The following is a 46,835-nucleotide window of genomic DNA, read 5'->3' as shown; positions in this document are numbered from 1 at the left end:
GGGCCTCGGGGACGGTGACGCTGACGGTGCGGGCCTTGCGGTCGCGCAGGACGTCCACCTTCACCTGCTCGCCGGCATCCTGCTCGCGCAGGGCGCGCATGGCGTCGCGCGGGGTGGCGACGGCGTCGCCGTCGATGCGTTGGATCACGTCGCCGGGCTCGAGCGATTCGAGGCCGTCGCCGCCGCTGAGCACCAGCACGCCGCGGTCGGTGCCGAAGTAGCGGCCCAGCCTGGCGTCCACCGAAGCGAGGTTGAGCCCGCTCCAGCGGAAGGCCTGGCTGAGCACCGGCAGGCTGCAGTCCTCGCTGTCGGGTGCGCACGGGGCCGTGCGCAGCCGTTCGACTTCGATCGCCACGTCGGGATCGATCAGCGGCCGGCCCTTCGCGCGCTCGAAGGCGATCGCGCGCGCGGCGTCCGCGTCGCCGCGCTGGAACACCATCAGGCGGCCGATGTCGGCCACGGTCACCTTGGCGGTCGCGGGCTTGCCGTCGCGGGTGTAGCCCAGCGCCAGCACCTGGCCGGCCTTGAGTTCACCCAGTCGCTCGCGGGCCTGGCCGATCGCGGTTTCGCCGCGCTGGTCGATGGCCTTGCCGTCGACGCTGACCAGCACGTCGCCGGTGCGCAGGCCGGCGCGCGCGGCCGGGCCGTCGGGGGTGACGGCGGCGATGCGCACGCCGGCGCCGCCCTCGTTGGCGCTCATCACGATGCCGACGCCGGCGCGCCGCTCGCCGTCGAACGCCCCGGAGAGATCGATCTTCAGGTCGTCGACGTCGATCGCCCGGCCCGAGGGCCCCATCACGATGGCGTGGCGATAGGTGCGCACGGCGTCGGACTCGCCGAGCTCGCGGCTCAGCTCGGCGACGCGCTCGGCGCTGCGCTGCAGCTCGGCGCGGGCGCGCTCGAGCTCGGCGCGCTTGGCGGCGTCGGACGACGGCGCGTCGGCGGCCAGCGCCACCGCCGGCAGCAGCGCGGCGGCGATCATCAGTGAAACCAGTCGAAGCTTCATGCGTGCGGTCCTCATGGGAAGGGCGGTGTCAGAACGTGGCGACCAGGGCGCCATCCACGGTGGAGCCGTCGGCGGCCAGGTATTGGCGGGTGCCCTGGAAGCCGGCGTATTCGCGCAGCAGCGACACGCGCAGCTGCCAGAGGGCGGCTCGACCGTCGGCGCCCAGCGCCGGGTCGGACAGCGCGATGTCGATCCGCTGCAGGCGATCCTCGAACTCCAGGTCCAGCAGCGTGCCGCTAGCGGTGGCCATGGCGCGCGGCGAGACGGCGCTGACCAGGTGCTCGAGCCGGGCGGACTCGGCCATCAGGACCTCCAGCTCGGGCGACGGCGCCGCCGCGACCTCGGCCGGGGCGACCGGTGGTGGAGACAGCCGGCCCGGCAGCAGCGCGGCCAGTGCGAGCACGGCCGCGGCGGCCAGCGCGAACGGCCAGCGGCGGCGCCGCGGCGCGTGCGCGGCGGCGATCCTTCGCTGCAGTGCCGGCCAGGCGCTGCGATCGGGCGCTTCGAGCGGCAGCCGCTGCAGGGCGTCAGCGATCGGCAGGCGGCGGTCGTGGGCGGGGGCGTCAGGCATGGGACAACTCCTGTTCGATCCTGAGCAGCTCGCGCAGCTTGCGGGTGCCGCGGGCGAGCTGTGACTTGGAAAAGCTGGGGGTGCGGCCCATCAGGCCGGCGATCTCTTCATGCGTGTAGCCCTCGGCGTGGTAGAGCCACAGCACGCTGCGGGTGGCTTCGGCCATGCGGCCCAGGGCGCGGGCCAGCAGGGCGGCGTCGGCGGCGGCGGGCGGCAGCATCGCGTCATGGCTTTCGAGTTCGGCCTCGACGACGTCTTCGGTCAGCGGCAGGCGGCCGCGGCGGCGCAGGTACATCAGTGCTTCGTTCACCGCGATCTGGCGCAGCCAGCCCCAGAACGGCGCTTCGCCGCGGAACTCGCCGAGGCGGTCGAAGAGCTTGAACATGGTGTCCTGCAGCACGTCCTGCGCCGCCTCGCGTTCAGCGGTCAGGCGCAGCGCCAGGGTGAAAACCGGGCGCTCGAACAGGCGGTAGATCTGCTCGAAGGCCGCCGCTTCGCCGCGCCGGGCGCGCTCGAGCACGGCTTGGGGCAAGGCGATGGCGAAGGACGAGGTCGGGCTCACATCGGACAAGGATGCGGCCGGAGGGGAAAGCGTCGCAGGCGTCGTCGCATGGCGGCAGCGTGTGCCTGCGGGGTGGGGGTGTAAAGCCTGCCGGAAGGCCTGGGGGAGTGTCGGAGGGCCGTCAGGGCCGAAGCTTTTTGGCGAAAAGATTCGGGCCTGAAGGCCCTCCTACAGGGGGGGCGGGCGTCAGAAGGTGGCGCGCAGGCCGATGAAGGCGCTGCGGGGGAGGCCGGGGCGGGCGCCGGCGGGGCGACGGGCGACGATGTAGGTCTCGTCCGACAGGTTCTCGACGCGGCCGTAGAGTTCGAGGCGGTCGTTGAGCCGGTAGGCGCCGGTCAGGTCCCAGACCAGGGCCGAGTCGGTGCGCTCGCCGGCGCCGGTGCCGGCCGACGTGCGCATGTCGTCGAGGTAGTTGGCCGCCACGCCCACGCGCCAGCGCTCGCCGGCCAGGCCGAGCTCGGCGTGCACCAGGTGCTCGGGCAGGTAGGGCAGGCGGTCGCCGTCGGTGACGTCGCCCCATTCCTCGAAGTCCGATTCAAAGGTGTTGCGGAACTCGGCGCGGGTGAAGGTATAGGCCAGCGAGAACGGCACCGCGACCGCGCCGCCCGCGTTGAAGTCGTACGACAGGCTGGCCTCGAGGCCGCTCACGCGCGCTTCGCCGCCGTCGAACTGGTCGCCCAGGTTGCAGCTGCCGCCGCTGGACGCGGTGCAGGTGCCGACCAGGTTGGAATAATCGTTGACGAAGCCCACCAGTTCCGTCGACAGCACGCCCGAATTCCAGCGCAGGCCGAACTCGCCGTTGACGCTCTTCTCCGACAGCGAGCCCGAGGCCGGGCCCGGCGGATTGAAGCCGCGATGCACGCTGCCGAACAGGGTCAGCGCATCGCTGAACAGGTAGGTGGCGCCGAAGCCGGGGATCACTTCGTCCACGTCGGTCTCGACCTTCGACAGCACCCCATCGCGCAGGCCGGTGGCGGTGGAGTAGCGGGTGCTGGCCAGGTCGACGCGCTCGTAGCGCACGCCGGGGGTCAGGATCCACTTGCCGAAGCTGATCGTGTCGTGCACGAACAGCGACAGCGCCTCGGCGTCGCCGACGCGGTTGTCCTGGGTGCCGGGCGCGCCGTCGCGGGTCAGCACCAGCTGGCCACCCTGCATGCGGAAGCGGTCGTCGTCCTGGTAGCGGTCTTCCTGGTCGCGGTGGACGCGCACGCCGACTTCCAGTTCATGGCTGGCGCCGCCGGCCGAGAAGCGGGTGCCGAGCACGGTCTGCAGGCCCTGGGCGTAGTAGTTGCGGTTGTTGTTGCGCAGGCGCAGCGCGTCATCCGGGCTGTCCTCGCCGGTCAGCCAGGCGTACTGGTCGGCCCAGGTGGTCGGATCGGCCAGGACGGCGCCGATGCCGATGTAGCCGCCGGTGCCGGGGTTGAGCACGTCGTTGAGCTTGAACCAGTTGCGCGAGAATTCGGTGCGGTAGGCGACCGTGCTCAGCGTGGTGTCCTCGCCGAGCTCGATGAGGTGGCGCAGTTCGAACAGGTTCTGTTCGGTCCGGATGTTGTCCAGGCGCGAGGCCGCGTAGCGGCGGGTCGGGTCGGCGCGGAAATCGGCCTCGGCCAGGCCCAGGTAGGTCTCGTTGCTGTCCTGGGTGTTGCGGCCCAGCTTGAGGTCGAGCTGCTGGTAGACGCCGGCGTCGGGCGCGCTGACCCAGCGCAGCTTGGCGACCACGTCCTCGAGTTCGAAGCCGGCGTCGCCGCCGCCGTCGATGCGCTTGAAGCCGTCGCTGGACTGGCGCACGGCCTCGACCAGGCCACCGAAGCGCTCACCCATGGCGCCGGCCCAGGCGTGGCCCAGCGCGGTGGCGTCGGAACCGTAGGACAGGTCGAGCTCGCCGCCGGCTTCGGTCGGGATCGGGGTCGAGATCAGGTTGATCGCGCCGCCGGTGGTGCGCGGGCCGGCCTGGATCGCCGACGAGCCCTTGCGGATCTCGACCGCGTCGATGCGCGACATGGTCGGGAAGTAGTAGGCGGCCGGGGCGGCGTAGGGCGCCGGCGCGATCAGCACGCCGTCTTCCATCACCGTGATGCGGCTGTTGCGGTCGGTGCCCGAGCCGCGGATGCCGATGTTCGGGCGCAGGCCGTAGCCCTCTTCCTCGACGAGGTAGACGCCCGGGACCTGGCGCAGCACGCGGTGGATGTCGCGGTAGTTGAAGCGCTCCAGGGTCTCCTGGTCCACGTAGTGGGCGGAACCGGCGGCCTTGCGGGTGTCCTCGGCATTGCCAAACACGTTGACGCTGTCCAGCCGCGCCAGCTCGGGGGCGGGGGCGCCGGAGGCGAGCGCGGCGGTGGGCAGCAGGGCCAGGGAAATGGCGAGGCGCAGGGCGTGGGACATGGCGGGCAGGGCTCGGTTCGGGGGCCGGGACGGCGGATTTCGACTGCCCGGGATGGTACTGCAAGCGAGAATGATTCGCAATAAGAATAAGCGGGTCCGCCTCGGCCTAGACTGCGGTCCTGACCCTGGGGAGCAGCGCACCGTGGAAATCCTGACCATCATCATCCTGATCGCCGGCGTCATCGTCCTGGTAAAGACGGTGCGCATGGTCCCGCAGGGCTTCGAGTGGACCGTCGAGCGCTTCGGCAAGTACACCCACACCATGGAGCCGGGCCTGCACTTCCTGATCCCGGTCATCCAGGCCGTCGGGCGCAAGGTCAACATGATGGAGCAGGTGCTGGACGTGCCTTCGCAGGACGTGATCACCCGCGACAACGCGGTGGTGAAGGTCGACGGCGTGATCTTCTACCAGGTGCTGGATGCGGCGAAGGCCGCCTACGAGGTCTCCAACCTCGAGCAGGCCACCATCGCCCTGGTGATGACCAACATCCGCACCTCGATCGGCTCGCTGGACCTGGACGAGTCGCTGTCCAAGCGCGACGAGATCAACGCCAAGCTGTTGAGCGTGGTCGACGTGGCGACCCATCCCTGGGGCATCAAGGTCAACCGGATCGAGCTCAAGGACATCCAGCCGCCGCGCGACCTGGTCGACGCCATGGCCCGGCAAATGAAGGCCGAGCGCGAGAAGCGCGCCAACATCCTGGAGGCCGAGGGCCATCGCGCGTCCGAGATCCTGCGCGCCGAGGGCGAGAAGCAGGGCGCGATCCTCGAGGCCGAGGGCAAGCGCGAGGCCGCGTTCCGCGACGCCGAGGCGCGCGAGCGCCTGGCCGAGGCCGAGGCCAAGGCGACCCAGATGGTGTCGGACGCGATCGCGAACGGCAACGTGCAGGCGATCAACTACTTCGTCGCGCAGAAGTACATCGAGGCGTTCAAGGCGCTGGCCGAGGCGCCGAACCAGAAGTTCGTGATGATGCCGATGGAATCGACCGGCATCATCAGCTCGCTCGGCGGCATCGCCGAGCTGGCCAAGGAAAGCCTGGGCCTGGGCCACGGCGGCGGCCAGCCCGCCAAGCCGGCGCCCAAGCCGGCGCCGCCGCAGCCGCCGCGGATCGGGGGCTGAGATGCGCACGGCACTGATCGTCTGGGCCAGCCTGGCGCTGGTGCTGATGGCGGCGGAGACGCTGGCGCCGGGCGTGTTCCTGCTCTGGCTGGGCTTCGCCGCGGCGGTGATGTTCCTGGTGATGCTGGGCGTGCCGGACCTGGCGCCGGTGTGGCAGGCGACCGCGTTCATCCTGCTGTCGTTCGCGTCGATCGGCCTCTACGTCAAGTTCGTGCGCGGCCGCGAAAAGCCAAGCCAGCAGCCGCTTCTCAACCGGCGCGGGGCGCAGCTGGTGGGGCAGGTGTTCGTGCTCGAGCAGGCGATCGTCGACGGCCGCGGCCGGCTGAAGATCGGCGACGCCTTCTGGACCGCCGAGGGCCCGGACCTGGCGCAGGGCACCCGCGTGCGGGTGGTGGGCGCCGACAACATGTCGCTGCAGGTGGTGGCCGCGGACTGAACGATGGCCGCGGCTCGCCCGCGGTGCCGCTTGCGGGTAGGATGAGAATCATTATCATTTCCTGATCTTCCTGCCCGGAGTCCGCCATGTCGCGCCTCACGCTTTCCCTCCTGCTGGCCAGCCTGCTGGCCCCCGCCGTGCAGGCGGCCGAACTGGTCGTCTACACCGAGCGCAAGGAGCCGCTGGTCCAGCCGCTGTTCGAACGCTACGAGCGCGAGACCGGCACCCGCATCGCACTGCTGTCCGACGGCGCGCCGGTGCTGATCGAGCGGCTGGCGGCCGAAGGCGCCAACACCCGGGCCGACCTGTTCATGGCGGTCGACGCCGGCAGCCTGTGGCAGGCCGCCGAGCGCGGCCTGCTGGCGCCGGTGGCGTCGCCGGCGCTCGAGGCCGCCATCCCGGCCCACCTGCGCGATCCGCAGGGTCGCTGGTTCGCGCTGTCGCAGCGCGCGCGCACCATCGTCTATTCGACCGAGCGGGTCGATCCGTCCGAACTGTCCGGCATCGGCGACCTGGCCCGTCCCAAGTGGAAGGGTCGCCTGTGCCTGCGTTCGTCCAAGAAGGTCTACAACCAGTCGCTGGTCGCGACCCTGATCGAGCGCATCGGCGTCGACTACACCGAGACCGTGGTGCGCGGCTGGGTGGCCAACCTCGCCACCGCGCCCTTCGCCGACGACACCCTGCTGGCCAAGGCCATTGCCGCCGGCCAGTGCGACGTCGGCCTGATCAACACGTACTACCTCGGCCGCCTGAAGCACGACGATCCGGCGTTCCCGGTGCAGGTGTTCTGGGCGAACCAGGACGGCGTGGGCGCACACGTGAACGTTTCCGGTGCCGGCATCGTCGCGGCCTCGAAGCAGAAGGCGGAGGCGCGCAAGTTCCTCGAGTGGCTGGCGTCCGAGTCGGTGCAGGCCGACTTCGCCAGCATCAACTTCGAGATCCCGGCGCGCCCCGGCGTGGCGCTCGATCCGGTGGTCGCCGCCTGGGGTCCGTTCAAGGCCGATCCGGTGAACGTGTCCGTCGCGGGCAAGCGCCAGGCCGAGGCCGTGATGCTGATGGATCGCGCCGGCTGGCGCTGACCGGATGAGCGCCGCCCTGCGCACCGCCTGGCCGCGGCTGCTGGCCTGGGCGTTGGCGCTGCCGCTGCTGCTGCCGGCGTTCTGGCTGGCCAGCGCGTTCGCGGTGCCCGCGCCCGAGGTCTGGTCGCACCTGCTCGCGCAGGTGCTGCCGGCGGCGGTGCGCAACACGCTGGTGCTGCTGGCGCTGGTCGCGGTGTTCGCGCTGCTGCCGGGCGTCGGCTTCGCCTGGGCCAGCGCGCGCTACGACTACCCGGGGCGGCGGCTGTTCGACTGGGCGCTGGTGCTGCCGATGGCGCTGCCCGGCTACGTCGTCGCCTTCGTCTACGTCGGCCTCGCCGACTATGCCGGGCCGCTGCAGACGACGTGGCGCGGCCTGGGCCTGCCGGCGGCGGGCTTCCCGGAGCTGCGCAGCGTGCCGGGCGCGGCCGCGGTGCTGGCGCTGGTCCTGTATCCCTACGTCTTCCTGATCGTCCGCGCCGCCTTCCTGCGCCAGGGCAGTGCGGCGATGGACGCCGCGCGCTCGCTCGGCCACGGGCCGCTGTCGGCGTTCTTCCGCGCCGCGCTGCCGATGGCGCGGCCGGCCTGGGTGGCGGGCCTGAGCCTGGTGCTGCTGGAAGCGCTGGCGGACTTCGGTGCGGTCAGCGTCCTCGGCGTCGATACCCTCACTACCGCGATCTACAAGACCTGGTTCGGGCTGTACTCGCTGGCGGCGGGCGCGCAGCTCGCCTGCGCGATGGTGGCCCTGGTCGCCCTGGTGCTGGTGCTGGAGCGGCTGGGCCGCGGCCGCGGGCGGCACGCCGGGCGCGCGCTGGTGCCGCCGCCGCGGCGGCCCCTGCGCGGCTGGCGCGGCCTCGCGGTGTCGGCGCTGGCGCTGGGCGTGGTGGCCCTGGGTTTCCTGGTGCCGGTGGCGCAGCTGCTGGCCTGGTCCTGGCAGTCGCGCGCGGCCCTGCCGGACGTCGCCGCGCCGGCGCTCAACACCGGGCTGCTGGCCGCGATGGCCGCAGGCCTGGTGCTGGCGATCTCGCTGGCGTTCGCGCTGCTGGGGCGGCGCGGCGCCGGCGACCGCGTGGTGCGGGCGGCGGGCTTCACCGCCGGCCTGGGCTATGCGGTGCCGGGCACGGTGCTGGCGGTCGGCGCGATGTGGCTGCTGGTCGCCGCCGAGCGCGCCTGGCCGTGGCTGTCGGGCCTGGCCTTGAGCTCGAGCCTGGTGGCGGTGCTGCTGGCGCTGTCGGTGCGCTTCCTTCGCGTCGGCCATGAAGCGACCGAGTCGGCGTTCCAGGCCCTGCGTCCCTCACTGGTCGAGTCGGCCCGCGTGCTGGGCGTGCCGGCCGTCGAGCGCCTGCGCCGGATCATGCTGCCGCTGCTGCGCCCGGGGCTGGTGGCGGCGCTGCTGCTGGTGCTGGTGGAAACCGTGAAGGAGCTGCCGGCCACCCTGATGCTGCGCCCCTTCGGCTGGGACACGCTGGCGGTACGCATCCATGGCTACACCACCGAAGGCCTGTGGGCACAGGCCGCGTGGCCGGCGCTCTGGCTGTGCGCGGTCGGGCTGGTCCCGGTGTGGTGGCTGGTCCGCCAGCAGCGCTAGGCGCTCCGGCCGGCGCCCGGCGGGCGCGTGGATGTCCGGGGTCGGCGGCGGTGCGATAATGCCCGCCTTTCCCCACCACCCCGGCAGGCCATGAGCAAGAAGACCGTCCTCAACGACACCCATCGCGCGCTCGGCGCCAAGATGGTCGATTTCGGCGGCTGGGACATGCCGATCAACTACGGCTCGCAGATCGAGGAGCACCACCACGTGCGCCGCGACGCCGGCATGTTCGACGTCTCGCACATGACCATCCTGGACCTGCGCGGCGACCAGGTGCGGCCCTTCCTGCGCCAGCTGGTGGCCAACTCGGTCGACAAGCTCGCCAAGCCGGGCAAGGCGCTCTACGCCTGCATGCTCGACGAGCAGGGCGGCGTGATCGACGACCTGATCATCTACTTCCTGGCCGAGGACTTCTTCCGGCTGGTGGTCAACGCGGCGACGCGCGACAAGGACCTGGCCTGGATCAGCGCCCGCGCGGTGCCGTTCGGCGTCGCCATCCAGGAGCGCCGCGACCTGGCCATCGTCGCCGTGCAGGGCCCGAACGCCCGCGACAAGGTCCTGGGCCTGCTGTCGCCCGAGGCCGCGCAGCGCGCCGGCAAGCTGGGCAAGTTCGTCGCCTGCGAGGCCGACGGCCTGTTCGTGGCCCGCACCGGCTACACCGGCGAGGATGGCTTCGAGGTGATGGTGCCCGAGGCGCAGGCCGCCGACTTCTGGAACCGGCTGCTCGCCGCCGGCGTCAAGCCGGCCGGCCTGGGCGCGCGCGACACGCTCCGCCTGGAAGCGGGCATGGCGCTGTACGGCCAGGACATGGACGAATCGGCGACGCCGTACGAGGCCGGCCTGGCCTGGACGGTGGCGCTGGACGAAGGTCGCGCGTTCACCGGCCGCCCGGCGCTGGAGGCGCAGAAGGCCACCGGCGCGGCGCGCCAGATGATCGGGCTGGTGCTGGACGACAAGGGCGTGCTGCGCCACGGCCAGCAGGTGTTCACCGCCGCCGGCGCTGGCGAGATCCTGTCCGGCACCTTCTCGCCGACCCTGGGCAAGGCGATCGCGCTGGCGCGGGTGCCGGCCGGCGAGGTCGGTGCGGTCGAGGTCGACATCCGCGGCAAGCGCCTGCCGGTGCGCGTCGTCAGGTATCCGTTCGTCCGCGACGGCGTCGCCCAGCCGGGCGTGCTGGCCTGACCCGCGCGCGCCGGATGCCTTCGACCGCGCTCCCCGCTAGACTACCCACACCCCCTGCCGCACACCGACCATCGAGGCCCTGTCATGAGTGAGATCCCCGGCGACCTGAAGTTCCTCAAGTCCCATGAATGGGCCCGCGTCGAAGACAGCGGCCGCATCACCGTCGGCATCTCCGACCACGCCCAGGGCCTGCTCGGCGACCTGGTCTACGTCGAACTGCCCAACGTCGGCGACACCCTCGAGCAGGGCGCCGCGGCCGCGGTGGTCGAATCGGTCAAGGCCGCCAGCGACGTCTACGCCCCGGTCGGCGGCACCGTGGTCGAGGTCAACGCGGCGCTGTCGGACAAGCCCGAGACCATCAACGAGGACGCCTACGGCGAAGGCTGGCTGTTCGTGATCGAAGCCAGCGAGCCCGAGCAGCTCAAGGAGCTGCTGTCGCCCGACGACTACGCCCAGCTGCTCGAGGACGAAGGCCACTGACGCCTCGCCTCCCCGATGCCACCGACACCGGCCGCCACGTGCGGCCGGTGTCGTTTCCGGCGTTCGGAAATGCGTCGCTGCGGTCGCCGGACGCGCCGGAAGTTCGCGCAGTTCGGCCATCCGGGGCATCGAAACGCGCCGTCGGGAGGCGTCGCCGGAAAGTTTTTTTCGGGCGTGCCGGACGCACCGGCGCGCGTGCCGCGACGACCCGCGCGGCGGTCGGCGGACGCGACGCGCGAACGCGTGCGCCGACGCGCGTGGCTTTTTTAAAGCGCTTTTTTTGCATGTGGTTTTTTCGCACGCCGTTCGGCGCGTGCGTCCGGCCCGAGGTCGCGGCGTGTTCGACGCCGGAACATGGCCAGGGGGCCTTGAAATTATTTCTGCAAAGTTGTTGACATCAAGATTTCCCGTGATTAGCTTTCGCCCAGCAGATGTCAACTGCGGACACGAGTGATCAGGATCGATACGACAGCGCGGGCGAAAACACCGAACTCCACCCGGACTCCGTCCTCGGTGGATCAGGGCAACCATCCCTCCGCGAAATCGAAATCGACCGTCTGCACACACCGCCATTCCAACGCCCGGGCCGGTCATGGTCCGGGCGTTTTCATTTCCGGCGCCGCCCCGCGCCGGACCCCCTCCGTCCACGGCGCCCTTGGCGCGGTGGCGGTGCCACGTCGCGGGAATCCTCCCGCGGCGGTGCGTTTGTGACTGGGCAGTCCAAAAACGCCAACTGACGAGGAGTTGACACCATGGCTACTAAGAAAGCTGCGAAGAAACCGGCCAAGAAGGCCGCCAAGAAGTCCGTGAAGAAGTCGGTCAAGAAGGTCGCGAAGGCCGTCAAGAAGACCGTGAAGAAGGCTGCCAAGAAGGTCGCCAAGAAGGTCGCCAAGAAGCCGGCGAAGAAGGCTGCCAAGAAGGTCGCCAAGAAGCCGGCCAAGAAGACCGCCAAGAAGGCTGCCAAGAAGGTCGCCAAGAAGCCGGCCAAGAAGGCCGCGAAGAAGACTGCCAAGAAGGCCGCCCGCAAGCCGGCAGCCAAGAAGGCCGCCAAGAAGTCGGTCAAGAAGACCGCCAAGAAGGCTGCGAAGAAGCCGGCCGCCAAGAAGGCTGCCAAGAAGCCTGCGGCCAAGAAGAAGGCGGCGCGCAAGCCCGCGGCCAAGAAGCCGGCGATGGCGATGCCTGCCGCCCCGGTGGCTCCGTCGCTCTAAGACGGAACGCAAGCAAGTCTGGACTCTCTCCCCGTGTTGCCCAGGCGGGGGGAGAGACTTTCCAGAAGCTCCAAAGAAGACGCCGGCCTTGTGCCGGCGTTTTGTTTGGTTCTTCTCCCATGTGTGGGGCTGGCGCCGTCGTCACCGCGGAAGCGAGGGTCGCTTCCTACTCAGTGAAGCCTTTATTTCGCAGGAAGCGACCCTCGCTTCCACGGCGCCGCCGGTGCGTAGCGGCTTGGGCGCGTGACGGAAGGCCCGTAGCCGCGCGCTCCGATGCTTGCGCGTGCAGGATCCGGACCAAGGCCGGGCATCTTTCCTGCTGATCCGGTGGGCTAAGCGGGCCGAGGCAAGTAGCCCCGGCACGTTAGCGCCTGCGTGTCCCTTCGGACACTGGATGTGGCTGCGGCGCGAGCCTGGAAGGTGGCCAGATCGGGAGTCCTCGCCGCCCGGCGGCGGGTGTGGGCTCGAGGCAAGTGTCGGTGCGACATCCGGCATCGAACGGCCTGCGCTGGCAATTTGGTGCAGCGCGGGCTCTTGATCTTGCGGCGCTGCGACGTGGCGTCGGTTTGCGAATGACGCGTGGCCACGGCCCCCCGGACTTGGGAGAAGAACCTTTTGTTTTACAGCGTTCCGTGGCGCGCCTTTCCCGGTACGGGCCGGGACGGGACGGGGCGCGGCTCAGCGGCGGCGGCGGACGGGCTCCGGCGCCAGCCAGTCGCGCGCCGGCAGGCCCAGCGCCCGGTCGAGCGTGGTCGGCAGCAGCGCCGCCGGCATCGACGATTCCGAGTTCCACAGGATGACCACGCCGATGTCCCGGTCGGGCAGGAAGGCCACGACCGCGCGGTAACCCTGCACGGCACCCGCGTGGTAGACCAGCGTGTGCCCGGCGTAGTCGTAGATGCGCCAGCCCAGGCCGTAATAGGCACTGCGCAGGCGCTCGCGGCGCCAGCTGTTGCCGCGGATCTCGCCCGGCGTTTCGACCTGCGGCGTCTGGATCTCGTTGAGCAGCTCCGGCGGCAGCACGTCCGGCCGGTGGCCCATCTGCGCCACCAGCCACTGCGACATGTCGTGGATGCTGGCGTTGACGCCGGCGGCCGGCGGGATCCGGTAGTAGGTTTCCTTCGGACGCACCGGCAGCCACTTGCCGCCGCTGCGCACGTGCGGGCGGGCCCAGCTGGGGCTGGCCTCGAGGCCGTCGCGGCCGAAGGTGGCGCCGTACATGCCGAGCGGATGGAACAGCCGCTTCTCGACCTGGTGGTGGTAGAAGTCGCCGGTGACCGCGAACACCAGGTCGCCAACCAGGCTGAAGGCGATGTTCTGGTAGCCGTAGCAGTCGCCCGGCGCGCAGACCATGGGCGCGTCAGAAAGTTTCTCGGCCAGCAGCGGGTAGGGCTGGTCCGCCTCGAGGTCGCGGTCGAAGGTGTTGTAGCCCAGGCCGACCCGGTGGCTGAGCACGTCGCGCACCGACAGCCGCTGCGCGCCCTGCAGGTCGCGCAGGGTGAAGGCGGGCAACTGGTTGGCGATCGGCGCGTCCCAGTCCATGGCGCCCTCGCTGACCAGCATCGCGCTCAGGGTGCTGGCGAACGCCTTGGACAAGGACGCGACCCGGAACACGGTGTCGGTGCCGACCGGCTGCGGATCGCGGCTGTCGACGACGCCGTAACCCCGCATCGACACCACCTCGCCGTCCTGGACGATGGCCATGGCCATGCCGGGAATGCGCGACTGGGTGACGACCCCTTCGGCCAGCCGTTCGATCTCGCGCGCCTGGGCGCTGAAATCGGGGGCGGTGGGCGGCACCGCGGGTGGGGCGGCGCTGGCAGCGAAGGCCCAGGCGACGGTGAGCCACAGGGCCGCCAGGGCGGCGGGCAGGTGGACCGGGGCTTTGGCTTTCGTGCGTGGCATGACCGACGTATGCTTGAAGGGCAGCCCCATTCTAGCGCGCGTTCTGCGCCAGGGGCCTGAACAGGGGAGAGTCCAGATGATCACTTTGCTCGTGCTGGTGCTGGTCGTCGGCGTGGCCGCGGCCTGGGGCGTCGGCATCTACAACGGGTTGGTCACCGCCCGCAACGCATTCAAGAATGCCTTCGCCCAGATCGACGTGCAGCTGACCCGGCGCTACGACCTGATCCCGAACCTGGTGGAAGTCGCCAAGGGCTACCTCAAGCACGAGCGCGAAACCCTGGAGGCGGTTATCCAGGCCCGCGCCGCCGCCGTCAGCGGCCTGGCGGCGGCCAAGGCCAATCCCGGCGACCCGAACGCCATGGCCTCGCTGGGCGGCGCCGAGACCGGCCTGGCCGGCGCGCTGTCGCGGCTGATGGTGGTCGCCGAGGCCTACCCGGACCTGAAGGCCAACCAGAACATGATGCAGCTCACCGAGGAGCTGACCTCGACCGAGAACCGCGTCGCCTTCGCGCGCCAGGCCTACAACGACTCGGTGATGGCCTACAACAACAAGCGCGAAGTGTTCCCCTCGAACCTCATCGCCGGCATGTTCGACTTCGCCGCGGCCGCCCTGCTCGAGATCACCGAGCCGGCCAAGCGCGAGGCGCCGAAGGTTTCGTTCTGACCGCGCGGCCGCCGCCCCGCCGGGGCGGTGGCCCGATCCCGGAGGCAGGTCGCGCATGAACTTCTTCGAACGCCAGCAGCAGGCCCGGCGGCAGTCGGGGCGGCTGGTCATCCTGTTCGCGATGGCGGTGGCGGCCATCGTCATCGCGGTGAACCTGGTCTACCTGGTCGCCGTGGGCGGCTTCCCCGAAGACGGCTCGCCGCGGAACGTGCTGGGCGGGATGCTGGTGGTCAGCGTGGTGACGGTGGGCATCATCGCCGTGGCCTCGATGCACCGCATCTCCAGCCTCAGCAGCGGCGGCGCCGCCGTGGCGCGGCAGATGGGCGGCACGCCCGTGCCGGAGGACACCACCGACCTGCACTACCGCCGGCTGCGCAACGTGGTCGAGGAAATCGCCATCGCCTCGGGCGTGCCGGTGCCGCAGCTGTTCGTGCTCGAGGACGAGGCCGGCATCAACGCCTTCGCCGCCGGCTACGCGCCGGGCGACGCCGCGGTGGCGGTGACCCGGGGTGCGCTCGACAAGCTCAACCGCGATGAGCTGCAGGGCGTGATCGCCCATGAATTCAGCCACGTGCTCAACGGCGACATGCGCCTGAACATCCGGCTGATGGGCCTGCTGTTCGGCATCCTGGCGCTGGCCATCGTCGCCCGGAAGGTGCTGCTGCACGGCCGCGGCAATTCACGCGGCGGCCTGCCAGTGATCCTGGTGGCGCTGGCGGTGCTGGTGGTCGGTTACGCCGGCCAGTTCTTCGGCCGCCTGATCAAGGCCGGCATCAGCCGCCAGCGCGAGTTCCTGGCCGATGCGTCCGCCGTGCAGTTCACCCGGCAGACCACCGGCCTGGCCGGCGCCCTGAAGAAGATCGCCGGCCTGCCCGACGGCTCGCGCCTGGCCAGCCGCGACACCGAGGAAGTGGCGCACATGCTGTTTGGCGACGGCGTCGGCTATTCCTCGCTGTTCGCCACCCATCCGCCGCTGCTGGCCCGCATCCAGGCGCTCGAGCCTTCGTTCCGCGCCGAAGCGCTGGAGGATCAGTCGGCGCGCTGGCAGATGCATCCGCCCTCGGGGCTGGACGAGGACGTGGCCCTGGGCCTGGACGCGCGCACGCCGCCGCCCTTGCCCGGCGACCGCGCCGAACTGCAGGTGACGCCGCCGGCCGTGGTGGCGCAGGTCGGTGCGCCGCAGGCCAATGACTACGCCCGCGCCGGTGCGCTGGTGAAAGCCATCCCGGAGGTGCTGCGGCACGCCGCGCGCGAGCGCGACGAGGCGCCGGCGATGCTGTTCGGACTGCTGATGGCGCCGCCGGGCAAGGTGCGCGAGCGGCAGCAGTTCGAGCTCAGCAGCCGCCTGGACGAGCGCCTGGTGCGGCAGACGCTCGACTACGCCGATCGCCTGGCCGAGCTGCCGCGGATCCTGTGCCTGCCGCTGGCGGCGATGGCGATGCCGTCGCTGCGGCGCCGACCGCGGGCCGAGCTCGAACTGTTCATGGACACCTGCTACGTGCTCACCCATGCCGACGGCCAGGTCAGCGTGTTCGAATACTGCCTGGGCCGGCTGCTGGGCGGGCACGTGAAGCACCTGCTGGACCCGGCCGCGAACTCGCGCCCCGCGAACCGGCGCCTGGCCGACCAAAGCGCGGCCGCGATCGAGGTGATGGCGGTGCTGGCCCAGGCCGGCCACGACGACCCCGCCGCGGCGATGCGCGCCTACCTGGCCGGCATCGCCCGCGTGTTCCCGCGCCTGAATGCCCCCTACCGGCCGCCGGCGGAGCCGCTGCGCGCGCTCGACGCGGCCCTGCCCAAGCTCGACGACGTCGAGCCGGTGGGCAAGGAGTTGCTGCTCGAGGGCCTGGTCGCCGCGGTCAGCCACGACGGCCGCATCTGCGTCGCCGAGGCCGAGCTGCTGCGTGCGGTCAGCGCGACCCTGCGCTGCCCGCTGCCGCCGATGCTCGAGGCCTGATCAGGCGGCCAGGCCGCGGATCAGGTCGGCGGCGCGTTCGGCGATCATCATGGTCGGGGCATTGGTGTTGCCGCCCACCAGCTTGGGCATCACCGAGGCATCGACCACCCGCAGGCCGCTGACGCCGCGCACCCGCAGCTGGGCGTCGACCACCGCCCCGGCGTCGTCGTCCGCGCCCATCCTGCAGGTGCCGACCGGGTGGTAGATCGACTCGGCCTTGCGCCGGATGAAGGCGACCAGGTCGGCCTCGTCCTGGAGCTTGTCGCCGGGGAACAGCTCCTCGCCGCGGAACGGCGCGAACGCCGGCTGCGCCAGGATCTCGCGCGAGAGCCGCAGGGCCTCGAGCATGACCTTCAGGTCGTAGCCATCCGGGTCGCTGAGGTAGCCGGCCTCGATCCGCACCTTGTCGGCGGCGTTGGCGCTGGCCAGGTGGACGCGGCCGCGGCTGCGCGGATGCAGGCCGCAGGCGTGCAGGGTGTAGCCGTTGCCGGGCAGCCGGTTGCGGCCGTGGTCGTCGAGCTGGGCGGGCACGAAGTGGAACTGGATGTCGGGGCGCTCGTCCTCGGCCAGGCGGCTGCGCAGGAAGCCGCCGGTCTCGGCGATGTTGCTGGTGCCCGGGCCGGACTTGAACAGGTAGTACTGCAGGCCGACCGAGACGTCGCTCAGCTGGTCGTAGCTCAGGCCCTGGGTGCAGCGGGTCATGGTGCAGACGTCGAGGTGGTCCTGCAGGTTGCCGCCGACGCCCGGCAGGTCCTTGAGCACCGCGATGCCGTGCTGGCGAAGGTGCGCGGCCGGGCCGATGCCCGAGAGCATCAGCAGCTGCGGCGAGTTGATGGCACCGCCGCTGAGGATCACCTCGCGGCGGGCGGCTTCGCAGAACGCGCCCTTGCCGTCGACCGCATAGACCACGCCGGTCGCGCGCTCGCCTTCGAAGGTGATGCGGCTGGCGGTGGCGCGGGTGATGACCGTCAGGTTGGGGCGCTTGCGCACCGGCGCCAGGTAGGCGCGGGCGCTGGAGCTGCGGGCGCCGTCGCGGGTGGTGGTCTGGTACCAGCCGAAGCCGTCCTGGCGGGCGCCGTTGAAATCGTCGCTGTCGGCGTGGCCGGCCTGGCGCGCAGCCTCGAGGAAGACCTCGGACAGGGGATTCTTGTGGCGCGGATCGGAGACGCCCAGCGGGCCGTCGCCGCCGTGGAACTCGCTCTCGCCGCGCTGGTTGCCTTCGCTGCGCTTGAAGTAGGGCAGTACGTTGTCCCAGTGCCAGCCGTCGGCGCCCATCGCGGCCCACTCGTCGTAGTCGCGCCGGTGGCCGCGGATGTAGCACATGGCGTTGATCGAGCTGGAGCCGCCGAGCACCTTGCCGCGCGGCCACCAGAGCATGCGGCCGTCGAGGCCGGGCTCGGGCGCCGTGCTGTAGTCCCAGTTCACGCCCTTCTTGCCGACCAGCTTGGCCAGGCCCGCGGGCATGTGGATGAAGGGGTGCCAGTCGGACGGGCCGGCTTCGAGCAGCAGCACGCGACAGTCCGGGTCTTCGCTCAGGCGGTTGGCCAGGACGCAGCCGGCGGAGCCGGCGCCTACGATGATGTAGTCGTACACAAGGTCTTCTTCATTCGGTAACGGACCGAGGCTAGGCCCCCGTTCTAGAGCAAACACTCGGGGCGGGGCAAGGGCGCTGGCGGGGTGTGACGGCGCTCACACGACGCTAACGGGCTGGCGGGCGCAGGCCGGGTTGGCTATCGTGCGACGACCCAACGGGATGCCCATGGAACCAGGGAAGGACACCGCCGGCCGCTTCGACCACCTGCGCGGCGCGCTGCGGGAGTTCCCGCCGCTGCTGTGGTCCTTCCTGTATTTCTTCTTCCTGTTGACCGGGTACTACGTGCTGCGTCCGGTCCGCGACGCCATGGGGGCCTCGGACGACGTGCAGTCGGTGTTCCCGCCGGGGCTGGTGCAGTGGGCGGCGGCCCGCGGCTGGGTGCTGGGCGACCTGACCCTGCAGCTGCTCTTCACCGGCACCTTCATCATGATGCTGCTGCTGCAGCCGGCCTACGGCGCCCTGGTCAGCCGCTACCCGCGGCGGGTGTTCCTGCCGGTGCTGTATGCGCTGTTCATCGCCTGCCTGCTGGGCTTCTACGTCCTGTTCGGGCGCGAGGTGCCGGGGCGCGGGGCGGTGTTCTTCATCTGGGTGGCGGTGTTCAACCTGTTCGCGGTGTCGGTGTTCTGGAGCTTCATGGCCGACATCTACACCGACATCGAGGCGCGGCGGCTGTACGGCTTCATTGCCGCCGGCGGCACCATCGGCGGCTTCACCGGCCCGGTGATCACGCGGGTGCTGGTGAACGAGATCGGGGTGCCGAACCTGCTGCTGGTGTCGGCCGCGCTGCTGTCGCTTTCGGTGGTCTGCATCCTGCGCCTGGGCCGCTGGGCCCGGCTGCGCGAGGCCGAGCGCGGCCGCAGCGGCGACGAGCAGGCGATGGGCGGCAGCATGCTGGCCGGCCTGCGCCTGCTGCGCGAGCAGCCGCTGCTGCAGGCAATGGCGGTGATCATGTTCTTCGGCGTCGGCGTGGGCACGCTGCTCTACAACGAGCAGGCGGCGATCGCGAAGGCGTTCTATCCCGACGTCGAGGCGCGCACCGCCTACTACGCCAACATCGACCTGGCCATCAACCTGGTCACGATCCTGGTCCAGGTGTTCCTGACCCGGACCCTGCTGGTGCGCTTCGGCGTGGCGCCGGTGCTGCTGATCCCGGCCGTGGCGATCCTGCTGGGCTTCGCCGCGCTCACCGCCTCGCCGCTGCCCCTGCTGGTGGCGGTGGTGCAGGTGGTGACGCGCGCCAGCGAGTTCTCCCTGGCCAAGCCCGGTCGCGAAACCATCTACACCCGCGTCGACCGCGAGGTCCGCTACAAGGGCAAGGCCGTGATCGACACCGCGGTGTACCGCGGCGGCGACCTGTTCTTCGTCTGGACGCACAAGTTCCTCGCGGCCTTCGGCTCGGCGGCGGTGTTCGGCGCCGGCATGCTGGTGGCCGGCATCATGACCCTGGGCGCCTGGCGCCTGATCCGCGAACAGGCCAGGCTGCCGGCCGATCCGCGCTGACCGGCCCCGGTCGTCTTCGCGTCCCGCAAACACCGCCCGGCGGCCGCTGCGCTACCCTGTGGGGCATCATTCCCGGGGAGTTCCCACATGAAGGTCAAGGCTGCCGTCGCGCACAAGGCGGGCGCACCGCTCACCATCGAAACCGTCGACCTCGAAGGACCGCGCTTCGGCGAGGTGCTGGTCGAACTCAAGGCCACCGGCGTCTGCCACACCGATGAGTTCACGCTCTCGGGCGCCGACCCGGAGGGCCTGTTCCCGGCCATCCTGGGCCACGAGGGTGCCGGCATCGTCGTGGACGTGGGCCCGGGCGTGACCACGCTCAAGAAGGGCGACCACGTCATCCCGCTGTACACGCCCGAGTGCCGCACCTGCGAGTACTGCCTCAACCCCAAGACGAACCTCTGCCAGGCCATCCGTTCCACCCAGGGCCAGGGCCTGATGCCCGACGGCAGCAGCCGCTTCAGCCTCGATGGCAAGCCGGTGCTGCACTACATGGGCACCTCCACCTTCGCCCAGTACACCGTGGTGCCCGAGATCGCGCTGGCCAAGATCCGCGAGGACGCGCCCTTCGACAAGGTCTGCTACATCGGCTGCGGCGTCACCACCGGCATCGGCGCGGTCATCTTCACCGCCAAGGTCGAAGTGGGCTCGAAGGTGGTCGTGTTCGGCCTGGGCGGCATCGGCCTGAACGTGATCCAGGGCGCGCGCCTGGCCGGTGCCGACATGATCGTCGGCGTCGACCTCAACCCGGGCCGCGAGGCGATGGCGCGCAAGTTCGGCATGACCCACTTCGTGAATCCGAAAGAGGTGGGCGGCGACCTGGTGCCCTACCTGGTGTCGCTCACGAAGGGCGGCGCCGACTACACCTTCGAGTGCATCGGCAACACCCAGGTGATGCGCCAGGCGCTCGAGTGCGCGCACAAGGGCTGGGGCACCAGCGTGATCATCGGCGTGGCCCCGGCCGGCGCCGAGATCAGCACGCGGCCCTTCCAGCTGGTCACCGGCCGCAACTGGCGCGGCAGCGCCTTCGGCGGCGCCCGCGGCCGCACCGACGTGCCCAAGATCGTCGACTGGTACATGGACGGCAAGATCGACATCGACTCGCTGATCACCCACACCATGCCGCTGGAGAAGATCAACGACGCCTTCGACCTGATGCATCGCGGCGAGTCGATCCGCAGCGTGGTCGTTTACTGATGTCGGTCGAGGTCGCCAGCGAACACGGCTGCTTCGGCGGCGTGCAGGGCTTCTACCGCATGCACTCGCCGGCCTGCGGCGGGTCGATGCGCTTCGCCGTGTTCCAGCCGCCGCAGGCGCGCGAGGGGCGGGTGCCGGTGCTCTACTACCTGGCTGGCCTGACCTGCAGCGAGGAAACCGCGACCATGAAGGCCGGCGCCCAGCGCGTGGCGGCCGAGCTGGGCCTGATGCTGGTGATGCCCGACACCAGCCCGCGCGACACCGGCATCGACGGCGCCACCGGTGACTGGGAGTTCGGCGAGGCGGCCGGTTTCTACCTCGACGCCACCCAGGCGCCGTGGTCGTCGCGGTTCCGGATGGAAACCCACGTGGTGCACGAGCTCTCCGCGGCCGTGGCCGAACACTTCCCGGCCGACCCGGCCCGGGCCGGTATCTTCGGCCACTCGATGGGTGGCCACGGCGCGCTGGTGCTGGCGCTGCGGCACCCGGACAAGTTCCGCAGCCTGTCGGCCTTCGCGCCGATCGTCGCGCCCAGCCAGGTGCCGTGGGGCCAGAAGGCGTTCTCGCGCTACCTCGGCGACCACCACCGGGCCTGGGCCGAGCACGATGCCTGCGAGCTGGTGCAGCGGCGTCCGTTCGGCGGCCCGATCCTGGTCGACCAGGGGCTGGACGACAAGTTCCTGGCGCCGCAGCTGCAGCCCGAGCGCTTCGAGGCGGCCTGCGCCGCCGCGGGGCAGGCGCTGACCCTGCGCCGGCACGCGGGCTACGACCACGGTTATTACTTCATCGCCAGCTTCATCGAGGACCACCTGCGGCACCACGCCGCGCAACTCGCCGACTGACCCGGAGCCCGCCATGTCCCTGACCGCGCAGCTGCTTACCGCTTTCGTCGCCCTGCTGCACCTGGGCTTCCTGGTGTTGGAGATGTTCTTCTGGACCAGGCCGCTGGGGCGCAAGGTGTTCCGGCTCGACCCGCAGGTGGCCATGGATTCGGCCAAACTGGCGATGAACCAGGGTCTCTACAACGGCTTCCTCGCCGCAGGCCTGGCCTGGGGCCTGTGGCTGGACGACAAGGGAATCTGTCTGTTCTTCCTGGGCTGCGTGGTGGTCGCGGGCCTGTTCGGCGCGGCGACGGTGAAGCGCTCGATCCTGTACGTGCAGGCCGTGCCGGCGATCCTGGCCGCCATCGCCACCCACTACTTCTGACCCGCTGATGCGCGTGCGCGTCGCGCACGACATGCGACTTCCCGGCAGCGACGCCCTGCAACGCAGTAGTTCGCCGACCGCCACTCAACACGACGTCCTGTCCATTGAGTGGCGGCCGTTCCGGCTTCCTGCCTCCACTTCGTCGAACTACTGCGTCGCAGGGCGTCGCCCCGGAAGCCAGTCGCACACCGGACCGGGATCAAGAGCGAGATCAAGATCAAGAGCGGCCTTGGGACATGGGACATTCCATGCGGCGTGCTTGGTCGTCAGCCTCGCCGCAACGACCCCATGGATTCATGAGGTGACCCGTTCGCCGCACGGATATGCCGCCAGCACCGTTGACCGGGCATTTGATCTCTTGGCGGTGTGCGACGGACGTCCGGGGCGACGTCGCACGCTGCACTGGTCCTTCTGAAGTGAAGGGCAGGAAGCCCGTAACGGCCGACGTTTGCTGCCAGGGATGGCGCTAGCAAGACGGCGGGCAGAAGGACTAGTGCTGCGGGCGGCGGCGCTGCCGAAAAGCCACGGAATAAGGAAGTTCGTGCGCGAGACGCACGCGCTCGATCAGCGCTTGGGGGTCAGCCACATGCGGATTTCGGCGTGGAAGACCTTTTCGCCGGCGGGGTCGAGCACGTCGACGCTGATGGGCAGGTCGTAGCCTTCCGTGGCGCTGACGATCGGGATCGTGGGCGTGGCCACGGCGCGCATCGTGCCTTTGGCCTTCTTCAGGTAGGACACCGTCATCCCCTTCGGGATCCAGCGCATGTCCTTGGGCAGGGACGCGTCGGTCATCACGCCTGCGCAGAGTTCTGCCAGGTTGCACAGCGCGATCGCGTGCACCGTGCCGATGTGGTTCTGCACGGCGCGCCGGTGCGGGATCGTGGCCTCGCAGCGGCCGGCTTCCAGCACGCGGATGGTGGGCTGGATGCTGCCGAAGTAGGGCGCCTTGAAGCAGACCGCGCGGCTGAACAGCCAGTGGCCGGCCGGGTAGCGGATGAACTTGCGGTAGAGCCTGAGCAGCGGCGTGTCGGGCATCGCGGTGTCTCCAAAAGCAACGTAGGAGGGCCTTCAGGCCCGAAGCCTTTCGGCGGAAAGCTTCGGGCCTGAAGGCCCTCCTACCGAGGGCCGGTCGATCCCGGCTCAGGCGGCGCGGTGCTGCTGCGCCGACTTTTCGCGGTGCAGCGAGGCGGAGACCAGGTCAGCCGGGTCGAAGTCATCGACCGTGATGGTTTCCCAGGTCAGCGCCCGCAGCTCCTCGAGCTGGGTCTTTTCCTCGGCGGTGATCCAGCCCTCGGCGACGCCCTCGGCCAGCTGCGACGGGAAGTCGAGCGCCTCGATGTCGCTGTTCTTGAGCGCCTTGAGGAACTTGCGCTCCACCGGCTCGGCCAGGATCACCTTGGGCAGGAAGCTGTTGATGCGGCCGGCCGGGTTGTTGGCGCAGGGCGTCAGGAAGATGCCCGAGGCCATGCGGTCACGCGCGTCCGACGGCGACATCAGCAGCGCCGCGGCGCGGCGGCCCAGGCGGTCCGACGGCAGCTGGGCGCGGCGGCCCCACGGGAACACCAGCATCCACATCAGCCAGCCCACCGGGCGGATCGGGAAGTTGCGCAGTGCGCCCGACAGGGCCAGTTCGATCTTGTGCGCCGAGTCGTGGAAGGCGTAGGCCAGCAGCGGCTGCTCGGCCGCCGGGCGGCCCTGGTCTTCGTAGCGCTTGAGCATGGCGCTGGCAATGTAGAGCTGGCTGAGCACGTCGGCGAAGCGGCCGGAGATTTTCTCCTTGAACTTGAGCTTGCCGCCGAGCGTCAGCATGGACACGTCGGCCACCAGCGCCAGGTTGGCCGAGTAGCGGTTGAGCTTGCGGTAGTAGCGGCGGGTGTAGGCGTCGCCCGGCACCTTGCCGATGCGCGCGCCCACCAGGCCCAGCACCCAGCTGCGCACGGCGTTGGAGATGGCGAAGCCGATGTGGCCGAACAGGTTGCGGTCGAACTCGCGCAGGCCCTCCGCGGCGTCCGGGTTCTGCGCCGCCTGCATTTCCTTGAGCACCCAGGGATGGCAGCGGATCGCGCCCTGGCCGAAGATCATCAGGGTGCGGGTCATGATGTTGGCGCCCTCGACCGTGATCGAGATGGGCGCGGCCTGCCAGCCGCGGCCCATGTAGTTCATCGGGCCCAGGATGACGCCCTTGCCGCCGTGGATGTCCATGGCGTCGGCCGCGACCGCGCGCGCCATCTCGGTGGCGTGGTACTTGGCGATGGCGGAGGGCACCGCCGGCTTCTCGCCGCGGTCGACCGCGGCGGCGGTGGCCTCGGACAGCGCCGCGCAGGCGTAGGCGTTGCCGGCGATGCGGGCCAGCGCTTCCTCGACGCCCTCGAAGCGGCCGATCGACAGGCCGAACTGCTTGCGGATGCGCGAGTAGGCGCCGGTGACCACGGCAGCGAGCTTGGAGGCGCCGCTGGAGGTGGACGGCAGGGTGATGGCGCGGCCGACCGACAGGCACTCGACCAGCATGCGCCAGCCCTGGCCGATGTACTGCTCGCCACCGATCAGCTGGCTCAGCGGCAGGAAGACTTCCTTGCCGTGCAGCGGGCCGTTCTGGAAGGCGCAGTTGAGCGGGAAGTGGCGGCGGCCGATGTTCAGGCCCGGGGTCTCGCGCGGGATCAGCGCCAGGGTGATGCCGCGGTCGGACTCGTCGCCCAGCAGCTTGTCCGGGTCATGCAGGCGGAAGGCCAGGCCGATCACGGTCGCGACCGGCGCCAGCGTGATGTAGCGCTTGTCGAAGGTGAGCTTGACGCCGAGCACGCGGGCGCCGTTCCACTCGCCCTCGCAGACGATGCCGAAGTCGGGGAGCGAGGTGGCATCGGAACCGGCGGTCGGGCCGGTGAGCGCGAAGCAGGGCACGTCGCGGCCGTCGGCCAGGCGCGGCAGGTAGTGCTGCTTCTGCTCGTCGGTGCCGTAGTGCAGCAGCAGCTCGGCCGGACCCAGCGAGTTCGGCACGCCGACGGTGGAGCTGAGCGTGGCCGAGATCGAGGCCAGCTTCTGGATCACCTTGTGGTGGGCCAGCGCGCTGAAGCCGAGGCCGCCGTATTCCTTCGGGATGATCATGCCGAAGAACTTGTTCTTCTTCAGGAACTCCCAGAGCTCCGGCGGCAGGTCGTTGCGGACGTGGGTGATTTCCCAGTCATTGGTCATCTTGCAGGCCTGCTCGACCGGGCCGTCCAGGAAGGCCTGTTCCTCGGCGGTGAGTTCCGGCTTGGGCTGGGCCAGCAGCGCGTTCCACTTCGGCATGCCCGAGAACAGCTCGCCCTCGAAGCCGACGGTGCCGGCGTCGAGCGCGGTCTTCTCGGTGTCCGACAGCTTGGGCAGCATCTTCTTGTAGATGCCCAGCAGGGTCTTGGTGATGACGGCCTGGCGCAGCGGGGTCACCAGCAGTGGCAGCGTCACCACCGCCAGCAAGGCGCCGGCGACCACGGTGGCGGTGAGGTTGGCGCCGGCCAGGCCGACGGCGACCAGCAGGGTGGCGGCCACCGCGGTGAACACCGCGAGGCTGAGCCGGTGGTAGGCCACCAGCAGGATCGCCAGGACCAGCGCGAGGAAGGGGGCAAGGATGCTCATCGTGGATCTCCGTGGGCGGCCGTGGGGGCCGGCAGGTCGTGCAGGAATTGGAGCAGGGTATCGGTAAAGGCGCTGTTGTCGTCACCGGCCACCATATGGGTGGCCTGTGGCAGTTGGACGTGGCGCGCGTGCGGCGCCAGTTCCAGGAAATGGGCGACCGTGCGGTCGGTCACCAGGTCGCTGCGGCCGCCGCTGACCAGCAGCACCGGGACATCGAGCGCACGGCAAGCGTCCTCGATGTGGCCCTGCAGGCCGTCGGTGTCGGGGATGAACTCGCTCAGCAGGCGCGGGTCCCAGTGCCAGCCCAGGCGGCCATCTTCGCGCCGGACCAGCAGGTGCGCCAGCTGCGCGGGGGACTTTTTCTCGCGGCGGTGGGGCAGGTAGGCCGCGATCTGTTCGGCCGCGTGCTCGAAGGACGCGAAGCCGTCGGGATGCGCGTTCATGAAGCCAAGGATGCGCTCGACGCCGGCGGCTTCCCAGCGCGGGGTGATGTCCACCAGCACCAGGGCGGAGAACACCCGGTCGCGCGCCTGCGCCATCAGTCCGGTCAGGCCGCCCATCGAGGCACCCACCAGGATGGGCGCGGCGCCCAGGGCCCGGGCGGCGGCGCTGACGTCGTCGACGAACTGCTCGCCGGCATAGCGCGAGCCGGCCGGGTTGCGCTCGGACTGGCCGTGGCCGCGCACGTCCCAGGCCAGGCTGGCGTGGCCGGCCTCGGCCAGGCGCTGCTGCGTGCTGCGCCACGCCTGCCGGGTCTGGCCGAAGCCGTGCGCGAGCAGCAGGCCGGGGCCACCGCCGGCGACGTGTTCGGCGGCCAGCGCCAGCCCGTCGCGCGTGCGCAGGGGCAGCACGGAGGACGCGGGTGCGGTGGCAGCTTGGGCGAGGCTATCCATACGGCCGAGTATGGGATGCCCGGTCGGGACCTGTCAATACCAAAGCGTATGGTGCATGATGGCGCGGCCCGGACCGGCCGTGAAGGCTTACCCGGCTCCCCTGCAGCCAGTAGACTCCGCCGTATGGTCGCATCCGCCCCCAAAACCGAACGCCCCTCGCGCCTGAGCGCCGAGGACTGGGCCCTGGCCGCCCTGGACGTCATCGCCGAGCAGGGCCTCGCCGCGGTCGCGGTCGAGCCGCTCGCACGTCGACTCGGCGTGACGAAGGGCAGCTTCTACTGGCATTTCCCGTCGCGCGAGGCCTTGCTGGTCGCGGCGCTGGAGCGCTGGGAAGTGATGGAGCAGGAAACCGTGTTCGGCCAGCTCGAGGCGATCTCGGATCCGCGCGCGCGCCTGCAGTCGCTGTTCCAGCTGGTGGCGCACGAGCTCAAGCCGCACATCATCTATAGCGAGCTGCTCAAGGCGCTCGACCATCCGGTCGTGCAGCCGGTGCTGCACCGCGTTTCGCAGCGGCGCCTGGACTACCTCACCGCCAGCTTCCGCCAGGCCGGCCTGCCGCGCTTGGACGCGCAGAACCGCGCCCGCCTCACCTATGCCGCTTACGTCGGCTTCCTGCAGCTCTCGCTGCAGCTGGGCCAGCCGCGCCTGCACCACGACGAGTTCGAGGCCTACGTCGGCCACGTGATGACGACCCTGATCCCGGAATGACGGGCCGGGCGTTCGCGTGGCGGCCACGCGCCCCCGGCGGCGAGCGGTTAGAATGGCCGCCGTAGACCGGCGCTGGGTCCGCGCGCCGTCCCCGCTTTCCCCTTGACCGGCCCCGCCAGGAGCCTTACCGCCATGCCCAGCCAGCTCGCCAGTCTCAAACAGTGGGTCGACGACGTCGCCCGCCTCACCCAGCCCGACCAGGTCCATTGGTGCGACGGCTCCGATGCCGAGAACGCGGTGCTGGTCGAGCGCATGCTCGCCAACGGCGACCTGCTCAAGCTCAACGAACAGACCCACCCGAACTGCCACCTGCACCGCTCCAGCCCGCAGGACGTGGCCCGGGTCGAGCACCTGACCTTCGTCTGCACCCGTGACCCGGCCGACGCCGGCCCGAACAACCACTGGATGGAGCCGGCCGAGGCCCACGCCCAGATGGACGCGCTCTACGCCGGCTGCATGCGCGGCCGCACCATGTACGTGGTGCCTTACTGCATGGGCCCGATCGATTCGCCGCTCTCGCGCTGCGGCGTCGAGATCACCGACAGCCCCTACGTGGTCGCCAACATGCGCATCATGACCCGCATGGGCGCGGCGGCGCAGGCGCGCATCGAGCGCGAGGGTTCGTTCGTGAAGGGCCTGCACTCGATCGGCGAGCTCGACCCGAACCGCCGCTTCATCATGCATTTCCCGGAAGAGCTCGCGATCCAGAGTTTCGGCTCCGGCTACGGCGGCAACGCGCTGCTGGGCAAGAAGTGCCACGCGCTGCGCATCGCCAGCTACCAGGCGCGCACCGAGGGCTGGCTGGCCGAGCACATGCTCATCGTCGGCATCGAGAACCCGCAGGGCGAGACCCACTACGTCGCCGCCGCCTTCCCGAGCGCCTGCGGCAAGACCAACCTGGCCATGCTGATCCCGCCGGAAGGCTACCGCCGCGACGGCTGGAAGGTCTGGACGGTCGGCGACGACATCTGCTGGATGCACCCGGGCGCCGACGGCCGCCTGTACGCGATCAACCCCGAGGCCGGCTTCTTCGGCGTGGCGCCGGGCACCAGCGAGAAGACCAACGCCAACGCGATGGCCATGCTCAACCACGATGCCATCTTCACCAACGTCGGCGTCACCGCCGACAACCAGCCGTGGTGGGAGGGCATGACCACGGGCGCGCCGGCGCAGGACTGGCAGGGCCGTCCGTACGACAAGGCGGTCAGCCCGGCTGCGCATCCGAACGCGCGCTTCACCGTCAGTGCGAAGCAGTGCCCGAGCTACACCGACAAGGCCGAGGATCCGCAGGGCGTGCCGCTGAGCGCGATCGTCTTCGGCGGCCGCCGCGCTTCGCTGGTGCCGCTGGTGCTCGAGGCGCGCGACTGGACCCACGGCGTGCTGGTCGGGGCCTCGATGGCCTCCGAGACCACGGCCGCCGCCACCGGTGCGGTGGGCGTGGTGCGTCGTGACTCGATGGCGATGAAGCCGTTCGCGGGCTACAACTTCGGCGACTATTTCGCGCACTGGCTGTCGTTCGACAAGCCGGGGGCCAAGCTGCCGAAGATCTTCCAGGTCAACTGGTTCCGGAAGGACGCGGACGGGAAGTTCATGTGGCCGGGCTTCGGCGACAACCTGCGGGTGCTGGAGTGGGTGCTCAAGCGCGCCACGGGCCAGGCCGGTGCGCTGGAGACGCCGGTGGGCAACCTGCCCAAGCCGTCCGACCTCAACACGGAGGGCCTGGACCTGACCGCGTCGACGCTGGAGCAGCTGCTCAGCATCGACCGGGAGGGCTACAGGGCCGAGATGGCGAGCATCGGGGAGTACCTCGACGAGTTCGGCGACCGCACGCCGGCCGCGCTCAAGGCCGAACGCGCCAAGATCGCCGCCCAACTCGCCTGACCCGACGAAAAAAGGGTCAGAGTAGTTATTCGTTTTAAACGAATAATCACTCTGACCCCTTTTCTTCGCGGCTATGCTTGCTGGCGATGAGGGCTTATTACTGCCACCACTTCGTGCTGCCTTTGCCGGACGGGCATTCGTTCCCGATGGCGAAGTACGCGCGGCTGCACGAGCGCGTCGTGGCGATGGCCCCGGCGCTGGGCATCACGCTGCACGAGCCGCCGCCGGCCAGCGATGAGGACCTTTCCCGCGCCCACGACCCCGCCTACCTCCGCGCCATGTCCGAGGGTAGCGCCGATGCGGCGCTGATGCGCCGCATCGGCTTCCCCTGGTCGGCCGCCATGGTCGAACGCTCCCGGCGCTCGTCCGGCGGCACCCTGATGGCCCTGCGCGACGCCCTCGAAGGCGAGGGCATCGCCGTGAACCTGGCCGGCGGCACCCACCACGCCGGACCCGCCCGCGGCGGCGGCTACTGCGTGTTCAACGATGCCGCCGTGGCCGCACGCCACGTGCAGGCCCGCGGCCTCGCCCGGCGCGTGCTGGTGGTCGACCTCGACGTCCACCAGGGCGACGGCACCGCCCTGATCGCCGCCGGCGACGAAACCCTGTTCACCTTCTCCATGCATTCGGCCCGCAACTACCCCGCGGTGAAGCCCGCCTCCGACCTCGATGTCGCCCTGCCGGACGGCACCGGCGACGACGCCTACCTCGACGCCCTGGCCACCCACCTGCCGCAGGCCATCGCCCGGGCCCGCGCCGACGCCGTGGTGTACCTGGCCGGCGCCGATCCCTTCGTCGGCGATCGCCTGGGCCACCTGGCCCTGAGCAAGCCCGGCCTGGCCGAACGCGACCGACAGGTGATGGCGGCCTGCCGGCGCCACGGCCTGCCGCTGGCCGTCTGCATGGCCGGCGGCTATGCCCCGGACGTCGACGACATCGTCGATATCCACGCCGCCACCGTGCAGCGCGCCGCGCGCCACCATCGCGACCTGGCCGCCGATCGGCCGGCGTGACCCGTCCGGACCGGCCCGGCCGGGTCCTCGCGGGGCCGCCTACGCCGCTTACCGGTCGCGCCGTCTAAACCTTGCGGCGGCCTGCGGCATCCGAGTGGGTATGCTGAGCCTCGCCGTGACCCTCGATGCCGCCCACGACCCCACCGCCGCTTCGCCGCGCGAGGAAGACCACGCGCTGGTGCGCGCGGCCGGCGGCGGCGACGTGCGGGCCTTCGAGCAGCTCTATCGCAAGCACGCGCGCCGCGTGTACGCCGTGCTCTGGCGCCTGTGCGGGCACGAGGCCCGCGCCGAGGACCTGGTGCAGGAGGCCTTCGTGCGCGCCTGGCAGGCACTGCCGGCGTTCCGCTTCGAAAGCGCGTTCTCGACCTGGCTGCACCGGCTGGCGGTGAACACCGCACTGATGGACCTGCGCGCCCGCCGCGGCGCCGAGGCCCTGGAGGACGATGACGCGGCGCTGGCGTTCGAGGCCACCGGCGACAGCGCCGGCCAGCGCACCGCGCTCGGGCTCGACCTCGAGCGCGCCGTCGCCACGCTGCCGCCGCGCGCCCGCGCCGTGCTGGTGCTGCACGACGTCGAAGGCTGGAAGCACGAGGAGATCGCCGCCGAACTGGGCATGGCGGTCGGAAGTTCCAAAGCCCAACTGCATCGCGCCCGCGGCTTGCTGCGCACGCGCCTGGGAGAGGCCCATGAGCCAGAGTGACCTGCGCTGGCGGCTGCGCCAGCTGCCGAACGAAATCGAACCGCCCCGCGACCTGTGGCCGGGCATCGCCGCGCGCCTGCCCGCGCAGGCGCCGCGACGCCCGCACCGCCGCTGGCTGGGCGGACTGTCGCTGGCGGCATCGCTGGCGCTCGGCCTTGGCCTGGCCTGGCAGCTGCGCGTGCCCGAGGTCGCCCGGCCCGATCCGCAGGCCGAACTGGTGCAGCGCGAAGCCGACGCGCTGACCCGCGAGTACGAGGCGGCGCTCGGGAACTTCGACGGCCTGCCGATGCCCGAGCCGCTGGCGCCCGCGCTGGCCACGCTCGACAGCAGTGCCGGCGAGATCCGCGCCGCGCTCGACGCCGATCCGCAGGCCCGCTACCTGCTCGGCAAGCTGCGCCGCACCTATGCCCGCCGCCTGGAACTGACCCAGCGCGCCGCCGGCAGCCCCCACGCATGAACACGAGAACGGAGAAGACCATGTCCACCCACGCCCTGCTGCGCGCCGCCGCGCTCGCCAGCCTGGTCGCCGGCGCCAGCGCGCTGGCGGCCACGCCCATCAACGAAACCCGCCCGCTGTCGGCCACCGGCAGCGTCAGCATCGAGAACGTCAAGGGCCTGGTCACGGTCCGCACCTGGGACCAGCCGCGGGTACGCGTCACCGGCAGCCTGGGCGAGGGCGTCGAGAAGCTCGAGATCGAGGGAAGCGGCGATCGCCTGTCGATCGTGGTGCGCTATCCGCAGCGCAGCGGCTGGTTCGGCTGGGGCAATTCCAGCGGCGAGCCGTCGACGCTCGAGGTGATGGTGCCCGCGGCGGCCAGCCTGAAGGTTTCGGCGGTCAGCGCCGACATCGACGTCGACGGCACCGGCGGCGAGCGCCTGGCGCTGGAGTCGGTCAGCGGCGACGTGCTGGTCCGCGGGGCCCGTGCCGGCGACGCCAGCTTCGAAACGGTGAGTGGTGACATCGACGCCGAGGTCGCCAGCCGCAGCACCCGCGCCGAAACCGTCAGCGGCGACCTGCGCCTGCGCGGTGCCATCGATGGCCAGGTCGAGCTTGAATCGGTGTCGGGCGACGTCGGGCTGCAGGCCGCGACCCTGGAGCGCCTCGAGGCCAGCAGCGTGTCCGGCGACGCCGACCTGACGCTGTCGCTGGCGCCGGGCGCGCGCATCACGGCCGAGACGCTCAGCGGCAACCTCGTGCTGCGTCTGCCGGCCGGCGCCTCGGGCCGCCTGCACGCCGAGTCCTTCAGCGGCAGCATCCGCAGCCCGGTGGGCGAGGTGCAGACCGAGGAATACGGCCCGGGCAGCTCGCTGCGCACCCAGCTCGGCGACGGGTCGGCCGACCTCCAGCTGGAGACGTTCTCGGGCGACATCCGCATCACCACCGGCACCGCCGGCGACTGAGGCGGCGCGGTGGCTCAGCCGGCGGTGTCGACGCCGGCGTCCTGCAGCGCCGCGCGCAGCGGCGCCAGGTGCCCCGCGAACGGCCGCCAGCGGCCCGAGGCCTTGCTGTTGAGCGGCTGCCGCACCTGCCAGTAGCTGGCGGTCTTGACCGTGTTCGACTGCGTGTGGAACTGCAGGCAGGCCTCGTCGAAGTCGAGGCCCAGGAAGGCCAGCAGGCGCTCCAGCGCCGGCCGCGGCTCGCGCACGAAGGCGTCGTAGTCGAAATCGAGGATGTCGTCGCCGTACAGGGACGTCCAGTGCGCCATCAGGCGACGGTACTGGCCGTAGTAGTGGCCGATGTCGCCCAGGTCGGCCGAGTAGCCGGCCACCCGCAGGTTCAGGTGCTGGGTGAACACCGACAGGCCGGTGTCCATCGGGTCGCGCAGGGTGTGGATGATCTTCGCGTCCGGGAACAGGCGCTTGATCAGGCCCACCAGCTGGAAATTGTCGGGGCGCTTGTCGGTGAGGTAGCGACGGTCCTGGCCCTGCGGGAAGCGGCGCGCCAGTTCGTCGCGGTATTCCCGTGCGAATGCCTGCACGCGGGCCTCGTCCAGGCCGGCCACCGAGGCCGGGAAGGGCGCCAGGCGCTGCGCCGCGAGCCGAGGCAGGAAGTCGAGTTCGCCGCCCGCGGTGACCTGCGGATGCGCGGCCAGGACCTGTTCGATCAGGGTGGAGCCCGAGCGGAACATGCCCAGCACGAACAGCGGCGCCGGACCCGGTGCGGCCTGCGCCGGCGCGACGGCGGCGGTCGGGAAGGCCGCGATCATCGCGTCGGTCAGCGCGACCTGGTGCGCGCGGTCGTAGCTGCGGCCGCTCTGGCGCACCAGGCTGCGGTTGCCGCGGGCAAAGGCGTCGAAGGACAAGTCGTGGGCGCCGAGGCGCTCGTAGGCGCGGCCGAGCGCGAACAGCAGGTTGGCCCGCACCGTCAGGTTGCCGACGATCCTGCCGGCGGCCGCGTTGGCGCGCGCCAGCAGCGGATCGTCGGTGCCGGTGGGCGTGCTGAGGTTCAGGGTGCGCGCCAGCGCTTCCTGGCGCAGCTCCTCGCTGGCCCGGTCGGCGCTGGCCGGCGCGGCCAGGATGTCGGCGTAACAGGCCAGGGCCTGGTCGCGCTCGCCGCGCTCTTCGTGCAGGTTGCCCAGGTTGAGCGCGGCCGGCAGGTAGCCCGGCGCCCGCGCCAGTGCGGCGCGCAGCTCGGCCTCGGCCTCGTCGTCGCGGCGCAGGAAGTCCGACAGCAGCGCGGCGCGATTGAGGTGCACTTCCTCGGGACGGTTCACGCCGCGGGCGAGGGCTTCGCCGTAGGCTTCGAAGGCTTCGTCGTAGCGGCCTTCGGCGCGCAGCAGGTAGCCCAGCTCGTACCAGCCCTCGGCGGCCTCGCGACGCGTGGCCAGCACCTGCCGGAACAGGTCGATGGCTTCGGCGCGGCGGCCCTGGCGATGCAGGGCGGCCGCCTGGGCCAGGAGGTCGGGGGTGGGCTCGGTCATCGGGGCGTCCAGCGGATCAGGGGCGATGCAGCCGCAGCTGCCCGCCCACGAGGTTGTCGCCCGCGTGGTACTGCGGCAGGCGTTCGATCAGGGTGAAGCCGGCGGCCGCGGCCTCGGCCTGCAGTTCGTCCATGCGCGCTTCGGAGCAGGCGTGTTCGACCAGGTCGTTGAGCCGTCGGGCCGAGGCGCGCAGGTCGGCCTCGGCGCGGTCCACCTCGGCGCCGACGGTGGCGGCCGGGGACTGGCGGCGGGCGGCGAGCAGCCTCTGCACGGCGTCGAGCGCGACGTCGAGCACGCGGCCACCGCCGGCGTGGCGGGCCTGCGGGATCGCCTGCTTGATCGCCTGGATGGCGGCGCGCAGTTCCTGCGTGGCGTGGTCGGTGCTGCCCGGCGTCACCTGCTCCATCGTCACCAGCTTGTGCAGGCGGCGGAAGAGCTTGGTTTCCTTGAGCACCAGGTCGCAGTCGGCCAGCGACTGGCGGGCGCTGCGGATGAGCACGGCGTCGGGGTGGTGGAGGATGAACTGGGCGTCGCCGCCGGGCTTGAGCACGCGGAAGACTTCGGCCAGCGCCGCCGGCGTGCGGGTGAACTCCAGCGCGTACATGCCGGTGACCGCATCGAAGCGCGCGTCCTCGAACGGCAGCTTCTCGGCCGGCACGCCGGGGTGGAAGGTGATGCCCTCGAAGCGCTGCGCGCCATCGGCCACGTCGCGCACCGGGTCGATCCGGGCCAGGTCGACGCCGTGGATGTCCCAGGCGTAGCCCTGTGCCTGGGCCGCCTGGCGGGCGATCAGCGGCACCGCGCCGTTGCCGGTACCGATGTCGAGCACGCTGGCCGACGCCTTGAGCGTGGAGAAGAACTCCACCCAGGCGGCGCGCAGTTCAAGGTCGTAGCCGCCATCGGGGCCGGCCGGCCCGGTGACGATGGCGCCGCCGCGATAGAAGGTCTCCCACTGGTCCAGGCTCAAACTTGTGCACTCCTTGGAAACCGGGGAATATTATCACGATCCATTCACGGCTAATCCCGCGCCCGCCCTGCGCCGGCGCGACGTTCCGCCGTCCCCGTGGACCTTTCCGCAAGGAGTCATCGTGAATTCCGCCAAGCCCCTTTCCTTCGCCGCCGCGCTGCTGTTGCTCGCGTCCTCGGCGTTCGCCCAGGCCCCGGCCCATCCCTGCGCCGCCACCGAAGATCCCGAGGCGCGCCTGGCCTGCTACGACGAGGCCTTCCCGCCGGTGGCGTCCGCCACCGACCTGGACCAGCAGCGCCGTGAGCAGGCGCGCCGCGACTTCGGCCTCAGCACCGTGCAGAAGCGCGAGATGGCGTCCGAGGAAGCGGGTGACGGCACACCCGAGCGGATCGAGGCGGCGATCGCCAGCGTCAGCCAGCGCGCCAACGGCCAGCGCCTGGTGACGCTGGAGAACGAGCAGATCTGGCTGGTCACCGAAACCACCGACAAGGGCATGCTCAAGCCCGGCGACAAGGTCGTCGTCCGTCGTGGCGTCATCGGCAATTACCTGATGCGCACGCCGGGTCGCGTCACCCTGCGCGTGCGCCGGGTGCTCTGAGCCCATGACCACGGCAACGGCGCCGCAGGCGCTCACCACGGCCGAGGCCAAGCAGTGCGAGACCGCGGCCGGCCTGCTGCGCGAGGGCAAGGTCAAGGACGCCCTGCGTATCGTCGAAGGCGTGCTGGCGACGGTCCCGCGCTCCCCGGATGCACACCAGCTCCTGGCGATGTGCCAGTCCGAGGCCGGCGAGCCTGCGCTGGCCGAGCGCAGCTTCCGGCGCGCGCTCGAACTGGCGCCGGACCAGCCGCTGCTGCTGGTCAACCTGGCGACCCTGCTGCGCAAGCTGGGGCGTGTGCCCGAGGCGCTGTCGCTCTACCAGCGCGCCACCGAGGTCGCGCCGGGGTTCGGCAAGGCCTGGCTGGAATTCGGCAACACGCTGTTCGACCTGGGCCTGGCCGACAAGGCGGTGCCGGCGCTCGAGCGCGCGGTGCAGGTGCAGCCCGATTCGGTGATGGCCTGGAGCGTGCTGGGCAGCGCCTACCGCCTGGTCGAGCAGTGGGAGTCGGCCGAGGCCGCCTTCCTCAAGGCGCTGAAGCTGGCGCCGGGCTACAGCGCGGGCTGGCTCAACCTCGGCGCCGTGATGCGCCTGCGCGGGCGGGCCGACGAGGCCCTGGCTTGCTTCGAACGCGCGGCGGTCGCGGGCTACGCGGGCCCCGAGCTGGGGGACGCGATGACGGGCGCCCTGCTCGACGAGGGCCGGCCCGACAAGGCCCTCGAGCAGGCGATCCGCCTGACCGAGGCGCATCCCGGTTACGTGCCGGGCCACGTCACGCTGGCCAACCTGCTGTGGGAGTACGGACCGCGGCTCGCGCCGGCGCGTGACGCCATCGAAGGCTTCCGCGGCGCGGTGCAGGCCCGGCCGGCCGACCATGCGCTGACGCACGAGTTCGCCCGATTCCTGATGGCCGCGCGGCGCTCGGAAGAGGCGCTGGACGTGATCCGCCAGCTGCGCGTGAAAACCGACGCACCGGGCCTGGCCCTGATGGAGGCGCAGGCCCTGGACGACCTGGGCTATCCCGGCCAGGCCCGGGCCGCCTATGAAGCGATGGCGCGCGGGCCGCTGGCCACGCTGCCGTTCTTCCTCAACGCCTACACCCGCCACCTGCTGCGCGCCGGCGAGTTCCAGGCCGCGGCCGACCGCGCCGCCGAAGCCACCCGCGTCGCGCCGCTGCACCAGGAAGGCTGGGCCTACCTCGGCACGGCCTGGCGCCTGCTGGGCGACGAGCGCGAGCACTGGCTCTGCGACTACGAGCGCCTGGTGGCCAACCTGCGGATCGAGGCGCCGGCGGGCTACGCCGGGCTCGACGCGTTCCTGGGTGCGCTGCGCGATCGGCTCGACGCGATGCACCAGGCCGGCCGCGAGCCGGTACAGCAGAGCCTGCGCGGCGGTTCGCAGACCCCGGGCCGCCTGTTCGGCCGTCCCGACCCGGTCATCGAGGCGCTGCAGCGAGCGATCGAGCAGGCCATCGAGGGCTGGCTGCCGACCCTGCCGGGCGATGCCAACCATCCCTTCCTCTCGCGCAAGGCCAACCGCATGCGCATGAGCGGCTCGTGGTCGGTGAAGCTGTGGTCGTCCGGCCAGCACGTCAACCACATCCACCCCGAGGGCTGGATGAGTTCGGCCTTCTACGTGTCGCTGCCGCCGTCGGTGCGCCAGCCGGCGGGCGACAGCCAGGCCGGCCACCTGCAGTTCGGCCAGCCGCCGTCCGAGCTGGGGCTGTCGCTGCCGCCGCGCCGCGTGCTGCGGCCGGCGCCGGGCCACCTGGCACTGTTCCCGTCCTACCTGTGGCACGGCACCGTGCCGTTCGAGGACGCGCAGCCGCGGATGACGGTCGCCTTCGACATGGTGCCGGTGCCGCCGGCCGGCTGACGGCCGGCTTCGCGGTATCCTTGCAGGCTTGGAAGCAGGCACGTCGACCTGCCGGGAGCCGTCATGAGCGAAGCGATCAAAGCCTTGGTGCAGGCTGCCGGCGCGGCTGCCAACCAGGGGCGCTGGAGCGAGGCCGAACCGCTCTGGCGCAAGGTGCTGGCGATCGACCCGCGCCATCCGCAGGCGCTCTACAGCCTGGGCGTGCACGCCTTCAAGCGCGGCCAGCTGGCGGAAGCCCACGGCCTGCTGCAGGCCGCGCATGCATCGGCGCCCGGCGAGCCCGCGGTCGCGATCTCGCTGGCCGTGGTGCTTCGGGAAATGGGCGACGCCGCGGGTGAGCTGCGCGCCATCGAGGCCTCGCTGGTCGCCGACCCGTATTTCCTGCCCGGCCTGCTGGCCAAGGCGGCGTACCTGCAGCGGCTGGGCAAGCTGCGCGCCGCGGCCATGGTCTATCGCAATGCGCTCAAGGTGGTGCCGCAGGAGACGCAGTGGCCGCCTTCGCTGCGCCCGCAGCTGCTGCAGGGTCGTGAACTGGTGGAGCGGGTGGGGCGCGAGATGGCCGCCTTCCTGTCCGAGCGCATCGGCGCCCGCGCCGCGGCGCTGACGCCATCCGAGGCCGAGCGCTGGCGCGAGGCCGGCGCCGTGCTCAGCGGGCAATCGACGGTCTACCCGTCCGTGTGCAGCCGGCTGCAGGTGCCGCGCCTGCCGGCGATCCCGTTCTTCGATCGCGCCGACTTCGCGTGGGTGCCCGAGGTGGAGTCGCGCACCGAGGCGATCATCGCCGAGATGCGGGCCGCGATGAGCGAGGACCAGGCCGGCTTCCGGCCCTACATCGCCTACGAGGCCGGCGTGCCCGTCAACCAGTGGCACGAGCTCAACCATTCCAAGCGCTGGAGCAGCTATTTCCTCTGGCAGCACGCCCAGCCGATCCACGAGCACCTGGCGCGCTGCCCGGAGACGGCGCGCGCGCTGGAGGCCGTGGAGATGGCCGACATCGGCGGGCTGTGCCCCAACGCGATGTTCTCGGCGCTGGCGCCGCATACCCACATCCCGCCGCACCACGGCGAAACCAACGCCCGGCTGGTGGTGCACCTGCCGCTGGTGGTGCCCGACCACTGCCTCTACCGGGTGGGCCACGAGCGCCGGCGCTGGACCGTGGGCGAGCTGCTGATCTTCGACGACAGCATCGAGCACGAGGCCCGCAACGACAGCGACGAGCTGCGCGTGGTGCTGATCTTCGACGTCTGGAACCCGCTGCTGTCGATGGCCGAACGCGACATGGTGCGCGTGCTGTCGGCGGCCTCGGCCGAGTTCCAGCTGCAGGCGTGACATCCGGATACCCCAGGAGTTGATGATGGAAAAGACAGGGACGCAGGACGCCGGCGCGGCGACCGACCAGGCGGTGGAGCAGGGCTTCATGCTGCTGCAGCAGGGCAAGGTGGCCGAGGCGACCCAGCTGTGCCGGCCGCTGGTGCTGGCGCATCCGGCGCATCCGCGGGTGCTGATGCTGGCCTGCGAGGTCAGGCTGGCCAACGGCGACCTCGCCGGTGCCATCGAAGCCGCCGACGCGGCCATGGCCGCACAGCCCGGCAACGCCGCGCTGATGCTCAAGAAGGCGCACGTGCTGGTGCTGTTGCGCGAACGCACCGAGGCCCGGCGCCTGGCGGCCGAGGCCGCGGCCCTGGCGTCCGGCGACGGCCGGAGCCAGTGGGCGGCGGGCAAGGTCTTCGCCAACTGCGGCGATGCGGCGGGCGCCTGCCCTTACTTCGAGGCGGCACTGGCGGCCGGCCTGGGCCATTGGGCCCTGCACTTCGACCTGGCCAGCGCGCAGTTCTTCGCGGGGCGGTTCGAGGCGGCGGAGCAGCAGCTGGCCCAGGTGCTGGCGCAGGTGCCCGGCCACGGCCAGGCGATGTACCTGCGCTCGATCCTGAAGCGCCAGACCGAGGAGGACAACCACGTGGCCGACCTGCAGGCCCGGCTCAAGGGTCGGCTGGCGAGGCCGGCGGATGCCGCCGCGGGCCTGTTCGCGCTGGCCAAGGAGCATGAAGACCTGGGCCAGGCCGAGGCCTCCTTCAAGGCCTTGTCCGAGGGCGCGGCGATCAAGCGCCGGACCCTGTCCTACGATGCCGCCGCCGAGCGCGCCGTCATCGACGGCCTGCGCGGGCTCTACACCGCCGAGTTCATGGCCCGGCCGACGCCGGGCCACGAGGAGGAGGGCGCGATCTTCATCGTCGGCATGCCGCGCACCGGCACCACGCTGGCCGAGCGGATGCTGGCCAGCCAGGGCGACGTGGGCTCGGCCGGCGAGCTGCTCGATTTCGGCCAGCTGCTGGCCATCGCCGCGCAGGACGCCCAGGCGGCCCAGCCGCACCTGTCGGTGGCCGAGGCTTCGCTGTCGATCGACTTCGCCGCGCTGGGCCGCAAGTACATGGCCGCGGCGCGCCAGGCGGCCCCCGGGCATCGCCATTTCATCGACAAGATGCCGATCAACTTCATGTACTGCGGCATGATCCGCAAGGCGCTGCCCAAGGCCCGGATCATCCACCTGGTCCGGGACCCGATGGACACCTGCTACGCGGTGTTCAAGACCCTGTTCTTCCAGGCCTATCCCTTCAGCTACGACCAGGCCGAGCTGGCCGAGTACTTCATCACCTACCGGCGCCTGATGCAGCACTGGCAGGCGGTGATGCCGGGCGGGATCCTGGACCTGCGCTACGAGGACCTGGTGACCGATACCGAGGCCCAGGCCCGCCGGATGCTCGACTTCTGCGGCCTGGACTGGAACCCGGCCGTGCTGGACCCGTCCGCGCACCCGGGCGCCATCGTCAGCGCCAGCGCCGCCCAGGTGCGCGAACCGGTGCACGCCGGCTCGGTGGGCAAGTGGCGCCGCTACGAAGCCGGTCTCAAGCCCCTGCACGACCGCCTCGCCGCGGAGGGCCTGCTGGCGCCCTGAGGTCCGGCTTATCCAGACAGGCCGCCAGGCCCGAAGCCCACGAAAAAGGGGTCAGGCACGTTTTCCGCTTGAAGCGGAAAACGTGCCTGACCTCTTTTTCGTGGGCGCCCGTGGCGCATCCGGAATCCGACGGCCTGGGCGTGCCGCATGGCGCTGCGGCGTGGCGCCGGTGCACGCATGGCGCCGAGCCACGGTCCCCGCCATCGGGAGAAGACCAAAAAAAAGCGGCGGGCCGAAGCCCGCCGCTCAAGGTGTTGCTTAAGTGTTGCTTAGAACTTGAACGACACCGAGGTGAAGAAGTAACGACCAGCCTGGTCGTAACCGCCCAGCGAGTTGCCGTTCAGCGGGGCCAGGGCGCCACCAACCAGCGGCGGCTCCTTGTCCGCGATGTTGTTCACGCCGACGGTGATCTCCGCGTACTCGCCGATGTAGGCCGAAGCCGACAGGTCGAAGTAGTTGTACGCGTCGATACCGCCGTTGGCGGCCGTCAGGGTGTCACCGGTGCCAACCGCGCCGCTCGTCAGGATGTAATCCATCGAGCCGTAGTAGCGCCAGCGCAGGTTCACGGTGTACCAGTCACGCGAGTAACGCACGTTCGCGATGTGGCGCCACTCGGGGGCCTGGCAGCTCGGGTTGATGTTGCCGGTGCAGTCGTAGGTCGCGGCCTCGTTCACGCCCGGGAGCGGGGTGACTTCCTGCTCGAGCAGGTAGCTGCCCTGCAGGGAGGTCGCGATGCGGCCGCCCAGGGCGTCGAAGCGGTAGTTGACGCCCAGGTCGATACCGCGGAACGAGCGCTCACCGAAGTTGTCGGTCAGGTTGCTGACGTAGCCCGAGGTGGCCGGGTCGCTGCCGCGCCAGAGGTCGCCACCGCCCGAACGGTTCACGCGGTCGCACAGGAACGGATCGCCCGTGATGCCGCAGAAGGTCAGGATGGTCGAGGCGCCGATGGTGCCGATCGCGTCTTCCAGGAAGATGTCGTAGTAGTCGACGCTGACCGTCAGGTTCTCGATCGGGGTGACGACCACACCGAAGGTGTAGGTGTCAGCCTGCTCGGGCTTCAGGTTCGGGTTGCCACCGACGAACTGGTTGTACTGGCCAGCCGAGTTGTCCGGCACCAGGCCGTAACGCGACGGGTCCAGGCCGGTGTTCTGGCACTGGGCGACGGTGAACGACGGCGTCGGGCCGGCGCACGGGTCGGAACCCGCCCACAGGGCGATCGACTGGGTCGCGAACAGCTCGTTGATGCCCGGGGCGCGGATCGCACGGTTGTAACCACCGCGGGCGCGGACCATGCCGAAGTCGGCGGCGAAGCCGAACTTGTAGGTGTCGGCCGTGCCGGCGCGGTCGTAGTCGGAGTAGCGGTAGCCGACGTCGAACGACAGGCTGTTGATGATGCCCACGTCGGCGAGGACCGGGATGATCGACTCCATGAAGACTTCGGACACCTTGGTGCTGCCGGTGACCGGGGTCGCCGGGCCGCCGGCACCGGCGAAGTTGCCGGCCTGGCTGTCGGAGTCAGCGTTGAAGTCGTAGGTCTCTTCGCGCCACTCGGTACCGATGACGAGCGAGATGTTCTCGCCGCCGGCGGACGGGAAGCCGAAGCCGATGTCGCCCGTGGCGTACGCGCTGAACTGCGTCATGCTGGTCGAGGTCTCGTAGATCGAGGTGCCGGCGAGGGCAGCCGCGGCCTCCGGGGTCACCGCGTTCGGCTCCCAGATGTTGTACGGGATGCAGCCCGTGAAGGCGCCGGCCGGGCAACCGAGGATGCCGTCGACGATGCGCTGGTTCAGGAAGTCGTTCAGGCCCTGGCTGTCGTCGCGGGTCTGGGCATACAGCACCGAAGCGTTGTAGGACCAGCTGTCGTTGATCGAGCCTTCCAGGCCGGCGAGGACGCGGAACGTGTTGGTCTCGTCGATGCGGATACGCGGGCCGCCTTCGACGTTGCGCTTGGCGACGTAGACGTCGAACGGCAGGGTCGGGTCGAGGCCGAGGTCACTGCAGAGGCTGCCGACCAGCGGGTTGGCGCAGTCCAGGCCCGGGACCAGGGTGAAGAACGCACCCGACTCGGCGATCTGCGAGGAGTCACCCTTGTTGACGTACATCAGTTCCATGTACGGACGGAAGTGTTCGTTGATCTCGTACTTGAGCGAGGCGCCGAAGGTGTAGCGCTCGTCCGGACGCTGGTAGTAGTTGATCGGGGCGAAGTTGTACGGCGCGCCGTACGAACCGGCCCAGCTGCCGTCCGGGTTCAGGGAGGTCGAGAAGCCGTCGTCGTAGATGCCGTCGCCGTCGGTGTCCTGGCCCACGTAGAAGTTGCCGGCCGCGTTGGTGGCCGAGCCGCCGCACGAGGTGCCCGACGCGCTCAGGGCGCAGGACGAGTAGTCGCGCTCACCCTGGAACAGCGGGTCGTTCTTGCGGTAGGTCAGCCAGGCGGTGGCATGGCCAGCGCCGTCGGCGAAGCTGCCGCCCATGGCGATGTCGACGTTCTTCGAGACGCCGTCGAAGCCGGAGTTGCCCGACGGGTAGTCGAAGTTGCGGGCGTCGAGCAGGCCCTGCATGTAGTTGTTGTCGTTCTTGTGCTGGTACGCGCTGTAGCCAGCGGTGATGCTGACGCCTTCGAACTCGGTGTCGAGCACGAAGTTGACCACGCCGGCGATGGCGTCGGAACCGTACACGGCCGAGGCGCCGCCGGTCAGGATGTCGACGCGGCTGACCAGGGCGGCCGGGATGATGGAGATGTCACGCACTTCGGCGGCACCCGGCGGCAGGCGGTTGCCGTTCACCAGGGTCAGGGTGCGCTGCGGGCCCAGGCCACGCAGGTCGATGGTCGGGTAACCGGTCGAACCGTTGTTGGCGAAGGAGTCGAAGTAGGTCGACAGCTGCGGGTACTGGTTGACGAGGTCGTCGACGCGGGTGGCGCCGGCGAACTGGAACTCGTCACGGTTGATCTCGACGACGGGCGACGAGGCGGTGACGGTCTGGCTCTGGATGCGGGTACCGGTGACGACGATCGCGTCAAGGGTAGCGGCTTCGTCCTCAGTGCCTTCGTCCTGGGCGATGGCGGCGCCAGTGCTCATGGCGGACGCGGCACCCACGACGAGCGCGAACTTGATCGCGTCGCGGAGCTTGGTGGTCTTCAAAGTCATCTCTACTCTCCAAGTGGTTCTAGATTTGGCATGGGAGCCCGCCGCCGATGTGAAGCCACACACCCCGGAAACCGGCAGAGCCGTCCGGACTATAAGCGGGCTGGGCGATTAATTAAAGTGTCGTTAAGGAAGCGATCCCCGGGGGCTTCACGGGGTTCATTGTCCCGAATGGGACGATCGGGGCGATTTTGTGAAGTACGTCCCAAAACAGGCCAGGGCGCGGCCCTTGCGGCCGTTCCGGCGGGGCCAGGCCCCGTCCGGCGGCGTGAAATCCGCCATCACGCCCCGGCAGGAGGGCCTTCAGGCCCGAAGCTTTTCGGCAAAGAGCTTCGGGCCTGAAGGCCCTCCTGTCAGGTGAGCCGGGCTCAGCAGCAGCCGTGGTCGCCGAACTGGGCGGCGCCGGCCTTCACGCCGACGCCCTGGGTCTGGCCCTGCTCGCTGGCGACGTAGTGCTCGGCGATCACCCGGGCCACGGCGGCGGTGACCCGCTTGCCGGTCGGGATGTGAAGGAACTCGTTCGGACCGTGGGCGTTGGAGTGCGGGCCCAGCACGCCGGTGATCATGAACTGGGCGCCCGGGAACTTCTCGCCCAGCATGCCCATGAAGGGAATGGTGCCGCCTTCGCCCATGTACATGGCCGGGGCGCCGAAGAACTCCTGGCTGGCGGTGTCGATCGCCTTCTCCAGCCACGGGGCCAGCAGCGGGGCGTTCCAGCCGGTGGAGGCCTTCTCCAGCTCGACCTCGACCCGGCAGCCGTTGGGCGGGTTGGCCTCGAGCACGCGCTTGAGGATTTCACCCGCCCGCTTGGGCTCGAGGGTCGGGGGCAGGCGCAGGCTCAGCTTCACCGCGGTGTGGGGGCGCAGCACGTTGCCGGCGCTCGACAGCGAGGGCAGGCCGTCCTGGCCGGTCACCGACAGGGCCGGGCGCCAGGTGCGGTTGAGCACCAGCTCGGCCAGGTCCGGGTTCATCGGGCGCATGCCGTCCAGGAACGGGAACTTGTCCCAGACCTCGCTGCCCAGCACCTCGGCGGCGCGGCGGGCCTGGGCGATGCGCTGCTCGGGGATGTCGACGTACAGGTCCTCGACCAGGATCTTGCCGGTGGCCTCGTCCTCGAGCCGCGACAGCAGCTGGCGCAGGATGCGGAAGCTGGAGGGGACGATGCCGCTGGCGTCGCCGCTGTGCACGCCCTCGCTGAGCACGCTGACCTTGAGGTTGCCGCCGGCCAGGCCGCGCAGCGAGGTGGTGCACCAGAGCTGGTCGTAGTTGGCGCAGCCCGAATCCAGGCACACCACCAGCGAGGGCTTGCCGATGCGGTCGGCCAGGTGGTCGACGTAGTAGGGCAGGTCGTAGCTGCCCGACTCCTCGCAGGCCTCGATCAGGATCACGCAGCGGGCATGCGGCTTGCCCTGCTCCTTCAGCGCGCGGATGGCGGTGAGCGAGCCGAACAGCGCGTAGCCGTCGTCGGCGCCGCCGCGGCCGTAGAGCTTGTCGCCCTTGATCACCGGCTTCCAGGGGCCGAGGTCGTCGGCCCAGCCGGTCATCTCCGGCTGCTTGTCCAGGTGGCCGTAGAGCAGCACGCAGTCGTCGCCCTCGCCGGGGACCTCGATGAAGATCAGCGGGGTGCGGCCCTCGAGCTCGACCACTTCCACGGTCATGCCGGCGATCGGCTGCGCCTTGGCCCAGCCGGCGAGCTGCTTCACGGCGTCGTCCATGTAGCCGTTCTCTTTCCACTGCGCGTCGAACATGGGCGACTTGTTCGGGATGCGGATGTACTCGACCAGCTGCGGGACGATGTCGCCGTCCCAGGCGTCGGCGATGAAGCGGTCGGTCTTGGCGGTGTCCATGGGCGTCCTTCTTCCAATGAGGCGATCCCCGATTTTACCCCCGATGGCGGGGCGGGCGCCCGGACGCGGTAGGAAAGCGCCGACGCGCCGTCCCGGGGTCTTCACAGGCCGGACGGCGGGAAACGGCGATGGGCCGGGGTGCCGCGCCTGCCGAGACTGGCGCTGCCGGTGCGGACTGCTCCGCGGCCGGCCAACCCGTCACCGACACCCCTGAGGATCACGCCATGCGCAAGTCCGTTTCCCTGCTCTCCACCCTGCTGCTGTCGGCCCTGATGGCCGGCGCGGCCCTCGCCGCCGACCAGGTGGACATCAACTCGGCCGATGCCGCCACCCTGGACCGCGTGCTCGACGGCGTCGGCCCCAGCAAGGCCGAGGCCATCGTCGCCCACCGCAAGCAGCACGGCGCTTTCCGCAGCGCCGACGAACTGGCCGAGGTCAAGGGCATCGGCCTGTCCACGGTCGAGCTCAACCGCGACCGGATCACGGTCGGGGCCGGTGCGGCCCGCGCCAAGGCGCCGCCGGCCGAGGCGGCGCCGAAGTCGCCGGCGCCCGTCGACGGCTGAGTGGCCGCGGCCCCGGGCCCGGCCACGGCCGGGCCCACGTCCCTTCGGCCCCAAGGAGGCCTTCGATGTCCGCGATCCTGCCGGCTTCGGCCCGGCCGTCCAGCGGCTACCGCGCCCGGCGGCTCGAGCGCCGCTCGGTCCCCGGGCGCACCTACGTGCTCACGGTCAACACCTTATATAAGCGTCCGGTATTCCGGGACGACGAGGCGGCCCGGGCGGTCTGCCGGGTGCACACCGCCGCCTGGCCCTGGCGCGACGCCAGCCTGCTGGCCTGGGTGCTGATGCCCGACCACTGGCACGGGCTGGTGACCCTGGGCGAACGGGACAGCCTGTCCACCCTGGTCGGGCGCTTCAAGCTCATCACCTCGCGGGCGGTCGAGGACCGGCACCGCGTGAATGGCTGGCTCTGGGGCCGCGGCTTTGCCGACCGGGTGCTTTCGCCCGAAGACGACCCGGTCGCGGTGGGCCGGCACCTGGTCGGCAACCCGGTGCGGTCGGGGCTGGTGCCGCGGCTGGCCGACTACGCTTACTGGAATGCCGCCTGGCTGCAGCCGGGCGACCTGCCGGACGAAGACGCGCCGTCGGGCTGAGTGGAGCGGGCGATGGCCTGCGCTAGACTTTGGCCATGATCCTTCCGCGCTACCGCATCGCGCCGTCCGCCATCCCCGGGGCCGGGCAGGGCCTGTTCCTGGAGGAGCCGGTCGCGGCCGGTCGCGTCGTGGTCGCGCCCGACGCGATCCCCGGGACGCAGCGCTGGGAAACCATCCGCGCCCGCGCCGATGCCGAGGCCGCGATGGCGGCGGCGGTGCGCTGGTTCGAGGACCAGTGCACGGTGTCGCTGGACTGGCCGGACGAGTGCTACGTCAACCACAGCTTCGCGCCGAACGGGCTGTGGCACCTGGGCTTCATCTTCGCGGCGCGGCCGCTGCAGCCGGGCGACGAACTCACCGTCGACTACCGGCACCTGCTGCCCGAGGGCGAGCAGGAAGCTTTCCGCGACGCCGCCAGCGGCGAGCCGATCGTCGGCTTCTCCTGGGCCGAGTCGCTGGCGCGCAGCACGCGCGAGCTGGCCGCGCTGCAGGCCGCCTGATGCGCCTGCAGCACCTGCCCGCGAACGAGTACCGGCGCGAGCGCTGGCGCAACGAGCGCGGCTGGACCCGCGAGATCCACCGCCACCCCGAGGGCGCGGCCGAGTGGCAGTGGCGCGCGTCGATCGCCGAGATCGACCAGGACGCGCCGTTTTCTTCGTTCCCGGGCTGCGACCGCGAGCTGGTGCTGCTGGCGGGCGAGGGCATGCACCTGCAGTTCGAGGACGGCGAGGGCGAACGCGTGCCGCTGATGCCGCCGCACGACCGCCTGCGCTTCGCCGGCGAGCGGGCGCTGCACGCCGAGCTGGCCAATGGCCCGACCCACGACTTCAACCTGATCTGGCGCCGCGACGCGATCGAGGCGACCTTGCTGCATCGCCCGCTGGTGGGCGCGATGGTCTTCTTCGCCGAGCCCGGCGTCACCTGGCTGGTGCACCTGCT

The 46,835-nt window shown here is 70.8% G+C and carries 40 protein-coding genes; 27 read left to right on the top strand and 13 right to left on the bottom strand.

Features of this window, described 5'->3' with window-relative positions:
- The 4 genes from VFQ84_RS12870 to VFQ84_RS12855 all read right to left on the bottom strand — a co-directional run.
- On the bottom strand, positions 1-1,006 hold a 1,006-nt coding region (locus tag VFQ84_RS12870), incomplete at its 3' end, for a PDZ domain-containing protein (protein ID WP_325132037.1).
- Between the two features lie 28 nt (positions 1,007-1,034).
- Entirely contained in the window at positions 1,035-1,577 is a 543-nt protein-coding gene (locus VFQ84_RS12865; RefSeq protein WP_325132036.1) for a hypothetical protein, read from the bottom strand.
- Positions 1,570-2,139 (bottom strand): sigma-70 family RNA polymerase sigma factor, encoded by a 570-nt coding sequence (locus tag VFQ84_RS12860; RefSeq protein WP_325132039.1) that lies wholly within the window; start codon positions 2,137-2,139, stop codon positions 1,570-1,572. The genes VFQ84_RS12865 and VFQ84_RS12860 overlap by 8 nt, the downstream gene beginning before the upstream one ends.
- A gap of 186 nt (positions 2,140-2,325) precedes the next feature.
- On the bottom strand, positions 2,326-4,521 hold the full coding sequence (locus tag VFQ84_RS12855) for a TonB-dependent receptor family protein (RefSeq protein ID WP_325132035.1): 2,196 nt from the start codon (positions 4,519-4,521) through the stop codon (positions 2,326-2,328).
- Between the two features lie 142 nt (positions 4,522-4,663).
- On the opposite strand from VFQ84_RS12855, the gene VFQ84_RS12850 reads away from it, so the two are divergent.
- The 7 genes from VFQ84_RS12850 (at position 4,664) to VFQ84_RS12820 (ending at position 11,611) form a co-directional block, all read left to right on the top strand.
- On the top strand, positions 4,664-5,641 hold the full coding sequence (locus VFQ84_RS12850) for an SPFH domain-containing protein (protein ID WP_325132034.1): 978 nt from the start codon (positions 4,664-4,666) through the stop codon (positions 5,639-5,641).
- Between the two features lies 1 nt (position 5,642).
- Complete coding sequence (locus VFQ84_RS12845; protein WP_325132033.1) at positions 5,643-6,077, top strand: NfeD family protein; 435 nt, start codon at positions 5,643-5,645, stop codon at positions 6,075-6,077.
- Between the two features lie 86 nt (positions 6,078-6,163).
- Positions 6,164-7,156, top strand: coding sequence for an extracellular solute-binding protein (locus VFQ84_RS12840; protein WP_325132032.1), 993 nt, complete (start codon positions 6,164-6,166; stop codon positions 7,154-7,156).
- A gap of 4 nt (positions 7,157-7,160) precedes the next feature.
- Positions 7,161-8,741: an iron ABC transporter permease gene (locus VFQ84_RS12835; protein WP_325132031.1), complete on the top strand. Its 1,581-nt coding sequence runs from the start codon at positions 7,161-7,163 to the stop codon at positions 8,739-8,741.
- A gap of 90 nt (positions 8,742-8,831) precedes the next feature.
- A complete protein-coding gene (gene gcvT / locus VFQ84_RS12830; RefSeq protein WP_325132030.1) occupies positions 8,832-9,923 on the top strand; it encodes a glycine cleavage system aminomethyltransferase GcvT in 1,092 nt (363 codons plus the stop codon).
- Positions 9,924-10,007: 84 nt separating this feature from the next.
- Positions 10,008-10,403 carry a glycine cleavage system protein GcvH gene (gcvH, locus tag VFQ84_RS12825; protein ID WP_325132029.1) on the top strand — a complete coding sequence of 132 codons (396 nt, stop codon included), beginning with the start codon at positions 10,008-10,010 and terminating at the stop codon, positions 10,401-10,403.
- 752 nt (positions 10,404-11,155) lie between these two features.
- Positions 11,156-11,611, top strand: coding sequence for a hypothetical protein (locus VFQ84_RS12820; RefSeq protein WP_325132028.1), 456 nt, complete (start codon positions 11,156-11,158; stop codon positions 11,609-11,611).
- Between the two features lie 678 nt (positions 11,612-12,289).
- Here VFQ84_RS12820 and VFQ84_RS12815 read toward each other — a convergent pair.
- A complete protein-coding gene (locus VFQ84_RS12815; protein WP_325132027.1) occupies positions 12,290-13,516 on the bottom strand; it encodes a serine hydrolase domain-containing protein in 1,227 nt (408 codons plus the stop codon).
- A gap of 76 nt (positions 13,517-13,592) precedes the next feature.
- Here VFQ84_RS12815 and VFQ84_RS12810 point away from each other — a divergent pair, with 76 nt between their 5' ends.
- Positions 13,593-14,180 carry a LemA family protein gene (locus VFQ84_RS12810; RefSeq protein WP_325132026.1) on the top strand — a complete coding sequence of 196 codons (588 nt, stop codon included), beginning with the start codon at positions 13,593-13,595 and terminating at the stop codon, positions 14,178-14,180.
- A gap of 55 nt (positions 14,181-14,235) precedes the next feature.
- Entirely contained in the window at positions 14,236-16,137 is a 1,902-nt protein-coding gene (locus VFQ84_RS12805) for a M48 family metallopeptidase (protein WP_325132025.1), read from the top strand.
- On the opposite strand, the gene VFQ84_RS12800 is transcribed toward VFQ84_RS12805, so the two are convergent.
- The gene (locus tag VFQ84_RS12800; RefSeq protein WP_325132024.1) at positions 16,138-17,730 is read right to left on the bottom strand and encodes a choline dehydrogenase; all 1,593 of its coding nucleotides are present in this window, start codon (positions 17,728-17,730) and stop codon (positions 16,138-16,140) included. It lies immediately after the preceding gene.
- A gap of 160 nt (positions 17,731-17,890) precedes the next feature.
- Here VFQ84_RS12800 and VFQ84_RS12795 point away from each other — a divergent pair, with 160 nt between their 5' ends.
- The 4 genes from VFQ84_RS12795 to VFQ84_RS12780 all read left to right on the top strand — a co-directional run bounded on the left by VFQ84_RS12795 (position 17,891) and on the right by VFQ84_RS12780 (position 21,634).
- Complete coding sequence (locus tag VFQ84_RS12795) at positions 17,891-19,231, top strand: NTP/NDP exchange transporter (protein WP_414637050.1); 1,341 nt, start codon at positions 17,891-17,893, stop codon at positions 19,229-19,231.
- Between the two features lie 87 nt (positions 19,232-19,318).
- Positions 19,319-20,428, top strand: coding sequence for an S-(hydroxymethyl)glutathione dehydrogenase/class III alcohol dehydrogenase (locus tag VFQ84_RS12790; protein WP_325132022.1), 1,110 nt, complete (start codon positions 19,319-19,321; stop codon positions 20,426-20,428).
- Complete coding sequence (gene fghA / locus VFQ84_RS12785) at positions 20,428-21,270, top strand: S-formylglutathione hydrolase (RefSeq protein ID WP_325132021.1); 843 nt, start codon at positions 20,428-20,430, stop codon at positions 21,268-21,270. Before VFQ84_RS12790 ends, fghA begins: the two co-directional genes overlap by 1 nt.
- 13 nt (positions 21,271-21,283) lie before the next feature.
- The gene (locus tag VFQ84_RS12780; RefSeq protein ID WP_345785972.1) at positions 21,284-21,634 is read left to right on the top strand and encodes a DUF1304 domain-containing protein; all 351 of its coding nucleotides are present in this window, start codon (positions 21,284-21,286) and stop codon (positions 21,632-21,634) included.
- Between the two features lie 564 nt (positions 21,635-22,198).
- On the opposite strand, the gene VFQ84_RS12775 is transcribed toward VFQ84_RS12780, so the two are convergent.
- From VFQ84_RS12775 to VFQ84_RS12765, 3 genes are all read right to left on the bottom strand, one after another.
- Positions 22,199-22,669, bottom strand: a complete 471-nt coding sequence (locus tag VFQ84_RS12775) for a hotdog fold domain-containing protein (protein ID WP_325132020.1) — start codon at positions 22,667-22,669, stop codon at positions 22,199-22,201.
- A 105-nt stretch (positions 22,670-22,774) separates the two neighbouring features.
- The gene (locus VFQ84_RS12770) at positions 22,775-25,246 is read right to left on the bottom strand and encodes an acyl-CoA dehydrogenase (protein ID WP_325132019.1); all 2,472 of its coding nucleotides are present in this window, start codon (positions 25,244-25,246) and stop codon (positions 22,775-22,777) included.
- Positions 25,243-26,139 (bottom strand): alpha/beta fold hydrolase, encoded by an 897-nt coding sequence (locus VFQ84_RS12765; RefSeq protein ID WP_414637049.1) that lies wholly within the window; start codon positions 26,137-26,139, stop codon positions 25,243-25,245. Before VFQ84_RS12765 ends, VFQ84_RS12770 begins: the two co-directional genes overlap by 4 nt.
- Before the next feature lie 123 nt (positions 26,140-26,262).
- On the opposite strand from VFQ84_RS12765, the gene VFQ84_RS12760 reads away from it, so the two are divergent.
- From VFQ84_RS12760 to VFQ84_RS12735, 6 genes are all read left to right on the top strand, one after another.
- Positions 26,263-26,847, top strand: coding sequence for a TetR/AcrR family transcriptional regulator (locus VFQ84_RS12760; protein WP_325132017.1), 585 nt, complete (start codon positions 26,263-26,265; stop codon positions 26,845-26,847).
- Positions 26,848-26,979: 132 nt separating this feature from the next.
- Entirely contained in the window at positions 26,980-28,728 is a 1,749-nt protein-coding gene (locus VFQ84_RS12755) for a phosphoenolpyruvate carboxykinase (GTP) (protein WP_325132016.1), read from the top strand.
- An 86-nt stretch (positions 28,729-28,814) separates the two neighbouring features.
- Positions 28,815-29,741 (top strand): histone deacetylase, encoded by a 927-nt coding sequence (locus VFQ84_RS12750; RefSeq protein ID WP_325132015.1) that lies wholly within the window; start codon positions 28,815-28,817, stop codon positions 29,739-29,741.
- Positions 29,742-29,841: 100 nt separating this feature from the next.
- A complete protein-coding gene (locus tag VFQ84_RS12745; protein WP_325132014.1) occupies positions 29,842-30,441 on the top strand; it encodes an RNA polymerase sigma factor in 600 nt (199 codons plus the stop codon).
- Positions 30,428-30,898 (top strand): hypothetical protein, encoded by a 471-nt coding sequence (locus tag VFQ84_RS12740; protein WP_325132013.1) that lies wholly within the window; start codon positions 30,428-30,430, stop codon positions 30,896-30,898. The genes VFQ84_RS12745 and VFQ84_RS12740 overlap by 14 nt, the downstream gene beginning before the upstream one ends.
- Positions 30,899-30,918: 20 nt before the next feature.
- Entirely contained in the window at positions 30,919-31,842 is a 924-nt protein-coding gene (locus VFQ84_RS12735; RefSeq protein WP_325132012.1) for a DUF4097 family beta strand repeat-containing protein, read from the top strand.
- Positions 31,843-31,856: 14 nt separating this feature from the next.
- Here the strand turns inward: VFQ84_RS12735 and VFQ84_RS12730 are convergent, their stop codons facing one another.
- Positions 31,857-33,362 carry a tetratricopeptide repeat-containing sulfotransferase family protein gene (locus VFQ84_RS12730; protein ID WP_325132011.1) on the bottom strand — a complete coding sequence of 502 codons (1,506 nt, stop codon included), beginning with the start codon at positions 33,360-33,362 and terminating at the stop codon, positions 31,857-31,859.
- Between the two features lie 16 nt (positions 33,363-33,378).
- Complete coding sequence (locus tag VFQ84_RS12725; RefSeq protein ID WP_325132010.1) at positions 33,379-34,329, bottom strand: class I SAM-dependent methyltransferase; 951 nt, start codon at positions 34,327-34,329, stop codon at positions 33,379-33,381.
- Positions 34,330-34,450: 121 nt separating this feature from the next.
- On the opposite strand from VFQ84_RS12725, the gene VFQ84_RS12720 reads away from it, so the two are divergent.
- The 4 genes from VFQ84_RS12720 (at position 34,451) to VFQ84_RS12705 (ending at position 39,753) form a co-directional block, all read left to right on the top strand.
- Positions 34,451-34,927, top strand: coding sequence for a hypothetical protein (locus tag VFQ84_RS12720; protein WP_325132009.1), 477 nt, complete (start codon positions 34,451-34,453; stop codon positions 34,925-34,927).
- Between the two features lie 4 nt (positions 34,928-34,931).
- The gene (locus tag VFQ84_RS12715; RefSeq protein ID WP_325132008.1) at positions 34,932-36,800 is read left to right on the top strand and encodes a tetratricopeptide repeat protein; all 1,869 of its coding nucleotides are present in this window, start codon (positions 34,932-34,934) and stop codon (positions 36,798-36,800) included.
- Between the two features lie 63 nt (positions 36,801-36,863).
- The gene (locus VFQ84_RS12710; protein ID WP_325132007.1) at positions 36,864-38,129 is read left to right on the top strand and encodes an aspartyl/asparaginyl beta-hydroxylase domain-containing protein; all 1,266 of its coding nucleotides are present in this window, start codon (positions 36,864-36,866) and stop codon (positions 38,127-38,129) included.
- Between the two features lie 25 nt (positions 38,130-38,154).
- A complete protein-coding gene (locus VFQ84_RS12705; protein ID WP_325132006.1) occupies positions 38,155-39,753 on the top strand; it encodes a sulfotransferase in 1,599 nt (532 codons plus the stop codon).
- 269 nt (positions 39,754-40,022) lie between these two features.
- Here the strand turns inward: VFQ84_RS12705 and VFQ84_RS12700 are convergent, their stop codons facing one another.
- Entirely contained in the window at positions 40,023-42,899 is a 2,877-nt protein-coding gene (locus VFQ84_RS12700; protein WP_325132005.1) for a TonB-dependent receptor domain-containing protein, read from the bottom strand.
- A 365-nt stretch (positions 42,900-43,264) separates the two neighbouring features.
- Positions 43,265-44,743, bottom strand: coding sequence for a M20 family metallopeptidase (locus VFQ84_RS12695; protein WP_325132004.1), 1,479 nt, complete (start codon positions 44,741-44,743; stop codon positions 43,265-43,267).
- 224 nt (positions 44,744-44,967) lie between these two features.
- On the opposite strand from VFQ84_RS12695, the gene VFQ84_RS12690 reads away from it, so the two are divergent.
- The 4 genes from VFQ84_RS12690 to VFQ84_RS12675 all read left to right on the top strand — a co-directional run.
- Positions 44,968-45,306, top strand: a complete 339-nt coding sequence (locus tag VFQ84_RS12690; RefSeq protein ID WP_325132003.1) for a helix-hairpin-helix domain-containing protein — start codon at positions 44,968-44,970, stop codon at positions 45,304-45,306.
- 65 nt (positions 45,307-45,371) lie between these two features.
- Complete coding sequence (locus VFQ84_RS12685) at positions 45,372-45,896, top strand: REP-associated tyrosine transposase (RefSeq protein WP_325132002.1); 525 nt, start codon at positions 45,372-45,374, stop codon at positions 45,894-45,896.
- Between the two features lie 35 nt (positions 45,897-45,931).
- Complete coding sequence (locus VFQ84_RS12680) at positions 45,932-46,396, top strand: SET domain-containing protein (protein WP_325132001.1); 465 nt, start codon at positions 45,932-45,934, stop codon at positions 46,394-46,396.
- A partial coding sequence (locus tag VFQ84_RS12675) for a HutD family protein (protein WP_325132000.1) occupies positions 46,396-46,835 on the top strand: 440 nt, incomplete at its 3' end. The genes VFQ84_RS12680 and VFQ84_RS12675, both read left to right, overlap by 1 nt.

The sequence above is a fragment of the Arenimonas sp. genome (assembly GCF_035721105.1).
Taxonomy (GTDB): Bacteria; Pseudomonadota; Gammaproteobacteria; order Xanthomonadales; family Xanthomonadaceae; genus Arenimonas.
This window is presented reverse-complemented; position numbering and strand designations above follow the sequence as displayed.

What these genes read in the sequence shown, in the direction of transcription:
- VFQ84_RS12865 (WP_325132036.1), bottom strand. Translation starts at nt 1,577, where the DNA reads ATGCCTGACGCCCCCGCCCACGACCGCCGCCTGCCGATCGCTGACGCC.
- VFQ84_RS12855 (WP_325132035.1), bottom strand. Translation starts at nt 4,521, where the DNA reads ATGTCCCACGCCCTGCGCCTCGCCATTTCCCTGGCCCTGCTGCCCACC.
- VFQ84_RS12845 (WP_325132033.1), top strand. Translation starts at nt 5,643, where the DNA reads ATGCGCACGGCACTGATCGTCTGGGCCAGCCTGGCGCTGGTGCTGATG.
- VFQ84_RS12840 (WP_325132032.1), top strand. Translation starts at nt 6,164, where the DNA reads ATGTCGCGCCTCACGCTTTCCCTCCTGCTGGCCAGCCTGCTGGCCCCC.
- VFQ84_RS12835 (WP_325132031.1), top strand. Translation starts at nt 7,161, where the DNA reads ATGAGCGCCGCCCTGCGCACCGCCTGGCCGCGGCTGCTGGCCTGGGCG.
- gcvT (WP_325132030.1), top strand. Translation starts at nt 8,832, where the DNA reads ATGAGCAAGAAGACCGTCCTCAACGACACCCATCGCGCGCTCGGCGCC.
- gcvH (WP_325132029.1), top strand. Translation starts at nt 10,008, where the DNA reads ATGAGTGAGATCCCCGGCGACCTGAAGTTCCTCAAGTCCCATGAATGG.
- VFQ84_RS12820 (WP_325132028.1), top strand. Translation starts at nt 11,156, where the DNA reads ATGGCTACTAAGAAAGCTGCGAAGAAACCGGCCAAGAAGGCCGCCAAG.
- VFQ84_RS12815 (WP_325132027.1), bottom strand. Translation starts at nt 13,516, where the DNA reads ATGCCACGCACGAAAGCCAAAGCCCCGGTCCACCTGCCCGCCGCCCTG.
- VFQ84_RS12810 (WP_325132026.1), top strand. Translation starts at nt 13,593, where the DNA reads ATGATCACTTTGCTCGTGCTGGTGCTGGTCGTCGGCGTGGCCGCGGCC.
- VFQ84_RS12805 (WP_325132025.1), top strand. Translation starts at nt 14,236, where the DNA reads ATGAACTTCTTCGAACGCCAGCAGCAGGCCCGGCGGCAGTCGGGGCGG.
- VFQ84_RS12795 (WP_414637050.1), top strand. Translation starts at nt 17,891, where the DNA reads ATGCCCATGGAACCAGGGAAGGACACCGCCGGCCGCTTCGACCACCTG.
- VFQ84_RS12790 (WP_325132022.1), top strand. Translation starts at nt 19,319, where the DNA reads ATGAAGGTCAAGGCTGCCGTCGCGCACAAGGCGGGCGCACCGCTCACC.
- fghA (WP_325132021.1), top strand. Translation starts at nt 20,428, where the DNA reads ATGTCGGTCGAGGTCGCCAGCGAACACGGCTGCTTCGGCGGCGTGCAG.
- VFQ84_RS12780 (WP_345785972.1), top strand. Translation starts at nt 21,284, where the DNA reads ATGTCCCTGACCGCGCAGCTGCTTACCGCTTTCGTCGCCCTGCTGCAC.
- VFQ84_RS12775 (WP_325132020.1), bottom strand. Translation starts at nt 22,669, where the DNA reads ATGCCCGACACGCCGCTGCTCAGGCTCTACCGCAAGTTCATCCGCTAC.
- VFQ84_RS12770 (WP_325132019.1), bottom strand. Translation starts at nt 25,246, where the DNA reads ATGAGCATCCTTGCCCCCTTCCTCGCGCTGGTCCTGGCGATCCTGCTG.
- VFQ84_RS12765 (WP_414637049.1), bottom strand. Translation starts at nt 26,139, where the DNA reads ATGGATAGCCTCGCCCAAGCTGCCACCGCACCCGCGTCCTCCGTGCTG.
- VFQ84_RS12760 (WP_325132017.1), top strand. Translation starts at nt 26,263, where the DNA reads ATGGTCGCATCCGCCCCCAAAACCGAACGCCCCTCGCGCCTGAGCGCC.
- VFQ84_RS12755 (WP_325132016.1), top strand. Translation starts at nt 26,980, where the DNA reads ATGCCCAGCCAGCTCGCCAGTCTCAAACAGTGGGTCGACGACGTCGCC.
- VFQ84_RS12750 (WP_325132015.1), top strand. Translation starts at nt 28,815, where the DNA reads ATGAGGGCTTATTACTGCCACCACTTCGTGCTGCCTTTGCCGGACGGG.
- VFQ84_RS12745 (WP_325132014.1), top strand. Translation starts at nt 29,842, where the DNA reads ATGCTGAGCCTCGCCGTGACCCTCGATGCCGCCCACGACCCCACCGCC.
- VFQ84_RS12740 (WP_325132013.1), top strand. Translation starts at nt 30,428, where the DNA reads ATGAGCCAGAGTGACCTGCGCTGGCGGCTGCGCCAGCTGCCGAACGAA.
- VFQ84_RS12735 (WP_325132012.1), top strand. Translation starts at nt 30,919, where the DNA reads ATGTCCACCCACGCCCTGCTGCGCGCCGCCGCGCTCGCCAGCCTGGTC.
- VFQ84_RS12730 (WP_325132011.1), bottom strand. Translation starts at nt 33,362, where the DNA reads ATGACCGAGCCCACCCCCGACCTCCTGGCCCAGGCGGCCGCCCTGCAT.
- VFQ84_RS12715 (WP_325132008.1), top strand. Translation starts at nt 34,932, where the DNA reads ATGACCACGGCAACGGCGCCGCAGGCGCTCACCACGGCCGAGGCCAAG.
- VFQ84_RS12710 (WP_325132007.1), top strand. Translation starts at nt 36,864, where the DNA reads ATGAGCGAAGCGATCAAAGCCTTGGTGCAGGCTGCCGGCGCGGCTGCC.
- VFQ84_RS12705 (WP_325132006.1), top strand. Translation starts at nt 38,155, where the DNA reads ATGGAAAAGACAGGGACGCAGGACGCCGGCGCGGCGACCGACCAGGCG.
- VFQ84_RS12700 (WP_325132005.1), bottom strand. Translation starts at nt 42,899, where the DNA reads ATGACTTTGAAGACCACCAAGCTCCGCGACGCGATCAAGTTCGCGCTC.
- VFQ84_RS12695 (WP_325132004.1), bottom strand. Translation starts at nt 44,743, where the DNA reads ATGGACACCGCCAAGACCGACCGCTTCATCGCCGACGCCTGGGACGGC.
- VFQ84_RS12690 (WP_325132003.1), top strand. Translation starts at nt 44,968, where the DNA reads ATGCGCAAGTCCGTTTCCCTGCTCTCCACCCTGCTGCTGTCGGCCCTG.
- VFQ84_RS12685 (WP_325132002.1), top strand. Translation starts at nt 45,372, where the DNA reads ATGTCCGCGATCCTGCCGGCTTCGGCCCGGCCGTCCAGCGGCTACCGC.
- VFQ84_RS12680 (WP_325132001.1), top strand. Translation starts at nt 45,932, where the DNA reads ATGATCCTTCCGCGCTACCGCATCGCGCCGTCCGCCATCCCCGGGGCC.